Raw genomic sequence first — 57671 nt, forward strand, 5'->3', positions numbered from 1 at the left:
GCGCCTTCGGCGTCCAGGCATTTGCCGTTGACGCGCAGCTCATTGGCGGCGGTACGGGTCCAGGCCTGGCCGGTTCGCTGGGCGGAGCAGTCCCAGAGCTGGAGCTGGGTCCCGTTGGTGGTGTTCGGCGCGTCGAGGCAGCGGTTCGAGGCCGCGCCGACGATCTGGCCGCCGGTCGGCGTCGCGCCGTAGATGGAGGCGGGCCGGGAGGTGTTGCGGATGCCGTACTGGGCGTTGAAGACCTGCTGCCCCCAGGTGGTCATCTGGGCCGGGTTGAAGTTGTCGACCTGGCTCAGGCCGACGCCGTCGCCGCTCCAGGACCAGGCGATCCAGCCGATGCCGCGAGCCTGCGCCTCGGATTGGATGGTCTGCCAGGCGACCGCCTGGCCGTTGTGGATGTTGCCGTATTCGCCGACGATGAGCGGCAGGTTCATCTGCTGGAAGGCGTTGAAGTAATTGATCACCGTGGTGCTCGAGGCATAGACCTCGTACATGTGGATCGAGAACACGGTGTTGCGCTGCGAATCGGCGGCGAAGACCTGCGGTGCGTTGCTGCGCATGGTGTTCGTCCAGTCCTGGCCCCAGTTCGGGGCATCCACGACCAGCGTGTGGGTGAAGCCGTTGTTGCGCATGCCCTGGATGGCGCTACTGGTGGCCTGGGTCCACTGGCCGGGGTTGTTGTTGCCGACCGGCTCGTTGCCGATGTTGATCAGCACGTAGCGTTCCTGGCCGATGAGAGCGCTCTTGACACTGTTCCAGTACGTGACCGCCTGGGCGAGGGTCGCGGCCCCGGCCTCCTCACCGTAACCGGTCGTGTCGTGCACTTCGAGCACGCACACGACCTTGTTCTGCTTGCACTGATTGATGATGCCGGTGATCTGCTGCGCGGTGGTGACGCTGCCGCCGCGGTGGCCGCTGCTGAGCACCACGCGGACGGTGTTGGCGCCGAGGGCGGCCATGTCGCGGATGGCGTTGTTCTGGGTCTGGAACCACGTGAACGGGTGGGTGCTGCCCCGCATCACGAAGGTGTTCCCGTTGCCGTCCACAAGGTTGCGTCCTTCCACATGGAAGCCGCTCTGCTGCGCGGAGGCCGGCGACAGGAACACGAACAGCGACGCCAGCATGGCGGCCAACGCGGTGGCGGCCATCAGGTATCGCGAACGGATCATTCGCGATCTGCCGCCCGTGGCGGTGTGGAGCTCGGACATGGCCGAACCTTTCCGGGAGAGGGAACCAGCGGGAGCTGGTCCGAGAGTTCGGTGGCGGGACGGACCCGGAGGGGTCGAACCGTCGAGGCACGGCCTCATCGATTCATCGACAGATATAACTTTGTGCGGTAAATTTATCAGATTAATCTATGGCGGTAAAGCGTTCCACCGGCCTGCCTCTCCGCGGTGCGACGCCTCCTCAGGCCACTTGACGACACCGAATAGATAGAACATTATCGATATAATTAGGGAGCGTTTCGCGGACGGCGACCCGAAGCTGGCGTCCGCGTGCTCCATCGAGTCGACTCTGGAGTGCGTGCATGCGCAGAACCCTCGCCCTGCTGCTGTCAGGGCTGATCACGGCAATCACCGTTCCGTTCCTTGTCGTCACCGCCACCCCGGCACAGGCGCTCGACAACGGCCTGGCCCTCACGCCGCAGATGGGCTGGAACAACTGGAACACCTTCGGCTGCGACATCAACGAGACCCTGGTCCGCCAGACCGCGGACCTCCTCGTCTCCAGCGGCATGGCCGCCGCGGGGTACGAGTACGTCAACATCGACGACTGCTGGTCGGAACGGCAGCGCGACGCGGGTGGCAACCTCGTCGCCGACCGCAACAAGTTCCCCAGCGGCATGAAGGCGCTCGCCGACTACGTGCACGGCAAGGGCCTCAAACTCGGCATCTACTCGTCCGCCGGGACGACCACGTGCGCCGGATATCCCGCCAGTCTCGGCTACGAGAGGCGTGACGCCGCCCTCTGGGCCTCTTGGGGCATCGACTACCTGAAGTACGACAACTGCGGCGACCATCAAGGCCAGTCCGCGCAGGCCCGGTACACCGCGATGCGGGACGCGCTCGCGGCCACCGGGCGACCGATCCTGTACAGCCTGTGCAACTGGGGCCAGGAGGACGTCTGGGCCTGGGGCGAGGACGTCGGCAACTCCTGGCGCACCACCGGCGACATCACCGACAGCTGGAGTTCGGTGATGAGCATCCTCGACCAGCAGGTCGGCAAGGACGCTTACGCCGGGCCCGGCGGCTGGAACGACCCGGACATGCTGGAAGTCGGCAACCCCGGGCTGTCCGACACCGAGGCCCGCGCCCACTTCAGCCTCTGGTCGCTCCTCAACGCACCCCTGCTGGCGGGCAACGACCTCCGGTCGATGTCGGCGGCCACCCGCACCATCCTGACGAACGCCGAAGTCATCGGCGTCAACCAGGACTGGGGCGGACGGCAGGGGCACAAGATCAGCGACAACGGCAACCTCGAAGTCTGGCGCAAACCCATGTCCGACGGTTCGGTTGCCACGGTCCTGCTCAACCGCGGAGGCAGCACCGCGACCGTGTCCACCACGGCCGGCGCGCTCGGGCTCGGCAGCGCCGCCTCGTACCAGGTGCGGGACCTCTGGGCCCACACGAACGGCACCTCGACGGGCACCATCAGCGCTTCCGTTCCGGCTCACGGCGCCGCGATGTACATCGTGAAGGGCGGCGGCATCGTCGAGCCCCCGAACGGCACCATCCGCGGCGCAGCCTCGGGCCGGTGCCTCGACGTGGAAGGCGCGAACCAGGCCAGCGGCACGGCGGTCGTCATCTGGGACTGCAACGGCGGGGCGAACCAGAACTGGACCGGCACCCCAGCCCAGGAGCTGCGCGTTTACGGAAACAAGTGCCTCGACGTCTCTGGAGGCGCCACCGCGAACGGCAGTCCCGTCATCATCTGGGACTGCAACGGCCAGAGCAACCAGCAATGGCGACTCAACTCTGACGGCAGCATCACCGCCATCGGCTCGAACAGATGCCTAGCCACTGCCGGCGGAGCCACCGCCAACGGCACCCGCGTGGTCATCGCGGACTGCAACGGCCAACCCGGCCAGCGCTGGACCCGCGCCTGACCCCGACGCGGCCGACGCCGGTCCTCCGTTGCAGATCCGGACCGGAGGACCAGCAGAGGCCGTGCATCGCTGTGGTCGATGCACAACATCGCGATCAAAACCCGCACCGTCGAGTCGTTCAAACCCGTTGCGCCGCAGACGCGGATCGAACCAAGAGTGAGCGGCGTCTGGACGACGGCGAGGATTCCGAGTACGTGGTCACTGCACCTGAACGCCCGCCAAGCCACGGATGAATGGGAGCATGATCCTATAGGATGTCGGCATGTCATCAGCATTGAAGCTCATCTATGACAGCGTCCCTGACGCCTGGCATGAGGGCATTCCGATCGGCAACGGCCGCATCGGGGCCACGCTGTGGGGATGCAGGATCGACGTCAACGAAGACGGATTCTGGTCGGGAGACGGATCTTGGAGCGTCCCCGAGGCGGCCGAGGGCGTCGCGGCCAAGGCCGCCGCCGCAGTGCGCCGCGGCGAGTACACCGGGGCCGACCAGATCTTGACTCGTATGCAGGGCCACGCCATCGAGGCCTACCAGCCCGCCGGGGCTCTCATCGCGATCCACTCCCGTGACGGCGGGAGCGAGCGGCGCGAGCTTGACCTGCGCGACGGTGTCGCCGCCGTAGTACGGGGCGGTATCCGCCAGGAGGCGTTCGCCACTTTCGCTCACAACGTCATTGCGGTGCGTTGGAGTTCCCCCGAGCCGTTCGACCTCGATCTGACCTTCGAGTGGCCGCATGAAGGGCCGCATGCGTTGGTAGTGGGCAGGGAGGAGCTGAGCTTCACCGGATGTGCCCCACTCAGCGTTGCGGGCGGCCTCCTCAATTACTCCTCTCAGGACGGTGTACGCAGGCTCGGCCTCAATGCGCAACTGCGATATGACGGCGAGGCTGCGCCTGCCGAAGGCGGCCGCCACCTCACCAGCTGTCGCAATGTGGAGCTCTACGTGGCGCTCCATTCCGACGCAGAGGAGAGGCCGGCGCTGGAACAGTCCCGCCGGGAGTCTCGTGTCGCGGCCGACGTGGGCTGGCAGGCACTCCTCGACGAGCACGTCGCCGGACACCGCGCCGTCATGGACCGGGTTCACCTCGACCTCGGTCCACGAGCCGCTGCAGTGGACTCCGCGAGCATCCCGGAGCGCTTGCGCCGCCGCGCCGCCGGTGAAGCCGACGAGGACCTCGCGGTGCTGGCGTTCCAGTTCGGCCGCTACCTCCTGGCCGCCTCCTCGCAACCGGGTACACAGCCCGCGAACCTCCAGGGCATCTGGAACGACCAGGTCAATCCGCCCTGGGACTGCGATTACACCACGAACATCAACGTGCAAATGAACTACTGGGCCGCCGAGACTTGCGCAATGACCGAGTTCCACGAGCCGCTGTTCGACCTCATAGAGGATCTCTCTCGCACCGGCGTCGAGACCGCACGGCGCCTCTACGACGCCGGCGGCTGGTGCTGTCACCACAACACCGACTACTGGCGGCTGACCACCCCGGTAGGCGACAAGGCCCGCTGGGCGGCCTGGCCGATGGCGGGCCCTTGGCTCGCCATGCATCTCGCCGAACACTGGCGCTTCAGCCGTGACGTGGAGTTCCTCGCCGAGAAGCTTCCCATCACCTTGGGCGCGGCCCGGTTTGTGTTCGACCGCCTCTCCGAAGGAAAGGACGGCACGCTCGTGACCAGCCCCGCCACCAGCCCCGAGAACGTGTTCCTGACCCCCGAAGGGATCTCGGCGGTCGACGAGTCAACCGCGATGGACGCGACCCTCGTGCGCGAGCTCTTCGCGTTCGTCCTGGAAGCCGCCGACGTCGTGGCTGAAACCCTCCACAGCGAGGACCTGCAACTCGTCAAGGGCATCAGAGAGTCCATGCCGCGCCTGGCCGCACCGAAAGTCGGCTCCGACGGTCGGCTGCTCGAATGGGCCGCCGAACATGAGGAGGCCGAACCGCACCACCACCACACGGCACACCTCTACGGACTCCATCCCGGCAACTCCTTCGCGGACTCCCCCGAGCTGCTCGACGCGGCCCGCAAGAGTCTCGAGGCGCGCGGTGACGCCGCAACGGGCTGGTCGCTCGCGTGGAAGACCGCGCTGTGGGCCCGGCTTGGCGACGGCGACCGGGCTCACCGCCTGCTCGGCGAGTTCCTGACGCCCGTGGGTTTCCGCGACGACAGCGCCGACCACGCCGACGGCGGGGTCTATACCTCGCTGCTGTGCTCGCACCCACCGTTCCAGATCGACGGGAATTTCGGAGCGACGGCGGCGATCGCGGAGATGCTCGTGCAGTCGCACCGCGTCAAGGAGGGCGCACCGGTCATTGAGCTGCTCCCCGCCCTGCCGAGTGCCTGGCCGCAAGGAGTGGTCCGCGGCCTGCGGGCTCGCGGAGCGGTCACGGTGAACGAGTTGACCTGGGCAGACGGCGAGATCACCTCGCTCAAGATGACCTCGCGCGCCGACACCGAGGTGTGGCTTTCCGGACCCGGTCTCCCGGACACCCGGAAGTACTCGCTGAAGTCGGGGCAGCCTTGGTCCGCCGAGATCGACTGAGACCGAGGTTACTACTCCAGACCTCTTGCACCACAACCGTTAACCGGCGATGTCTAGGAAATCGTCGATCGCAGTGATGACCTGTCCGAGCACCGAGATCGAGTCGATCGCCGGTCCGGAGACCAGCATGCCGTGGTCGGCGCCCACGACTTCCAGCACGTGCGCCGACAGCCGCCGGGCCACCGCGCCGTCCCACCACTGGTCAGCGGTGCCGCCGATCAGCAGGACCGGCGCCGTAGCGCGCGAGATGGCATCCACGACCCACGGCAGCGTCAGCAGCGGCGTCAACCAAATCGCCGGCAGGCCGCGCTCGGCAGCCACGCCTGCAGCATTCGTGCCCAGCGACTTGCCGATCAGGAGAGGACGGCCGGTAACGACATCAAGGAGCGGGGCAATCTCTCCGCGCACCCAAGCCTCGATCGTCGGATCGAGCACGTCCTCCGGCAGCGCACTCCAATGATGCCGGTGAATGGTCGCGCCTCGCCGCTCGGCAACCAGCGGAGCGTACATCAGCATCCCGGCTCCGGGCCCGAACGCGCCACCGGGAACCACCACCGCATCGTCCATACACTCAAGCCTAACGACAGTACGGTCACAGACGAAGACAGACGCCAAGCCCGGAAACCTCGCTCACTCGCGATCGGTTCCATGCGGCAGCGTCGGCGCTAGGAGTGGGGAAGCGCTCGACGCCGCCGCATCCAGTGGCAGTGAATCGTTCCAACCTTCTGGCTACGACTCAGACTGCTTGGCGGGTGAAGCGCTGGTTGGTGCCACCGTTGTAGGTGTACTGGGAGATCCGCGCGCCGTCGGCAGTGGAGCGCTCGTAGACGTCCATGGCGAGGCCGGATTGGCGGTTGATGATGCTGACGACGCCCCCGCCGTGGTCGGTCAGGCGCCAGTGCTGGCTGTGGACGTTGGTGTCGGCCTGCTGGGTGATGTCCGCGCCATTGCTGTTGCTGGCGATCTGCAGGACGAGACCGGAGTGGCGGGCCTTGATCTTGAAGTGGCCCTCGCCGGCGTCGACGAACTGGAACTGCTGGTTCGTTCGACCCGTGCCCGCCCACTGGATCAGCCTCGCACCGGCTGCGGTGGAAAGCGCGTCGATGTCGGCGTACTTCCCGCTGTGTTGCGCGATGAGCCGGTACGTGCCCGGCTCGGTGGGAGTGGTGCCTCCGAGCGAGGCTTCCCACCGGGCGCCCGAACCGGACGCGTCGGCCGGGAGGCGGTCCCGGGCCGCGGTGTCGCCGTAGAGGCTCCAGCGCAGCCAGTCGACCCAGGTCCTCATGGCCACTGCGCTGGTGGTGCCCCAGGCGGTGCCGCCGTGGTCCGCACCCACGAAGGTGAGGAATGCCTTGGGCGAAGGCAGCTCCGAGTAGGCCTGTCGCGCGGAGGAGAGCGGGCAGACAGCGTCCCGGTCGCCGTGGATGAACAGGACGTTGGCATTGACCGAGCCGCCGGGGTTACCCATGTCCACGCAGGCGACGGGGACCGCAGCTTTGATGCGGGAGTCGGGCCAGGCGGTGAGAAGCCCGTGCGTGGTCATGCCGCCCATGGAGTAGCCGGAGACGCCGATCGCGGTCGTGTTGATGTGGCCTGCAAGCGGGTCGCTGCCGCTGTTCAGGGCGATAGTGCGGGTGAGGATCTCCGAGACGTCCTTGGAGAGGTTGCCGTTGTAGGCGTCGCTGATGCTCGCGCTGGTGAACACGGGGGCCGGGACGATGAACCCGGCGGCGGCCAGCGGGCGGATGTGCCCCATGCCGGCCTGCGGGCTCCCGCCGCTGCCGTGCGTGTACTCGCAGACGGGGAAGACCCCGCTGGCGACCGGTGCGTTGGCGATCGGGTTGCCTCCGGGGGTGCCGGCGGCGGGGTAGTACACGTGGGCGGTGATCCTGCGGGTGCCGCGCGTCCAGCTGTACTGGCGCACGCCGACCGCGAACGGCGTCGACGGCGCGGTGGCGGCGAGCGCCGGCCCCGCGCCGAGGAGGGACGCACCGACCCCGACCACTCCGGCCGCGCTCAGGCTCAGCAGCGCTCTTCGATTCATGGACATGAAGACTCCTTCATGGAGGACGTGAGGGAAGTGACGGCAAAGCGCCGTCGGGCGGCGAGCCGAATCTAGGAGTGCGGCCGCAGTCCCGAGTTCGAGTCAACCAGCTGATCTAAAAACGTTTTCAGCAAATTAGATATTATCGATACAAATAGTTATAGTCAAGTCCTTCGATGCCTCGTTTCGAGCGGCCTCGACGCCGTCTGAACCAGGCGGCGAGAGCGCCCGTCAACTAACAGAGCAGTCCTGCAGCGGAATAGGGAGCGATGGTGAGCACGGCTCGGGCGCCACCATGGGTCGATGCCAGTTCGATTCGGTCGCTCTGGAATCCGCGTGCGGAAGCACTTGGCAGAGTGGTGCAGAGGTGGCCCACGGTAGCCGTGATGGTGGGAAGCTCGAGGCGGCAAACGAGCGGCTCAGCGTCGTCGTTGACGATCACGACGCCGGACCTGCCCTCATGGTTGACGAAGGCGAGGGCGGGAGTGCCGGCGTGGGCGGTGACCGGGCAGGTGCGGAACGGCCCCTCCCCCAGCCCCATGCCGATGCTGAGCAGGGCGAACGCGTGGGCCTGCGGCCAGAGGACGGCCCGGTCGCCGTGCCAGTCGTAGATTGCCTGGGCAAGTACGAGTCCGGGGGCGTTCTGGTCGGGGTCTATCGGGACGTTGCCGGGGAGGGCGGACATGAAGGCGGCGCCGGCCAGCCGCGGCTCGTTGGCGAGGTCGATGAGCGTCCGCGCGGCGAAGGCGACGGCGCGCTCGCCCTTGACCTCCGGGGCGGTGGTGTCCCCGAAGTAGTTGTGGTTCCACTCGTTGAGGTAGACCGGAAGCCGCTGCCGCCCAGTGGCTTCGAACAGTTCGTCGAGCGCGTCGAGTTCGAGGCGGCGTCCCGGGTGGGGGTCGTAGGCGTGGTAGGAGACGAACCGGAGGTCGGCGGGGCTCACGCGCGGGTCGCGCAGGATCGTGCCGAGCGAACCGAACTCGCCGCCGCGACGGTCCTCGCCGGGTCCACCGACGATCAGGTTGGGTTTGGCCTCCCGAACGGCGTGGGCGGTGTGGACGAACAAATCCGCGGCCGCCGCTTCGTGGGTTGAGTAGTCGGTGCCTTCGAGGTCGATCATGATGGGGGTCATCGGCTCGTTGAGCACGTCGACGGTATCGGTCCGATCGCCTACGCGTCCGATAACGGTGCGAATGATCTCCCGCCAGGCGCCCCAGTCCAGTGGGAGGCCGTTAGGGGCACCGTTGTGAGCGAGCCAGGTCGGGGTCTGGAGCAGGTTCAGCTGGGTGCGGATGCCGTGGCGATTGGCGTGCTCGAGCCAGTGGAGCGGGCGCCAGTCCCAGTTCTCGCTCTCGCGGATGCCGCCGGTGTTCGCGTGCCAGTCCTCCAGGGACGCTGTGGGGAAGGGCTCGTCGAAGAGCCGGTTGACGTGCAGTGTGCCTCGCTGAAACCGGAATCCCGCCGCTTGCAGAAGCGGATAGACCAGTGCGGCATGGTCTTTGCTCGGTTCGTTCGCGAGGCCGAACAGGTCGGGGCTGGCGTGGGGGTTGACCGTGCCGGTGAACTCAGCGACGACGAGGGTCGGGGGCGTGGCATCCATGGTGGTCTCGTACTGCTCAAGCGGATTCGCGGACGATCAATTCGGTCGGGAGCATTCGCGTCGTGGCCTCGGTGCCGTCGATGGCCTGCAGCACTTCGCGGACCATGGCCTGGGCTACCGCCGCCACGGGCTGGTGGACCGTGGTCAGGGCCGGGGTGGTGCGGGTGGCGATCGCGGAGTCGTCGAAGCCCGCGATGGCGATGTCGTCGGGCACCTCGAGGCCGCGGGCACGGACGGCTTCGATGGCGCCGGCGGCGAGGAGGTCGGAGGTAGCGAACACGCTGTCGATCTCGTGCTCGGCGTCGAGGAGTGAGGCCATGGCGGCATACCCTTCTTCCTGCGAATACCGAGCGGTCGGTTCGCAGTGGACGAGGTCGCGACCGAGACCGCGCGTGAAGGCCTCGACGCGCTGGCGCGGACCGAGGGTGCCGGGGTAGGCGACGATCACGGCGGTGCGCTGATAGCCCTGGTCGCGGAAGTGGCGACCAAGCGCCTCGCACCCGGGAGCATCGTCGGTGTGTATGAGCGCGATCCGACGGGGCTCGGCGAAGGGGTTGCCGCAGACGACGACCGGCAGTGCCCGGGACTCGAGCAGGTCGAGCAGGGAGTCATGGCCGCTCTCGGCGGGGCTGACGAACAGGACGCCGTCGACGTGGCCGGCGCGGATGAACGACGCGACGCGGTCGCGCTCAGCGTCGTCGGCCGCGGTGAGGAAGGCCAGGGAGCGGTTGGCCGCGGCGAGTGCGCGGCTCGCCTCCTGGAGTATCAGGGCGTAATTCGGGTCCTCGAACAGGGCCGTCGGCGCCGCGCCGAGGACGAGGGCGACGCTGTTAGTGCGCTGCATGACCAGTGCCCTGGCACGGGCGTTGGCGGTGAACCCGGTCTTGCGGACCGCCTCCATGACCTTCTCGCGGGTGGCAGGGCTGACCCAGTTGCGGTCGTTGAGTACTCGGGAGACCGTGCCGATGGACACACCCGCGACATTGGCAACGTCCTGGATCGTGATCCCTTCGCGGCGGCGTCGCGGGCGGGGCCGCGAGTACTCCTGGTCGGCCATGGCGCTCCTGTCGGTGTGGTGCACGCGGGCGTCCCGCGATACCTGGTGGAAGTTCGATCCGAGCCTATTCTGCGCCACGCCCGGTCCTGTCGTGGTCGGTGCGCGCCCGCCCGACCTTGATCGGCCCCCCGGGGTACTCCCGTACCTCGACGACGGCGCCGGGCGGCGCGGCGTAGTGCAGATGCCGGACGCCGCTCTGGTCGCGACTCCAGGCGACCTCGTACCGGCCGTAGGGAGATTCGAACGCGAGGTTGGCGGAGTCGACCTCGCGGAGGTTGAGGGGGTCGATGACGACGTGCTGCCAGCCGATGTCGCCGGCGTGCTGGCGCAGGCCGGCGACGTGCCCGAGGATCCAGGCGTCGATCGCTCCGAGCATGAAGTGGTTCTGGGAGAGCACACCGGCATTGCCGTCGGCGCCTTGCCACGATTCGGTCAGGGCGGTCGCGCCGGTGGCGAGCTGCAGCCCGTAGCCGGGGACGTCCTCTCGTTGCATGATCGCCAGTAGCAGGTCGCCGTCCCCGTGGTCGGTGAGCGCGTCGATCAAGGCGGGCAGGGCGATCTCGCCGACCGTGAACGCCCCGGCGGCTTCGATCGACTTCCGCAGGCGCACATAGGCATCGGTGCGCTCGCCGGGGGCGAGGACCGGGGAGTTCAGCGCCAGCGCCCAACTCGCCTGCGAACCCGAGCCCCACACGCCGGCGTCGTCGCGGTACCGGTCCCGCCAGGCGGTCCAGATGTCGCGGGCGAGCCGGTCGTACTGCTCGCACGCGGACTCGTCGCCGAGGACCGCCGCGGTCTTCGCCGCGGTCTCGGCCGCCCGGGCGTACCCCCAGGTGGCGGTCATGCCAACGGGCGTCGAGTCGTCGAGGGCTACCCAGTCCCCCAGGCCATGGTCGAGCAGACGCCCGCGGGAGCGGCCGCCGAGGTGGTCGAGGTAGCGCCCCGCGGCAGGCCAGGCGGCCTCGATCGCGGTGGCGTCGCCGTAGTGGCGGAACAGCCGCCACGGGACTTCGAGGATCGCCCGGCCCCAGTTCGGATCGTCGCGGAACGCGGTCGCGTCGCCTTTGTGGACGTCGAAGTCGAAGACGACGTGCTCGGGGGCGATGCTGGGAATCAGGCCGGTGGCGGTCTGCGAGGCGATCATGTGGCGCACCGCGTCCTGCAGGTGGGCCTTGACGTCGTAGCCGCGCGCGAGCGCGTCGAAGCAGTAATGGAGCTGCTCGAGCCAGCCGAGCTTCTCGCGGTGCGGACAGTCGGTGAAGACGCTGTACATATTGGACTGGACGGCGCGGTCGACCGCGGCGTGGAGGCGGTCCAGAAAGCGGTGGGAGGTCGTGAAGGTCTGGACCGGTTCGTTGGCGGTGCGCATGATCTCGAAGTCAATCCCGACGTCGTCAGGGGCACCGCCTACTTCGAGGTATCGGGCGCCGTGGTAGACGAACGAGGGCGCCCATTCGAGCTGCTCGGGGCCGAGCCGGGCGAAATCCCAGATGGGCGACCCGGTCGTGGACTGGTCGACGCCGATGTTCTCTGCGTCCAGGAGTTCGGCGGGGGCGATCGTCAGAGGCCCTTCGGCGGGGGAGGTGAGGGTGATGCGGGGCCGTCCTGCGGCGTTGACGCCAAGGTCGAAGACGCGGCAGTCGATGCCATCGGCGATCGGCTCGGCGGCCACGACTTCGGTAACCTGCACCGGTGGCGCCCAACGCCACGCATGTTCGGGGGCGGGTGCGAGGACAGCGGGTTCCCAGTCCCCCGCGGCGAACGCGTCGTAGGACTCGCCGCCGTACCAGTGCGCGACTGTCGTCGAGCTCAGTCGCGCTTCCCAGTCGGGACCGGTGGTCACGGTCTCGACGCGCCCATCCCGGTGGTAGAGGTGGAGTGCCGCACGCACCCACAGGGGCTCGCCGGTGCGTCGGTACTTGGTGTACCGGTCGGGTTCGTCCGGGAGGAACGCCATGCCGGATCCGAGAGCGAGCGTGAGGGTATGCGTCCCTATGCCCAAGGCGTCTGTGACGTCCCATGAGGTGGCCGGGCTCAGCCCGCCGGGCCGGGCGTATCCGGGCTCGAGTTGCTCGCTGCCTCCTGATGCGCCGTCGATGAGGGGGACGACGACACCGTTGCCGGTGAACGCCAATCGGGCGCGTTCAACGGTCGCGGCGATCAAGATAGTGCGTCGAAGCTCTGGCAGCGGTATCCATGTCGTCGGCGCCAGCCAGTCCGGGTGGGTGATCGCGTTCGCGTCGGCCAGGTCCCACACTGGAGCTTCGACCGTCGCGGGGACCGACCAGGAGATGCCCGCATCGGTGCACACCCCGACTTGCCAGTGCGCGATCTCGCCCGGTCGCAGATCCGGGCCGGGCCATGGGGCGTGGGGAGTGTTCGTTTCGGTCACGGGTGCTGAGGGGAGGTCATCCAACGTCGCGGCCCGACGGATCGCGAATCCCTGCGGGTGCGGATGGGATTCACCGGCGACACGCCAGGACAGGACCGGCCGGGCGGTGGGCACCGTGGCGGAGTCGAGGTGCCCGGCCGCCTTGAGCGCGTATGCGTAGGGAAGTCGCTCGGTCATGACGTCGCTCCAGGAAGGTGGCGACGGGCGGTGACGGATCGCGCTGCCGCGCGAACCACGCCTTGACCGTCGGCTTTGCTGAGCCGCTCGCGCGCGTCGGGGTGCAGCCAGATCGGCGCCTGCGGGTGCAGCGGCAGGACGTGCACGGTGACCGTCCCGGTCCCGGCGGGGATCGGGAGCGTCCACAGCGTCCCGTCCCAGAACCGGTCGGACACCAGGGAACCGTCGGCCTCGGCCACCGCGACGTCGCCGATCCAGTCGATCGTAATTTCCAGGTCGTGGTCCTGAAATGGGGCGGAGATGGCGATGTCGTAGCGAGAGCCTTCCGCGCACACGCGCTCGAGCGAAGGAGCAGAGGCCCGGCCGTTCGAGGACCCGTAGCTCAACGGCGGTTCGACCGCCGGACGAGACGCCTCGACATGGAGGTCGATGGTCGCGGCGGCCGGGCCGGGCTCCGGGACGAGGGTGCGGAACCGCAATTGCTCTGTGTCGAATCGGGCGGCGGGACCGCCATTGCGGACCCAGGTGAGCACACCGATGTCGTCGACGTCCAGTTCGTCGGCACTGGTGTAAAGCACGCCGTCGATCACCCAGGCCTCCTCGGCGAGGTCGGCGGGCAGCACGACGATCGCGTCCCGACCGACCTCATGCGTCCACACTCGATCGGGATCGGCTTCGACCACTATCTCCTCCAGGGCGATCCGCGCGCTGATGCCGGGGAGCGCGGCCAGGACCGCGAGGCGTCCGCCACCGGGACGGTCCAGGAGCGTGAGCAGGTTCGCCGTCGCCCAGCCGAGGCGGGTTCGTCCGATCTGGAGGCCGAAGGGGAACCGCCCGATGGTCCCGGCCGGGATCGCGATGGGCTTGTCGGGGAAGGTGAGTTCGCGGCCGGGCAACGCAATCGAGAAGACCACCGGGACGCTCGGGCCCAGCGCGCCGTGCGGCTGGCGGCGGTTGACGAACACGAAGCCGCGCTCGCCGTCGGAGCGGATCGCCCACCGCAGCGTCTCGGTGTCGAAGGCGTCGGCGGGCACCCGGTCGGGCAGGGTGGAGGGCATCTGGACGAGCCGGTCGCCCACGGCCGCAAGGAAGGCATGCTGCTGGCGCAGCAGGGCGTGCGTCCGGGTGAGCTGCCCTGCCGCGCCGATGGGGGCGTGGAAGTCGTAGTCGATCTGCGGCAGGTCGTTCGGGTAGCCCGTGGCGTGGGATTCCTGCAGGCCGAGGCCGGGATTGCGGCCGCCGGCGAACATGTAGTAGCCCTGCCAGGCCGATCCGTTGCCCAGCTTGACGTTGGCCACCGCGGCGATGTCCTCGGCGTCGAGCACCGGCCGACGATGGTAGGCCGTGGCCATGCCCCCGCCCAGTTCGCAGGTCACCGGCGGGAACACGGTCGAAGGCGAGCGCGACTCCGGACCGGTCTCGGTAGCGAGGGACCGCAGGTCGGCGCCGATGCCCGGGTCGTCCCACACGTGGCGGAAGAAGAAGTGCTCGCGGAACGTCACGTCCCAGGGGGCGTCCGCGTCGGTCCAGAACCCGTCCGCGTAGCCGCCGTACATGGGGAGGACCTCGTCCTCGGGCAGTGCCGCCCCGCCCCAGGCCGTGGCCATCCAGAGTGGAGCCCGCATGCCCGCCGCAACCGCCATCCGCTTCAACGTCGCGATGTGGTCGGGCTGGTCGTACAGCTCGTTCTCGACCTGGATGCCGATGACCGGGCCGCCGGGTTGGAAGTGCGCGGCGAGGTGGTCGGCCAGCGCGGCGAACCAGGGCTCGACGAGCGCGAGGTAGGCGGGGTCGTCGGTGCGGTGGCGGACTCCGGCCGCCTGGACCCAGTCGGGGAAGCCGCCGTTGCGCACTTCGCCGTGGCACCACGGGCCGATCCGCAGCACGACCTCGAGGCCGGTCTCGGCGCACAGGTCGACGAACGCGCTGATGTCGCGGTCGCCTTCGAAGGAGGGGGGCGCGTCGCGCTCGGGCTGGTAGTGGTTCCAGAAGAGGTAGGTCGCGACGGTGTTCACCCCGCCGTTGCGCATGGCGCGGAGCCGGCGCCGCCACGACTCCCGCGGCACCCGGGTGAAGTGGAGCTCGCCGGACACCGGAAACCAGGGCTCGCCCTTCCGGGTCAAATAGCGACTGGTCAGGCCGATCCGGTGGTCGGCGCCGGGGACGATCATCGGCGAGTCGGCCAGCGGGAGCATCCAGGGACGGTGCGTCGCGGTCACGGCGGCGTCTTGTCGGCTCACAGGTTGCCCATCTTCTCGAGCGCACGGCGGCGGTCCGCACACGGGAGTTCCATACTAAAAACGTTTTTTGATTTTTGCAAGCAGAGAATTGACAGCGCTGCCTGATCAGATCTATCGTCGGAACTCGAGCCACTTGAAACGTTTTTAGTCGCACCAGGAGCTGGTGCAGCCAGCAAAGGAGCTGCCGTGTCCCCCGACCTCACGCCACCGAGGCGGGTCCTGCCATGACCTCCTCGACGCGGACGGCGCCGACCGCGACCACCATGATTCCGAGCGGGAGCAGGAGAAAAGGCGCCAAGCATGCGAGCACCACGGGCATCAAGCCGCCGGTGTGGTTCCTCGCGCCCGCCGTACTGCTGTACCTCGCGATCGTGCTGATCCCCAATGGCCAGGGGTTGTTCTTCTCCTTCACCGACTGGGACGGCCTCGGCAGCACCTGGGCGCCGGTCGGGATCGACAACTACCGAACGGTGCTGTCCGACCCGAACTCCCTCCAAGCGATCCTCAACACCTTCGTGCTGACGCTCGTGGTCACCATCGGCCAGAACCTCATCGGCCTGCTGCTCGCGCTCGGCGTCAACAGCCGCGTCAAGAGCCGCTACCTGCTCCGGCTCGTGTTCTTTCTGCCGGTCGTGCTGACCCCCATCGTCGCCGGATATCTGTGGAAGTACCTGCTCACCCCGAACGGCACGCTCAACGGGTTCCTGGAATCGATCGGGCTGAGCGCATGGCGGCAGAACTGGCTCGGCGACCCGGAGATCGTCCTCTACTCAATCTGCGCGGCCATCATCTGGCAGGGCGCGGGCTACTCCATGGTGATCTACCTGGCCGGACTGCAGGCAGTCCCTGCCGAGGCCCTCGAAGCCGCGGCGATCGACGGCGCCGGGGCCGCCCGACGCACCTGGTCGATCACGCTGCCGCTCATCAACGGCGCGATCGTCGTCAACCTCCTGCTGTGCGTCATCGGCAACCTCAAGCAGTTCGACACGGTCTTCTCCATGAGCGAGGGCGGACCGTCCGGCGCCAGCGAGACCATGGCGACCGTCGTCTACAAGACGGCCTTCACCTACCTCGAATACCCCGACGCCCTCGCCCAAGGCGCGATCCTGACCCTGCTCGTCGGCGTGATCGGCTTCGTCCAGTTCCGCCTCACCCAGCGGAAGGCGCTCGCATGAACCGCTACACCTGGCGCACCTTCTGCCTCGAGATCGCACTTCTCGCGGGCGCGTTCGTGTTCATGGTGCCGATGTTTGTCCTCGTCGCGGTCGCATTTCGCCACCCCGAGGGCGTACCAGGCTTCCTCGGCTTCACCTGGCCGCTGGACTTCTCGAATCTGGGCGACGCGTGGGTCGAGTCCGCCATGGGCCCGAGCATCATCAACAGCACCTGGATCACCGGCGTCTCCGTCGCGCTCATCATCGCCCTCGCCTCGACGGCTGCCTACACCCTCACCCGCCGCACCCAGCACTGGACGAAGGGACTGTTCTACCTGTTCCTCGCCGGTTTCCTCTTCCCCGGGCAACTCGCGATGCTGCCGTTGTACCTGGCGTTCGCCAAACTCGGGATGGTGGGAAATCCGCTCGCGGTGGTGCTCATCAACGTCGGCGGATTCATGCCGTTCGCGATCTTCCTCTACTCGGTGTTCCTCCGGGACCTGCCGAAGGAGTACGAGGAGTCGGCCACGATCGACGGAGCCAGGCCGATGCGGATGTTCTGGTCAGTGGTCTTTCCGCTGCTGCGTCCCGTCACCGGCACCGTCGGCATCCTCACCGCATTGTCGATCTGGAACGACTTCTTCACCCCGCTGCTGTACCTCACCGGCGGCGACAGTAGGACCGCGCCGTTGTCGGTCTTCACCTTCGTCAGCCTCTACGGAGCGGACTGGCCGATGGTCTTCTCCGCCCTGATCACCTCGGTGATCCCGATCCTCATCGCCTACGTCCTGATGCAGCGATTCATCATGCGGGGCTTCGCCTCCGGGCTCAAAGGATGAGCGCCCGCCCGAACGCATACCGCCCGACCCATCGAAAGGCAAGCACCATGCTGTCAACGAAGACACGCCACCGCACTGCCGCGGCCACCGTCGCCGCGGCGCTCACCGCCACCGCCCTGGCAAGCTGCTCCACCGGCGGTACGAGCGACGACGAGAACGTCCTCACCGTCGCGACCAACGGCGGCGACGCCATGAAGTCCGTCATCGCCGCTTTCGAAGAGGCCAATCCCGGTGTCACGGTCGAAGTCCGCGACTCCCCCGAGAACTACCAGCAGGTCACCGCCACCCAGCTCACCGGCGGCACCGCACCGGACATCATCCAGGTCTTCCCCGGCACCGGCAACAACGTCAGTGTCAAGATCGCCGGCGAGAAGGACTTCCTCCTCGACGTCTCCGACGCCGACTGGGCCGCCACCGTCCCCGAGAGCGCCCGCGACCTGCTCACTACCAACGACGGTGCGCTCGTGGCGGTCCCGATGACGTTCTCCTCGATCGGCGGCATCTACAACCAGGGCGCCCTCGACGAACTGGCCCTTACGGCGCCCACCACCTGGACCGAGGTGCTGCAGTTCTGCGCCGACGCGGCCGAGGCCGGCAAGGTCGCCTACGGGCTCGGCCTCTCCGACACCTGGACCACGCAGCTGATCCCCTACGCGCTCACCGCCACCCTCGTCTACGCCGAGGACCCCGACTTCGCGCAGCACCAAGTCGAAGGCACCGCGACCTTTGCCGATTCCGCATGGAAGACCGCGCTGGAGCAGTACGTCGAGATGAACGACGCCGGCTGCTTCAACGAGTCGCCCAACGGCACACCATATTCGGAAGTGCAGGACGCCGTGCGCAGCGGCGACACCCTCGCCACGGTCAGCGTCGCCGCCGAGAACGCGACGATCGCCGCGGGCGGACCTGACGGCCTCGAACTCACCTATGCAGCCTTCCCCGCCACCGACGACCCGGCCGACACCTTCCTGTCGGCGACGATCGGCCCCTCGTTCGCCATCAACGCCGCGACCGACAAGACCGACCTCGCCAAGGAGTTCCTCGCTTACCTCGCCGAACCCGAGACGCAGATCGCCTACGCCGATAAGTACGGCGACACCGCCGCCCTCCCAGGCGACCTGACCCAGGACAGCGCAGTCGCCCAAATGGTCACTGGTTACGTCACCGAGGGCAAGGTCGCCTCGTGGCCCGACCAGCTCTGGCCGAGCACCACCGTCCAACCCGCGCTCTTCGACGGAGTGCAGGCCATCTTCAGCGGCCAGAACACTACCGATGACGTATTGGCCGACATGGATGCAGCCTTCCACGAGTGACTCCGGCCGCGACCAACATCAGTCCGTTGAGGATCCTCCAGACTCAATCTATCGACATCTATCTATTTACATAGTAAATTTAGTGCCTCAAGTAAGCAGGGATGCCGCCGACGGGGCCTCACCCCTCGCGGAACTCACGCCCTGCCGCCTCTCACGACACTGGAGCACAGCATGCAAACCGTCCTGTCCGACGCCCCGCCTCGAGCTCATCGGCAACGATGGCGACGCCTGGCCCTGGCGTTCCTCGTCTCCCTCGCAGCAATCGCCGCAAGCCTCACGCTCTCCCCCGGCACCGCCTCCGCCGCAACGACATCACTGACCAGCGCCGCATCCGGTCGCTGCCTCGACACCACAGGAGGCAGTGCCACTCCCGGCACTGCCGTGGTCATCCGGGACTGCTCGGGCGCGGCGAGCCAGCAATGGGAGTTCACGACCGCCGGTGAACTGCGCACCTCGGGTGGCACCCGCTGCCTCGACGCGTACAACAACCAGACCACCGCCGGAACCCGCCTGGTGATCTGGAACTGCAACGGCGGCGCCAACCAGCAGTTCAACCTCAACGGCAACGGCAGCATCGGCGGGGAGCAGTCCGGCCTGTGCGTCGACGTCGTCGGCGCCGCCACCGCCAACGGCACCGCGACCCAGCTCTGGAACTGCAACGGCCAGACCAACCAACGATGGTCCAGCGGCGGCGGCAACCAGCAGTGCACCGTGCAGCCGAACAACCCCAACGCCACGCAGCAGGCCCGGAACCTGCTGTGCTTCATCCAAAGCCAGTACGGCAACCACATCATCTCCGGGCAGCAGGAATCCACCTGGATCGGCGGACCCGAATACGAGATGAACTACATCTACAACAACACCGGCGAGCACCCGGCCATCCGCGGCCTCGACCGCGGCGACTCCCCCGACTTCTCCCAGCGGGCCATCGACTGGTGGAACGCCGGCGGCATCCCCATGATCGGCTACCACATGGGCGCGCCGACCCACCCCGACGGCTACGACGGCAGCCTGCAGACCGTCTCCATCAACCGCGTCCTCACGCCGGGCACTGCCGAGAACCGGTCGTTCCACGAGCGGCTGGACGGCGCCGCCGCCGAACTGCAGCAGCTCGAGGACGCCGGCGTCGCCGCGATCTGGCGGCCCTTCCACGAGGCCGGCGGCACCTGGTTCTGGTGGAGCAAAGAGGGCGGCCAGCAGTACAACCGCCTGTGGCGCTACATGTACGACTACTACACCCACACCAAGGGCCTGAACAACCTGATCTGGCTGCACCCCTTCAACGGCGCCCCGGACGCCGCGTTCTACCCCGGTGACGCCTACGTCGACTTCTCGGGGGCCGACACCTACGCGGGCAATGGCAACTACGACCCGCTGAACGCGATGTACAACCGGATGCGCGGCATCGTCGGCACCACCATGCCGATCGCACTGCACGAGAACGGACCCATCCCCGACCCCGCCCGGATGCAGTCCACCAACACCCGCTGGGTGCTCTTCAACACCTGGCACGGTGAGCATTTGACCGTCAGCAACTCGGTCGCACACCTGCGCAACGTCTACAGCAGCAGCTACGTCATCACCCGCGACGAAGTCCCAGACCTCGGTTAGCGGAACGACTGGCAACGCCATTAGGTCAAATCGGACGGCCGGGAGGGGACTCTCCCGGCCGTTCCGGTCACCTCACGCAGTGGATTCGCGGATGGCGACCGTGAACGGGGCGGAGAACTGGCGTGGCGGGAGCGTCGGGTCGGCGATGCGCGAGAGGATGAGGTCAAGGGCCTTCGCGGCAGTCCAACGATGGTCGGGACTGACGGTGGACAGTGACGGTGTGAGCACCGCGGCCGGGGGGATGTCGTCAAAACCGATGAGGCGCATGTCCTCCGGAACGCGCACGCCGCGGTCCCGCAGGCCACGCATGATCCCCATCGCGACGGTGTCGCTGAACACCACCACGCCGTCGATGTCGAGGTCCGCATCGGCGATCCGGTGTCCGGTGCTTCGTGCGCCTTCCCAAGAGAACGCGTCCAGGGTGAATCGCAGTTCCGGTTCGGGTTCAATGCCGCGGTCCTCCAACGCGGTCCGGTAGCCGTTGTAGCGCCGCGTGATCATGGTGAGCCGGTCGAGCTCGCCGTCGGTGACGACCGCGATGCGTCGGCAACCTTGGTCGATCAGGTGCTCAGTGGCCGCGGCGGTGCCGGCCTCGTTGGGCATCATGATGTGGTCGAACCGGCCGCCCAGGTCCTGCTCGCCGAGCAGCACGATCGGGTAGCGCTGGGCGGGCACCGACGGAACCGACGGGTCGAACTCGACCGCCGCGAGAAGCAGTCCGTCCAGGTGAAGCGCGCGCGATTGGGCGATCGCGGTGGCCTCGCCCTCGGCGACGCCACTGGTCTTCTCGACCGCGATGCGGTAGCCGCGCTGTGCCGCTTCGTCAATCAAAAGGTCGGCGAGCATGCCGTAATAGACGTTGCCGAGCTGCGGGACAGCGAGCCCGATGACCCGGCTGCGTCCCGACTTCAGGGCACGGGCGGAGAGGTTCATCTGGTAGCCGGTGGCGCGGATGGCCTCCAGAACGCGTTCCCTCGTCTCATCGCTCACGTTGATGCGCTTGGTGATGACGTTGGAGACCGTCATGGTCGACACGCCGGCGAGGCGGGCGACATCGCTCATGGTGACCTTGCCTTGATTCACCAGGCCTCCGCATTCTGCGTACTCTTCGGCGCCGCGAGCCGATGCCTTGCGGCTCCGGAATCCGCTGCTCAATCGATTGCCGTAGACGGGAGTATAACGAATGTCAATCCGCCTCACGATCGTCGCCGTCCGGGTGAAAGCCGGAAGGACCTGCGCGAAGGCAAGCCCGTGGAGTCAAGGTTTCAAGCGCTGGCGCTAATGGAGAGGCACGGCGAACCGGCCGGGGCGCTGGAGTCGTCCAGTGTCCCGGCCGGTTTTCTTCTATGAATGGGACAGCTCGCGGAGGACGCGGACACCGCCTGCGGGGACGACGATCATCGGTCCGGCGTAGGCGTTCGCTTCGATTTCGGTGCTCACGGGAAAGTCGGCACCCGTGAGCAGGTCGCGTCCTTCGGCGACGACCTTCTGGTCGACGTCGGTGTGGTTGAGCAGGAACAGGTATGAGCGGCCGTCGCCGACGCGGCGGACCGCTTCCAGGCCCGGCGGGGCGGTCACCGGCGGTTCAAGGTCGGCGGTTTCTATGAGGTGCCCCGCGATGCGGTCGATCGACTCGGGGGGAAGGTGCACCGAGACGTACCAGGCCGAACCGTCGCCGACCGCGTTTCGAGTGACGGCGGGGCCGCCCGCGAGGGAGCTCGAGGTGTACGAGACCACGGTCTCGGCGGTCTCCAGGACCACGCGTTCGGTCCATTCCTTCACGGCCGCACCGTCGTCCAACGCCACGGTCTCATGCGCTTGGAGCGGGTAGTACTCGTCGGTCCACGCTCCGAGGACGTCTCGGAACGCGCCGGGGAATCCGCCGGGGATCACCTGGTTGTCCGAGTCGCAGACGCCGGAGAGGTAGGTGACCAGGAGAGTTCCGCCGCGTTCGGGGACGGCGCGCAGGCGCGCGGCCACCGGTTCGGCGACAGTGAGCAGGGTCGGGACGATGACCAGGTCGTAGCCGTCGAAGTCGGTCGACGGCGGGACGACGTCGCACAGGATGTTCCGTTCCCACAGCGCGCGGTGCCACTCGCGCAGCTCGCGCCCGTAGGACAGGCCTCGGTGCGGTTTGAGGCCGTGCTGGAGCGCCCACCCGGCCGGGTCGTCGGCGACGATGGCGGCTCGGGCCGGTTCGACTTGCGTCCCTTGGACTTCGGCGAGGGCTTTCAGATGCTGCCCGAGTTCGCGCACTTCCCGCCAGACGCGGGAGCGGGTGCCGCTGTGCGGGAGCATCGCCGAGTGGAACTGCTCGGCGCCCGCGCGGGAGGCCCGCCATTGGAAGAACATCGCGCCGTCCGAGCCGCGGGCGACGTGTCCGAGCGAGTGGCGGACGATCTCGCCGGGGTCCTTGGCGCGGTTGCGCTGCTGCCAGCTGGGCGATCCGGTGGAGCTCTCCATGAGCAGCCACGGGCGCCGGTCGGGGAACAGGCCGCGCATGCGGTCGGCGGCGAACGCGAGGTCCTGCTCTCGCAGCGGGTCGTCTACCAGCGTGTAGTGGTCGTTGGCGGCGATCGCGGTGTGCGGGGCCCAGGTCGCGTAGTCGACGACCTGCGCTCCGGCGCCGACCATGAGGTTGGTGGTGATCGGCGTGTCCGAGTACCGCTCGACGACCTCCTTCTCGGCCAGGTACTGCGAGAGCAGCGCGTCCGAGGAGTAGCGCTCGTAGTCCAGGAACAACCCGGGGTTCGGTGCGCCGTGGCGCCCGCGCGGCGGCAGGATCTCCTCCCAGGCGCCGAAGCGGTGTCCCCATTGGTTAGTGCCCCAGGCGGTGTTGACCGCTTCGAGGGTGCCGTGCCGCTGGCGCAGCCAGTCGCGGAAGGCCTCGGCCGAGAGGTCGCAGTAGCAGCGGGCGTTGCCGCCGCCGAACTCGTTCCCGATGTGCCACAGGCGCACTGCCGGGTGGCGGCCGTAGCGTTCGGCGAGGGCCTCGACATGGCGCAGCGCGTAGCGACGGAAGACCGGCGAGGCCGCGCACCAGGCGAGGCGTCCGCCCGCCGGTTCCCGGAAACCGTCCACGAGGACGGGCGCGATCTCGGGGTGCGCGGCCAGGAGCCAGCTCGGCGGGGCGGCGGTCGGGGTGGCGAGGTCGATGCCGATCCCGTGGCGGTGCAACAGCTCGATGATGTCGTCCAGCCAGGTCCAGTCGCGGACGCCGTCGGCGGTCTCGACCGTGCCCCAGGCGAAGATCCCGAGCGACACGAGGTTGACACCTGCTTCGCGCATGAGGCGGACGTCCTCGTCCCAGGCCTCGCGGGGCCACTGCTCAGGGTTGTAGTCACCGCCGAACGCGAGGCCATCGGTGAAACGCACCGCCGGTCGCAAGGTCGGCGCCGGTACATTCACGCGGACCGCGTCCCGGGGGTCGCCGCTGCGCCAGGGGTTGGAATAGTTCACCGTGGTTCGACTCCTCATCAGGGGTGAGCGTCTCGGCGTCGTGGGACATGCCGGCTATCGGCCCGGGCTCCTTCGTCCCGCGGAACCGATGATGTGCGCTCGAGCATCGGTGGTAATTATTAAACCGCTAAATTTACGGTGTCAAGCATTAATCTCGGCGAGACCTCGACGGCGCGCCCGGCCACGCGCGCAGAATCGCCAGAACACGAGTGCTCGACCGATCCAGTACAGTGACCCCAGCCGCTCACCGGCTGCCGAGCATTCACCCAGCAGGAGGCCGCCTTGCGCTCGTTCGGGGCAAACACGCGCATGCCGACCCTGGCCGCGGTCCTGGACCTCATCCGCGCACGCGGCTCCGTGAGCCGCGTCGAACTGGCCGAGGCCACGGGCCTCACCGCGGCGACCATGACGCACGCCGTCCGCAAGCTCATCGGCCTCCGCCTGGTCCACGAGGTCGGCACCGTCCCCTCGCAGGGCACGCCCCGGAGACTCCTCGGTATCAGAACCGATTCCTGCTACATGGTCGGCATCCAATTCGACGCGTACACGGGCACCGGCGTGGTGGTGGACGTCGCCGGCACGGTTCTGGCGCAACGGGAACTGCCCGCACCCGGCATGCGATCCCCTGCGGACGCGATCGCCGACATCGCCGAGACGGTACGCCTCCTGCTGCAGGACGCCGCGGTACCGCGCGAACGCGTGCTCGGGATCGGCTTGGCCACCTACGGACCGCAAGACCGTGAAGCCGGCATTCTGCTCACACCGCAGCCGACCCCCGAATGGCAGGGCCACCCCCTCGCCAGAACCCTGTCCGAGGCCACCGGGCTCCCCGTGTCCATTGAGAACGACGCCACCGCGGCGGGCATCGGCATCCAGACGCTCAGTGACTCGGCCTCAAGCTTCGCCGTCGTCTACATGTCCGGCGGGATCGGAGCGGGCATCATTCTCGACGGGCACCCCTACCGAGGGGTGACCTCGAACGGCCTCGAACTCGGCCACATCTCCGTCAACGCCCTCGGAGCTCCATGCGATTGCGGCAACCGCGGCTGCCTCGACCGGGTGGCCGGTCCGACCGCCATCGTGGAGCAGGCACTCGCGGACCCCGAACTCGCCGACCGCATCGAACGCGCCGCCGACCCGCTCACCGCATTCCTGTCGATCGGCCGCGCCGCACTCCACGGCGACCGAGCCGCAACCGAGCTCATCGCCACCTCTACACAGCGCCTGGCCGTCGCCACCGTCACCCTCGTGAACCTGTTCGACATCGGCCGCGTCATCCTCGCCGGGCGGGCGTTCACCGACATTGGGCCGGTCTACCGAGACGCCCTCCAAACCGTGCTCGACGAGGCGATCTTCATGCGACACGTCCACACCGTCCAGGTCGAACTCGCACCCGACGTCACCCAGGCCGCCGCCGTCGGAGCCGCAACCGTCATCCTCCGCAACCTCCTCGAGTCCCCCGATACGACGTAGGCCGAGTTCGCGAACCTCCTAAGCCTCGGGGAGGTCGGCAAGGGCTGAGGCATCAGCACCGCGCATCCTGCGTTGGGGTGCTGCGGGCATCCGGGGTGCACCGCTGCGCAGTCGGTAGCCGAGTTGCGGAGGTACCGCTTGAGCATGCCGATGAGCGGCAGCCCGAGGAGGTCGCACGCGCGGGAATCCCCTTCGGTCGGAGACGGTCCGTAAGATTGCGGACTCGAGAAGATTGATTCGTGATCCTCATTCCCTGAAATGGTGACGGTCTATGTCGAAAATGGCTAAGCGGGACTTTTCTGGCATACGGCAATGGTGTGGAGAGCAGAGCCGTGCCTTCGAGGAGCTTTCGTTCCAACTCCTCGCCGCCGCCTTCAACACCGGCCCCAGCGACACCGACCGCGCTGAAGCCGAAGCCCCGCCGTGGAACATCGCCGCCGCCCTCCTGGCGCTGGAGGAGACCGGGCTCGACGGCCGGGGCGAGTGCGAGGACGCCCACCGGCGCCACATGGCAGGAGACGACCTCACCGCCGACGACCTCGCGCGCAGCCACGCCTTCCTCGCCCGACGCACGCTCGAGGACTTCACGCAGTGGTTCACCGAGCAGATCCGCTCCCACGGCCTCCCCCGCGCCGGCATCGACCCGGTCGAAGTCTGCTTCCTCGCCACGGCCCAAGCCGCCGCCTGCCCCGACCAGACCTTCCGGCTCGAATGCCTCACCCGCGCCAAGGAGCTTGCCGCCATCGGCGACATCGACCCCGAGTATCTGGCCCTGCTCGAATCCTCAGCGCACTCCTGGTAGCCCAGCGCCAAGGCCGATGACGGAACAGCCCCATGCGGCGGCCCCTGCACCACGCCCGGGCCGGGCCCGACTGCATGCTGGTCGCACCGCCTGAGGCTGATCTCGGTATCAGAGTGGCGCATCAGGCATGTCGACCACGGCGTCCACATCGGCCATAGCAACCACGTCATCCGGCGGGTCCCTCCAGTTGCCCGAACTCCCCGGAGCAGCGTGCACAGCCTCCTGCTCGCTCAACTCCATGCCGTTCCCCCAGCCAGCAGAACCCTGGGTGTCTGCCGCTCGCGGGTGCGGACGCTACCCGACGGCCGGGGCGACCGGGCTGCGCCCTGGAACTGCGTTCCTCGCCCCTTCCCCGCCGGGTAATGGCGCCGCACCGCGCGGCAGCCCCCGGCACCGCGCCCGACGCTGGAAGGCGCAACGCCATGACACCACACACCACTTTCAACACACTTATGGAGCAGACCGCCGGTCCGGCCGAGTTCGCCGCCGCCTTCATGGACGACCTCGGCCTGACCGGGATCTTCGAGCGAATGGACATCGCCGAAGAAGAGATCGCCACCGCCCGCAAGCGCCGCCCAGAAGCAAGCGACCAGCTCTACCACTCCTTCCACCTCCTCACACCCACCCACGAGCGCATGGAGTACGAACCGGTCTACCGCTCGCACTGCCGCGAACTCCTCCACCGCGTCGCCGCCGGAACCGACACCCGCCCAGGGACGGCCGCTGAGGTCTGCTGCGCCCTCCACGAGGTCTCCCTCATCACCCCGATCACGTCCCCGGCCTCCGGGTTGTACTTCAGGATGTGGCGATCCGCCCGGCTCCCGGACTTCCCTGAACTCACCGACCTCAGCAAGCACCATGAGGCCCTGGAGGGGTCGCGGATCGACGACCACGAGTCCGTGATGCGCCGCAAGCTCGCCGATCCCACCCGGACCCTCGACGGGGTCGAATGCCGCGGACTCCACCACGGCGAACGCGTCACCTGCACCCTCGCGCCCGCCCCGGCCCTTCTCGACTCCCTCGGTGCGGGGGTCGCGTCGTGAATGGTCACGACTTCCGCCATGTGCCGGGATCTCGACCAGCCCCGCGATTAGCGCGAAAGCGAGCATCTTCGCCGACTAGTAGCGCTCGGGCTGCTCCCAGTCGGCATGTGCCCGGACTGCCGGAGGGCGATCATCCGCGCCGAACCCGAATGGACAGCGGACGAAGCGATCCGGCTCCAGTCGAGCACCAGCGTGTGCGATGCACGGATCGCGGCCCGCCTGGTCGCCGCACACGTCAACGCGGCCAGGCCCACCGCAGCCGTGGCGACCATGCAGTACCTGCACCTCAAGATCGAAACCGACGACACCACCGCACCCGAGCGCCACCTCCTGCGCGACCGCATCACCGAAGGCATCCCGGACTTCGAGAACCCGACCTGGACGCTCGTCTACGACCTCCTCAGCAGCCTCTTCACGAGATTCTCTGCCGACATCACCCGTTCGGAATTAGTCATTGGCGCAGTTGCCAATCGTGGCAGTATCGTCACTCTCATGTCCGATTTCCAGGCATCCTCCGAGTCGCTGAGGGTGATCACGGGGGCCATCGATCAGGCAGTCGCCTCCCCGTACTTCGCTCCCGCCAAGGCGCTGAACGGTTTTGCGGTCCCTCCGGGCCTCGTTCTCGATCAGGCGGAGCAAGCAGGTCTTCATCTGCTCCGCAACCTCATGCCGCGGGACCGCGGGGTGTTGGAGTTCGTCCCCTTCCCGGCTCCGGCCGACGGCGAGCCCTCCACCATCGAGTCGCACGGCCCCGATGTCGCCGACGTACTCGCCCGCTGGAGCCAGGTATGCGAGGAGGCCGAAGCCCGAGCGGTCCTACTCCACCTGGTGTTTCTCATTCGTTTCAGCACCAACGGCATGGACCGGGGGCTCAATATACTCGCCGGCAAGGTGATCGAGTCCTACCTCCTCTCTGCGAAGCATCGAGCCGCGATTGGTCCGAGTGCCGATCTGCCGGGGCCGTCTGCCCTGTACTTCCTGGCACCGGCGACCGACATGCTCACTTCGGCGATGCTGGTCGCCCTGATCTCAGGCCACAAACGCGGCGGCGGTGGGATCACCGAGTTCGTGATGGCGCTCGCCCCCACCTACATCACCGACAAGTACGCCGAGGAGATCGGCTTTCCGCTCTGCATGCTCGACGTGCTGAGGATCTTCCCGAAGATCATGCCGCGAAATGACGTCCTGGTCCTCCTCCGCAAGGCCGAACGGCTCTGCACCGGAGAGATCTCGCACCAGGTCGCCGTCGAAGCGCTCATCAGCCACCCGGGCCTGCCTGAAGAAGACCAGCTCGACGCTGCACGCCGGTTCGTCACGTCGATGATCGAGACCGCCACCACCGCCCACCCCAACGACGCGATGGGGATCTACCTGAGGCTCAACAAGTTCTGCCACGAGCACGGCCTGGCGCGCGACCCGCTAGTTCGGACCGTCACCTACGCGATCACCACCGTGGCACCGAAGATGGAGCTCCACTATGACCGAATGGAAGTGCCGAGAGAGGTGGTCGACATCGTGAACTACGAGATCGCGGCGATCATCGGACGCCTAGAGAAGGCGACCTCCCTGGCCGAGGCGCTCGCGATGGTCGTCGACGGTCCACCACCGCTTCCCCCGCCCAGGGAGGGTGACGAAGTGGATCTCGACGGCCTCCTCCTGATCGAGCTGCTCAAGCTCGGCGAAAGGAACCTCCCGCTCCGCTCGGTCCCGATCGACCACCTCGGCGCCGAGGGAATCGCCGATGCCCGTGCCCTTGCGATGGTGATCGGCGCGCTGGTGCCGGCGGCGGCGCTCGAATTCATTGGTGAGCGGTTCAACCCGACCGAGGAGGCGACGCTCGCTACGCTGCCCAAGTTCCTTGTCCAGCCCGCGAATCGTCAGCGTCTCGCCCGGGCGCTCATGACGTTCTGGAGCGGCGATGCGGACCGCATCGACGATACTCAAGCCCGAGCGACGCTCCTGATCGAAGGGGCGGCTCGTGAAGTCGCGGATCACCTGGAGCTGACGGACTACCAACCTCCCCTGGTCTCCGGCCCCGAACCGCACAACGCGAAGCACGACGGGCTGGAGGAGCTGTTGACCTCCCTGGCCGGACGCGATGAGCTCGACCAGGACTGGCTCGACTCGATCGACTTCATCGCACGCCAACCCGGGGTAGGGCTGAACCTCCGCAACGACACCGCGCATGCCCTCAATCGTGAGGGCCGTCGCGTGTTCACCGGTCTCGCCCTCCAAGCGGCGCTCTACCTGGTGTCGGTTCTTGGACTCCAACATACCGAGTCCTAACCTGCGCGGCGGCGCTTGCTGGGCCGGTCCAGGGTAGCCGCTTCGCGGCTGGGCCCGGGCCTTCAGCAAGCGCCGCCGACTTCAACATCACGTCGGCGGCTGATCCGATTGGAGGCTCCCGTGGAGCTCACCCAGATCCCGCCCGCGAACCTCGTCCCGCACCAGAAGAACGCGCACTCCGAACTGCGCGGCATCGACGCACTCGCCCAGACCGTCGAGTACCTCGGCATCATCGAACCACTCGTCGTCCTCCCCGCCGACGAGGACGGCAACCACACGATCGTCGCCGGGCACCGCCGCCACGCCGCAGCACTCCAGGTCGGATTGGAGACCGTGCCGTGCGTGGTCGTCGACGACCCTGGTGCGGCCGACCAGCTCGTGACCATGCTGGTGGAGAACCTGCACCGCGATGACCTCACTGTCCTCGAAGAGGCCCAGACCTACCAGCAGCTCACCCTCCTGGAATGGGAGCCCGAGCGTATCGCCCGGGCTACCGGCCGGGACCTCGACCGCGTTCAGCAGTCCCTGACCCTCCACCAGCTCCCCGAGCAGGTCCAGCAGGCCGCCCACACCGGGGAGGTGGACCTGGTTTCGGCCGCTGCCCTGACGGAGTTCGCGCACGATCCCAAGGTGATCGAGCGGATCATGAAGAAGGCCGGCGGGCACTGGAGCGTCCAGCACCTCATCGCCGAGGAACGCCACCGCCAGCAGACGAAGGACACTCTCGACCGCCTCAAGGCCGAACTGGTCCTCGCCGGCGTCAAGGTGACGCCGCGCCCGAAGTTCCTCACCGAGGGCGGCACCGCTGTGCCCCTGCACCACCTCGTCGACGCCGAAGGCGAGCCCGTGGACCCGGAGTGGGTCAAGAGCGAGCCGGGGTTCGCGGCCTACATCAACCGCGACTATGGCGCCAAGGCCGAGTACTACTGCCCCGACCCCGCCGCGGTCGGGCTGCGCCCGGCTCCGGGGTCCTCGGCGGGACACCGGGCCGAGCGCGAGGCCCGCGACGCCGAGATCGAAGCTCGGCGAGAGGCGTGGGAGGCCGCGACCGGGGTGCGGACTGATTTCCTGCTCGCCAAGTACGGCACCGCGAAAGGCGCGAAGCCACTGTTCCGACTCGCGCTCGCCGAGCTTGCGAGCACCAGCATGAATCTGCCCCACGACGAGTACGCCGATCTCGCCGATGCCCTCTGCGGCTGCCCGATCCGGGAACTGCCCCAAAACGCAGGGCTCGACCGCCTCACCCGCGCCACCGTCGCCCGCTGGCTCGTCCACGCAGAGAAGAACCTGATCGGCCTCGCCCGCGGCTACTGGGGCGACCTGGAGCACGCGCTGTCCTACCTCGACCTCCTGGTCGCCGGAGGGTACGAGCTGGCCGAGGTCGAAGCGCAGCTGCACGAGTCGATCACAGCCCGCCTTGCCGGCGAAGCAGAGGGAGACGAAGCGGAAAAAGGCGACGAGAACGACGACGAGGGCCCGGGTCCGGACGCTGCGGTCTACGTCGCCGCCGACGCCGAAGACGTCGCCGACGCGGCCTCGGACCACAATGCGGACGTCGAGGCCGAGACCGACGATCTCGTCACGGCCTAAGCCCCCGGTGACCGGTGCCGCACCGATACGGCGCGGCATCGGCCACCAATACGCCTCATCGCCGCTCGATCGAGGCGACATGCCGTCGTGTCCGGTTGCACCGCAACGGCATCACCACGGATTAGGCTCAGCTCGCGCGGCCGGAACTCCATCGACCGGTGGGGTTGAAATCCGGACCCGGCTGTGCGCCAGTATATTCCGGCAGCCGGTCTCCTCGGTGGCGGAAATACCGTGTGCGCATCGACTCCGATGCGGTGGGCCGAGCAGCGAAGACCAACCTGTGCGACACGGACGCCACCCTTCCGAGAAAAGCCTGCTCATCGGAAGGACCGATAACCCGCAGGTTGGCGTGATTGCAGTATTTGGCATCCCACCTGCGACTTTGTTGCTACCTTGAGGGAATGAATACTGAGAACAACCAACCAAGCGCGAGCGAAGAAGTTCAAAGCGGGGACGCCCGGCTCATTGGCGGAAAGGTCATGATCTTTACCGATGGCAGTTGGCAACCTTCTTCTCAACTTCCGGACACAACCGTTGAACCAATCGTGCGCGTGATGCAGGAGGCTCAGCGCACTGAGCATCGGCGAGGCTGAGTGAGTGATACCGGCGTCGCAGGTCAGGCGCAGTCTCCCCTCGATGCGATCTCTGAAATGCGAAGCACAGCCAAGTGGATGATCGCGGCGCTCGGTGCGGTTGGGGCATCGCTGCTCGCGGCTTTCCCACTGGGCGCGTTGAATGGTGTGAGCAACACGACCGATCTCATTTGGGCAACCATTGGGCTCGTGCTCGGTATTAGCGGTGTCGCATACGCTATTTGGCGCACAGCCGAAGCACTAAGTCCACCTATCACCACGCTGTCCTCCGTAAATGACGACGGACTCAAAACACTTCGCACCCTTCTGGATGCGTCACCCGAGACATTCTACGGGCCCTTTGGAAACTCGGTTCATGATCTCGTTGAGAAGCGCCGTTACTATGAACACGCCGTGATCAGTATTTCCAAGCTAATTGCGTCGAATGAAGACTCGAGTCAGGATTTGGCGCTTCAGCGGGCTCTTGCCGAACAAGAGAGTAATGCCAGACTTGCTCGAAACCTACAGAAGCGTCTCCTGGAATTCGCCCATGCTTGGCAGGTTCGCGAACAACTCAGGAAAGCCCGCATCCACGCGATGGCAGCGGTTGGAGTGATCATTATTGGAGTCGTCCTCATAATGATTGCCGCCATTGAGCATTAACCTGACTCATGCCTGGACTATTTGGCCTAAAACATCCAAAAGAGCCACGGATTTGCCGCGCCTGGGAGCCGCGGCCTACGGTCGATGGAGGCGTGGCGTCGCTTGAGGGACACTGTCCACGATGCAGACGCCCTGATCATCGCCAATATGAGGTCCTCAGCCCAAGGGAACAAATGTTCGATAATCGGGGAGGCGGCAATGGCCGAACGGTGGCAAGACGACCGCCTGCGGAGTTGGCCGTAGCCCTGGCAATGCGGCTGGGCTCCGAGCTGCGCGCCGGGGCGGCGCCGGTCATCGGCGGGCTGCCGCCGCGGCGCGCCGTTCTCCCGGTCACCGACGCTCTCGCGCCCCTCCTGCCCGAAGGGGGCCTGTCCGGGCAGATCGGGATCGACGTCACCCGGCGCGGCGCGACCAGCCTGCTCTTCGGCCTGCTCGCCGTCGCGACGGCGAAAGGGCTGTGGTGCGCGGTCGTCGACCAACCGCGGCTCTACCCCCTCGCGGCCACCGCGGCCCGGGTCGACCTCGACCAACTGGCCCTCATCGACGTCACCGGCATCGATCAACGCCTCGCCGCGCTCGGCGCGCTATGCGAAGGCATCCCAATCGTCACCACCTCGACCAAGGGGCTTACCACCCGCCAGGTCGCGCGAGCGGGGTCGAAAGCGAGCAGGACCGGGACCGTCATCATCTGGCTCGAACACCAGCCGACACCGCGGCTCGACGCCCGCATCGCCGTGACCTCCTGCAAGTGGCTCGGGCTCAGACCGAACCAGCAGCGCCGCTGGGGGTCGGGACCGTCTCCCCGTGCCGTCTGCACGTCGCCGCCGCCCGGCGCGGCGGCCACCGCGCCGCAGCCGAGGTGTGGCCCTACGGTCGAGGCTCGTCAACCGGCTCCGCGTCGGAGCTTGGGGGCCGCTGAATGTCGCATTGGTCGAGCAGGTGGGCGAGGAAGCTGTAGGCCGCAAGCCGTTCCATCGCTTCTTGCTCACTGAGTTCATCGCCGGAGTGCGAGGTCGGGTTCCGCACGGTCAGGTTCAATCCTTCGGCGAGTCCTTTCAGCGACGCGGCGAGCGGCGGCAGGCCGTTACGCATGCTCTTGACCGTCTGGTCGTTCGCCTCCCCGGGCCAGACCAGACGCGGCCAGTCCGCCGCGTCCTTGGGCCGCTGGGTCTTTCGCGACGCGAGCGTCTGCTCCCAGAAGGTGGTGCCGTTGACACCTCCACGGCCGAGTTCCTTGCGCCAGAACTCGGTCAGCCCTTCCGCGGCTTCACGCACCGCAACCCGGTACTTGTGGGTCGTCCAGTACGGTGCGGCAGCACCCCAGACCACCGGATGGAACGACGAGGGAGCGAAAGCCGGAAGATCAGAATCCACCGCAGCCTCGGCGTCTTCGACCATCCCGCGGAGGCGTCCTCGGGCCGAAGCTGCCGTGCTGCGGATGTCCTGCGGAGCGAAGAGCGCCTTCGGCGAAGACATCAAGGACCAGTTCGCGATCGGATCGAGCGGCGCACTGAACCCCGCCACCTGAATGTAGGCTCCCGTCACTCGCACTGCTCTCGACGCACTTCCCGCCTTCTCTGCCACGTCGAGAGCGAGTCGGCGCTCCTCTCCAAGGTTCTGGCCCTCCTTGATCTGCACCGTCGGGAAGTATCCGTATGGCGGTTGGAATCCGATCTCGACCTGGGTTGTCATCCAGGCATCGAAGGCGGTTTGGAATTCCGCGACCGCGGAGTCCAAGCGGCGAAGGTAGTCAGCTCCGTACCTCGGCATCTCGACCTGTTTCCTCTCGACCGCGAAGCCCGGTGAGGCATTCATCGGGGGTTGGGGGCTTCAGCGTATCCAGCGAGCCGTGAGCCGGAGGTCCCCGAGCTCGCACCCGCCAGCCTCAGCGTTGTAGAACTCGTGTGCTCCTTGCCGGATCGCTGACGCGGTCGGGTTCGTCTGCCCGGGTGTGCCTGCTGTGGTGTGAGGACGCTACGCGACGGCCGTCCGTCACCGCTCCTTCGTCGCTCGCAAGGGCGCCTGCGCACTTTCTTCGCAGAGCGCTCCTTCGTCGCTGCGAACAAAGTGCTGGACCCCCTTGACGTGCCGATCGTCTTCGCCGCGTGGACGCGGCCTCACCACAGCGGCACAACACCCGGGGGAGAGCCCCGGTCGCCGCGCCAGCACCGATCCCGACAAGGAGTCACATCATGGAGTTCCACTTCGCCGTCGAAGGCCAGATCGTCCGCCGCGACCCCGAGGTCTTCGCGACCCCGAACGGCAACCAGGGCGTCCGCTTCGAGCTCGCCCACAAGCCCACCTACCGCGACGCCTCCGGCAAGTGGGTCGAGGGCAAGACACAGTTCTTCGACATCACCTGCTGGGGCGCCCTGGCCGACAACGTCCTCGCGAGCTTCAAGCGCTACGACACCGTCATCGTCACCGCCCGCTCCCTCTACGCCCAAGAGAGCAACGGCTTCGCCCATCTGAAGGTCACCGCCGAGAATGTCGCCGCGTCGCTCAGGTTCGGGACCGTCGCCCCTGCCCGCAAGGAGCGCGTGGCGAACGCCGAGGTCCGCACCGCCGACGGCGAGACCCGACCGGTCACCGTCGAGGACCCGTGGGCCGGCACGAACGCCAAGCCCGCGCAGCAGCCGGTCGCGGCCTAACTCCCTTCGCGGGGCGGCTAGCAGGCCGCCCCGCTTTCCTTTCTCGTTCGCCGCTTTCTTTTCGCCTCTTGGAGCACCGCCATGACCACCCAGACCAAGCTCGCCCTCAATGGACCGGCCGACCTCGTCAGCGCCGTCCCCTACCTCCTCGGGTTCGAACCCGAGCACAGCCTCGTCATCGTCTGCCTCAAGGACGGTCAGCTTGCCTGCACCTTCCGCGTCGACCTGCCCGGCAGCATCGACCACCTCGACCGCCTCCCCAACCTCACCGCCCAGGCCGCCGTCAACGACTGCGAGGGCGCGGTCCTGATCGCCTACGGCGAGCCTGAGCTCGCCACGGCCTGCCTCGACCGCACCGCCCTGGACTTCCGCGCCGATGACATCACCGTCATCGACACGATCCGGGTCACCGACGGCCGCTACTACAACCCGACCTGCGCCGACTCCTGCTGCCCTGCGGAAGGACTCCCCATCGCCGAGACCACCGCCATCGGCACCGCCCTGGCCGCCGCAGGCATGGCCCGCCACCCCGACCGCGCCGCGATCTCCGCGCTCCTCGCCCCCGCCGACCCGGCCCGCCGGGCGCTGGTGGCCACCGCCGTCGACGATGCTGTCACCGCCGAAGCTGAACTGTCGTGGGCTGAACAGCGACAGATGGACCTTGCCGCGGTCGACTCCTGGATCGGCGCGGCTGACCTCCCCGACTCCCCGGCCGACATCGCACTCCTCGGTTTGGCGATAGGCGACTTGGACGTTCGCGATCACGCACTGATCGCCAGCGACATCGACCCGAACAGGAACACGGACCTGTGGCTGTGGGTCGCACGGCATCTCGAAGACGATCTTGCCGTGCCCGCGCTGACCGCTGCCGGGTGGTGCGCCTACCGGTCGGGCAACGGCGTCCTCGCCCTCGAAGCCTTCGAACAGGCGCTCAAGTACAGCCCGCATTACCGGCTTGCGCAGATGCTCTTCGAAGCGCTCCAGGTCGGCATCCCCCCGCACGTCCTCTCGGCTCTGACTGCCGGCCGCGCCAACGCCTAGGCAGACGTCGCACTGGCCCCGCCCGCCTCACAGCGGGCGGGGCCTTCGTCATCTCGAAGGGAGGTTTCCCGTGTCCGAGCCCGACACCCTCACCGACGCTCTCACGACACTCCAGGCCGCCGAGGCGGCCTTTCAAGCGGCCCGCGCTCAACTCCGGGAAGCCGAGACCGAGCGCTACCGTTCGATCTGGCAGACCCTCACTACCGCTGACAATGTGGCCGAGCTGCGCGGCGCGCTTCCGACCACTGTCACCGCCACGTCCCTGCGAGCTGCCGTCCGCCGCCATGCCACTGGCGACACCGGGTACGTCCAGCCGGAACTGCCCGACCTCGACGACGATGTAGAGCACTGAATCGACCTACGCCGCCGCACCGTTCTGAGTGCGGGCGGTGGCAAGGGCAGCGCGAACCTCACCGATGGTCAGCTCGCACATCTGCCCGATGCTCTCCTGAGTCTCCCCCAGCTGCTGCAGTTCCTGGACGCCCACAGCGATCGCAAACCGTCCCTCCTCGACCGCGAGTTTGGCGGCGAGGATGTCGATCACGGTCCCCTCGATGCGTGTCTCACGCTCGCGGACCTGGGCGATACGGCGCCGGCGGATCTCGCCAGCGCGGCGCGCAGCGAGGGCGCGTTTACTCGGTTGTGGTGTTCTCTCGAAATCGTTCATGCCAGCGACCATAAACGTGATCCGGCGCGACCTGCAACTTCCGATTCTCGCAATTTCATGACCCATCGGCACCACTCGGAACTCTCGATGAAAACCGAGGACGAGATTAGGCATCCACTGGCACTCCAGGATATCTACCAGGACTGACACACGATTCGATCAATAATTTTGAATCGAAGGACACACCTCTTGCACGTTTCGTGAATCAGGACCAACTGGTATTTGAGCAGCGCGAGAGAACCGCTACCTTTGACGATCGAGAATTGTCGCGTTAATTGCGGTCGGGGGTGGTGTGCGGTGATGACGGTCCACAAGCTGACGGTCGGCGACGGCTACACCTACCTCACCCGCCAAGTCGCCGGCGGTGACGCCCAACGCCAGGCCGGGCAGTCGGCGGCGGACTACTACACGCAAGGCGGGAACCCACCGGGCCGGTGGACCGGTTCAGGCGTCGCCGCACTCGGCCTCAAACCCGGTCAGCACGTCGACGAGGCGCAGATGCGGAACCTGTTCGGCGAAGGACTCCACCCCGATGCCGAAGCACGCCAAGACGCCTACCTCGAGACGCATTTGATCCCAGGCTTGTCGGAGACCGAGCGGGGCCGCGTGCACGCTGCGGCGGAGCGGGCCGGAAAGCTCGGGCAGAAGTTCCCCGCCTACAAGACCCTCGACCCGTTCGACGAGCGGGTGGCGAAGCGCTTGGGCGACATCGCTTCCGAGACCGGCCGCGAGCCGACCGCAGCGGAGGTGGCGAAGGTCAAGCGGGAGGAATCGCACCGCCAACGGGCCGGAGTCGCCGGGTACGACCTGGTGTTCACACCGGTCAAATCGGTGTCGGTGCTGTGGGCGCTCCACCCCGACGAGCGAGTCCGCACGGAGGTCAAGGCCGCGCACGACGCTGCTGTCACCACAGTCGTCGCCATGTTGGAGGAGCATGCGGCGTTCACGCGGGCCGGGGTCGGCGGGGCGGCGCAGATCGAGACCACCGGGTTGGTGGCGACCGCGTTCGACCACTACGACTCGCGCTCGGGCGATCCCGATCTCCACACTCACCTGGCGGTGGCGAACAAGGTCGAAGGCGCCGACGGGAAATGGCGGTCCCTGGACGGCTCGGCGCTGTACGCGATCGGCGTCGCCGCGTCGGAGACCTACAACTCGACCGTCGAAGCCGAGCTCACTGCCCGCCTCGGCGTCACCTTCACCGAACGGCCCGGACCGGCCCGCAACGGACGACCCGTACGGGAGATCGACGGTATCGACCCCTCCGTGCTCAAGCACTTCTCGGCCCGGCGCAGCGTCATCGAGGCCCGCTACACAGAACTCCGCGCTGACTTCCGGACCCGGCACGGCCGCGAACCCGACCCGAACACCGCACGCGAACTCGCCCAGCAGGCCACCTTGGAGACCCGCGAAGGCAAAGACCGGCTCCGGTCCCTAGCGGACGCACGGCGGGACTGGACCGCGCAAGCGGTGGGCCGGTTCGGACCAACCGTGATCGACAAGGTCGTCGCCACCGTGCCCGCCACCCCGCGCCCCGATGCGGTCGCTGCTCTCGCTCCAGAGGAGGTTGAGCAGGTCGCGGCGCGAGTGCTCCAGGAAGTGTCGGCCGAACGCGCGACCTGGACCCGGTGGAATGTCCATGCCGAGACCATGCGTCAACTCCGCGCCGACTTCACCTTCACCAACCCCGACGCACAACGCGCCGCCGCCGACACCGTCGTCTCCCATGCGATCGGCGAAGACCGCTCGATCAACCTGGCCGTCGCACCGCCGGTCGAGGCCCCGGCAATGCTGCGTCGCGCCGACGGCGTATCCGTCTTCGTCCGGCACGAGTCGGCCCGCTACACCTCGCAAGCCGTCCTCGATGCCGAAGCGCGCCTGGTCAAAGCCGCCCAGACACCCACTGTCTACTCGACCCGCGCAGTCGCGGTCGCCGAACGGATCGCGGCCTTCGAGACCCGCTCAGAACGGGTCCTTGACAAGGGGCAGCGGGAACTGGTGACCGCGTTCGCCGCCGACGACCGGCTCCTCGCGGTCGGGATCGGACCGGCCGGTTCGGGCAAGACCACCGCGATGCGCGCATACAAGGAGGTCCTCGCCGCTGAAGGCCGACGCCTGGTCGGGCTCGCGCCCTCCGCGCAGGCAGCGAAGGTCCTCGAAGCCGATCTCGGCATATCCTGCTCGACCGTCGACAAGATCCTGTGGTCGGTTTGCCCCGGTAACCTCCTCTCGGGTCCCGAACTGGCCGACTCCCTGCGCCGCATCGCGAACGACCCCGAGATACTCGGACCCGTTCACGACCTCAAACCCGGCGACGTGCTCCTGGTCGACGAGGCGTCGATGGCCGGGACGTTCAACCTCGACCGGCTCACCGCGCTCGCCGAAGTCACCGGGGCCCAGATCCGGCTCCTTGGTGACGACTGCCAGCTCGGCGCGGTCGCCTCCGGCGGAGCACTGCGGCTCATCGCCGCCGAAGCCGGGGCCACTGAACTGCGGGACCTCCACCGGTTCCAAGACCCCGCCTTCGCCCAGGCGTCGTTGAAACTCCGCGAAGGCGACACGGCTGGGCTCGACTACTTCACCGAGCGCGGGCACCTGCGCGGCGGCAGCCGCGACGCCATGCTCGAAGCCGTCTACTCCGGTTGGAAGAAGGACATCGCGACTGGGAAGACCAGCCTGATGATGGCCTACTCCAACACGATCGTCACCGAACTGTCCGACCGCGCCCGCATCGACCGCATTGCCGCCGGCGAGGTCAAGGCCGATGGGGTTGGGCTCCACAACGGCTCGACCGCCGGGCGCGGGGACTGGGTCGTCACCCGCGACAACAACTACCAACTCAAGTACAACGGCGGCAAGGACTTCATCCGCAACGGACAGACCTGGACCGTCACACGCACCTACGCCGACGGCTCGCTCAAGGTCAAGTCCCGCGACACTCGCGGCACCACGATCCTGCCCGCCGCCTACGTCGCCGAGCACGTCGAACTCGCCTACGCCGCCACCGTCCATCGCTGCCAGGGCATGACCGTCGACACCGCCCACCCGCTCCTGACCACCGACCTGACCCGCGACGCCCTCTACGTCGCCGCCACCCGCGCCGCCGAAACCACCACGCTCTACGCCGTCACCCACACCGAGATCCCCGCCGATCCTGACCACCGCCTCGACCGCCCCAAATGGGACCCCGACGCCACTGCCGCCCGCGAAATCGCCGAACAGATCCTCGCCAAAGAACCCGACAACCGCACCGCCACCATGGAGCGCGAACACCAACGCGAACTCGCCGCCTCCCTGGCGACACTGGTGCCGATGTACCGCACCGCGACCGAACGCGCCGCCGAACACCACTACGAAGCCCTCATCGACCGCGTCGGTGGTGCCCTCCTCCACGACGCTGACCTGGCCGACATCAAGGCCAACGGCATCGGCGCACTCGCCGGCACCCTCGCCAAAGCCGAAGCCGCCGGATGGAACCCCGAGCAGATCCTCACCCTCGCCATCACCCGCGGCCCCGTTGACGACGCCGACTCCGTCACCGCCGTCCTCGTCGCCCGCATCAACACTCACATGGATGGCCACACCCCGCCGCCCGCAGGAGCACAGCCGACCGAAGCCGACCTCGACCGCTACCGGGAACTTCTGCGCCCCTACTACCCCGACGCGAGCCTCGACACCGACACCGCGCTCACCCCGGCCCCTGTCAACACGCCAGTCAGCGCCGCGCACCTGGTCGCCACCGAGCCACCCGCCGACCGCTACAGGACCGAACTCGCCAGCATCCTCGGCGCAGAGCCAGCCGAAGCCGTTGCCGCCGAGCAGGCCTGGCCCGCCGTGGTCGGCGCGCTCCGCCGCGCCGAGGAGAACGGCCAGTACTCGGCCGACGCCCTACTTCGGGCGACCGCACAGCGCGACTTCGACGGCCTCGACCAGGTCGCACCGAACCTCGCCTGGCGCATCGAGCGCCAGACCCGCCTGCTCGAACTCGATCCGACCCACACCGGACAGGCCTGGCCCGCCCTTGCCTGGACGACGAAAGCCTGGGAAGCAGCCGGCGGCGACGCCGCCGAACTCGTCGACGGTCTCGCCCACGACCGCACACTCGCCGACCTCGCGCTCGAAGCTGGCCACCAACTCAACTGGCACCAACGCACCCAAGCCATCGAGAACGCACCTCACCCGCTCCCCTGGGCCAGCGCGCCTACGTCGCTCCATGACAGCGACGCGGTCCCGGCTGAGCTCCGCGAGTTCCTCGACCACACCGCCGACGCGATCACCACCCGCGTCGGCCACCTCGCAGACGAAGCCGCCACCGACCGGCCTGTCTGGACCGCCGCCTTCGGCGACGCCCCGCTCGACGACGAGATCTCGTACGAGCGCTGGCGCACCGCCATCGCCCTCGCCGCAGCCCACCGCGACCATCAGCAGGTCCAGACCGACGATTCTGCCCATCCGTTCGGTCCTTACATCGAGACCGGCCGCTCCGGACACCATGCCTGGTGGGCCGCAGCCAGTGCCGCCCTCGCCATCGACAACCCCGACGCACCCCGTGTACCCACCGGCCTCGCCGACACCGTCGAACAACAACTCAGACACACCATCGCCCGCGATCTCTATCAAGCACTCCCGGAATCGGAACGAGAGGCCATCCACCATGCGCTCTCCGACCGCCTCGGCCCTACCTCGTACCTCACCGGGATAGATCCACAACTGACTGCGCTGCACCCGGCTGTAGCTAACGACTTGCTTGGCGCATTGCGCGATCTCCAACTACTGACCCCACAACTCTCCTCCGCCTTGCTAATCGCCAGGGCCCATTTCGACACCCGCGAGGATCATGAAGCCTCCCAGATTTCTAGTGTCGATGCCGGAATCCGGGGAACGCCAGAGATCGGCCTATGCAACCTAGGCCAAGCAGGACAAGCTCCCGCGGCAAAATGATTAGCTCGAGACCCGGTCAGGAAAATGCCGCGCAAGAGCTTCCTCAGCCATAGAGCGAACACGAGCCTCTTGATCACAGTCTCCAGCCAGGCCCTGAAGAAACTCCAACGCCGATGGATCTCCCGTCATAGTCAACCAATCCGCGGCGGTGACGCGACAATGCTGGGGACTTGTCGAGGAACGAAGCGTCTCGGAAAGGCTCGCGAAGCTCGCAGTCCAGCCAAGTAGCGCCCGCCTTCCGTGCAGCTCAAGTTGTTCGCAACAGCTCCAACCTGCCTCATCAAATAGGCCGTCAAGCAACGAAATGCCCTCGGGCCGATCAATCTCCGCTAGAGCACTGGCGGCCCGCATCCTTGCAGAAGCAGCGACTGAGGTAGAAGACACTATCGATGACAAAATCGAGACCCCGGTGGCTGCGTCTACCGCCCCCAACTGTTCAGCAGCCGCGATACGCTCCCCAATGTCCCCACCGGAAGTTGCCTGTTTGAATAGCCATTGATGGCTCTCGATAACCCCGAGGCGAGCCAAGACACCGTGCCGCGAGTTGGGTTCAGAGCATTCCTTGCTCATTTCGATCAGTCTCTCAACGGAGGCCTCAGTGTCAAACTGGCCTATTATGGCCGATGTCAGAAATTGAACATCTTTACGTAGTGCAAGATTTCCAAGTACATCCCGTGGCGTCCTACCAGGTAGTTTCCTCACCAAGATCGAGCTCAGGAGATGCGCCTGGATAATAGACGCAGCATTTGAACTATTTACCTGACATGAGAGCGCTTCAATAAGCTCCGCCACCACAACTAGGTCGACATTTGATTGCAGTTCCGAAATATCTTCGATGTACTCAAACCGGAACCTTTCAACTGTCAATCTGGCCGCAGCCTTTCTCAGCGTCAACGACACCTCTTCATCAAGGGCTGTCGACATCAAGAGCTGCTGGCAAAATTCATAATCAATTCCCAAAACTGAGAAGAATGGCAATCTAAATATGTGCGGAAGCGAGACATCCTCGGCGAGCTTGATAACCCGGTCGACCGAGCAAAGCCGAAGTCCGAAAATCGCAGTGCTCCTTGCCGAATCGGTAAGCTTGGGATTTGACGCGAACAGCTCAAGGGAATCTACACCTTCTGCTTCGCCCCACTCTGCCAACGTGTGTGCCGCAACTGTTCTCACCATATCGTCATACTCGTCGTTCTCAATGAGTCCCATCAGTTCAGGCTTCGAGAAACTCGAAAACGCCTCGCCAAGAAGACCAAGCATTCTAACCCGCGCAAGCAATCCGGTTCCTCGGTCAGATTCGAGTGCGCGCCATAGGCGAAGGCCCTCCTCATCCTTGAGCCCAAGCAACACTCTCGCTACTTCAAGACGGACGTAGTCATCAGCTTCAGCAGACTTGAGCAACTGGCGAAGAGGCTCCAACCGGTGAATGTCAATCGTCCTCCAGTTATACCTGCGTGTAGCAACACCCGCATACAGCTTTGCCGCATAAACCCGCGCCATCCTACTGAACTCTCGACCATGCACGAAGTCTTGCATAGTGGCGTCGCAGGCAATTGGATCATACTCGCCTAGTGACCATACCGCGTCGATCTTGGCAAGTTCCTCCGAATGAATACCGGTAGAGACGATACGAAGTATCGAGCTCGCTTGAGAATCACCAGGTGACTTTCGCAGCACCGCGGCAGCTATTTTCACCTTATCTCCGTCATGCATAGAGTGCTCGTCGAATACGGAAGCAGCTGCTCTCCTGAAGAACTCGTCATCCTCGATGGCGTATAGGCAATTGGCACGATAGGTACTATGAATCATCGAGTTTCGAATCAGCTTTTCCGCGATCTCAACGGCCTGCAATGGACTGCAAAGCCCAACCTCGCGGATTATGTCATTCCGATGATACATGGAAGTTCTTGAATCCAACGCAAGAGCCGTCGATGCTTTCAGGCCCAACTCCTGATCAAGCTCAAGAAGACTCCTACAAGCCGCCCGACGGGATTCATCGGAGTTCGGCCTGCTCGCCATATCTCGCAAAAGAGCCGAAGCTTGGCTTCGATCGAGGTCGCCGAGAGCTGTAATGGCGTCGATTCTTTCAAGCCCCTCCAGCCCCGACCTATTACCGGCAAGAAAGCCGAGAACCTCTCGTCCTTGCTCGGCATCGTGGTTCGCAATTAGAATGGCGGCATTGACGCGACGATATGCGTGTGATTCACTATCTGCCGCAAATGCCGCAAGGTACTTTCTAGTGAGGGGAACTGCCGCTAGAAGCTCAAGGACATCCCACCATTCAGTGGCGAGGCTCTTTCCGGGAAGATTCGCGAAGAGTGCTTCGATAACTCGATCGCGCATACCGTCATGTAGGCCTTCCGCCACAATCCAGGCCGCGGTTACTGAAGTTCCAGAACCACTAATCAGTTCCTCTAGAAGTGTAGTTCTGTCCGCCATATTCAACCGAGAGAACGCGAAAATCGTTCCGACACGACGGTTCGCATCTCGAATTCTCTCGTCCCACGCAGCCGCTTCGAGGCCAAGTGATTCTGCTCGAGACCGGGAGTGCAGGAATTCAGCAAAGGAGTGGTGAATCCACTTCGGGTCACCCGTCCAGACGTCCTTTGCGAGGCCGGTTGCCTCAAGCAAAATCCTAGCCCCACGGTACTCCGGACCGGATTTGGGCCGCGTCGGGATATCAAGATGTTCGCACAGCACATCCAGTAGGTTTGTCCGGTCAGCTTCGAGGTATTTAGCTGCCACCTCCTCAAGGAGATTGAGAATCTTCGCTCCCGGCACATTGCCGACAATGTAATCATTGATTCTCCCGGAAAATACAGCGCCATCAGCCCCAACATCGTGAGCACTCTGAATACGCTTCGAAAACTGGTTGATCCAGTGAGCGACTGCATCAGAATAGATGTCCACTCTTCGAGCGGGGAGAGGAGTCATTCCCTCTTCCGCGAAGTACAGGTCCGAGGAAACCCGAGCAAGCAATGGCAAACATACGAGAGACAATAGACCAGGCGTCATTTCAATTCGCGATATGAACTGGTCAACTCGACTGCTTACATGCGAAGACTTCCCATCGTTGTCCCTGGTTGCTTTGACTTTCCCGCTCTGCTGCCGATTTAGAAAAGTACGAAGCTGAGCTCGAGAGAAGGGTTCAAGCTTAAATTCGGTGACATCGCGAAACGCCAAGCTGCGCCACAGTTCGTCGTTGATCCCTCGACTAGTAATCAGGTATCTAACGTGCCCGCCAGCTTTCTCCGCCTCATCGATCGCCTCAAGCAGGATTGCCTCCACGTGCTTCCGATGTTCGGGATCGGTAACTTCATCGATCGCATCTACCATCACCAACCACTTCACACCTTCCGCCGGCGCACGAGCAAGCCACCTTTCTCCATCGACGCCGAACGCTTCTAGTACCCCGTCACTCCCAACGAGGCGGCTTGCTGCGATCCGAACTGGGACAAGTCGAACGACATCCGGATCTGATTCTTTGGTGGTGCTGACATCGTGGTCCAGCCATGTCTTTCTAGCCATTCCTTCAAGCCGATGAAGGAGGCTCGACTTTCCGACGCCAGCTTCACCTGTAACCATGATGTGGTGGATTTCTTTATCCAGGAGGATTTCTTGGATCGGGCGCGCCTTTGAATAGACCACGTCCGTTGTGAATGGTCCGGATTCGAGTTCAGTGTCCTTCTCCATACTCGCAGTCTTATCGCGATCCGCTCCTACCTGGAGTTCTTGTTCTGTGTAGACCCTTTTCAAGTCCGGGAGGCCGTCCCAGTCATACATTTGATTGCCGATTACCGCTGCCTGCTCATCAAGCCATTTCCAAAGTCCCTCAGGCAGCTTTTCTCGCAATGGCACGCCGCGCTGTGAATCAATGCGTTCGGCGGTAGAGCTTGATCGCTCTTTTCGGTCCCGTCTCCATGCTATCCAGTAGATAGCCCCGTTCACTGTCATTGCGGAGCACGTAACTACTGCAAATGCGAGATAGGTGGGATTGAGGATTACGATCCAAACCCCGATAATTGTCGAAATGCCCGCGCCAATAAGGGCCCAGCGCGAAGCGACGTGCGATCTAGGACTGACACTCCCGACAGGATTTGGTAGCTCGGCATCGCGCGACGTTGACCTCTTCACCATGATAAAAGCAGCACCCAGCGCCGCGAGCCCCTGAATCAGTGCGGCGACAAGAGTTGCTGCTACAGGCAACCAGTCAGAGGTGGGGGGGTTCATGCACCTACGATATCGGCTTAGGCCTATCCGTGGTGGGTCAGCTCCTTCCGGTCGAAGTTGCATTCCACCGGAACTCGTCACTGCCACCCCAGCGGCACCAGACCGCGACCAGGGTGCCATCGACGATGAGGACCGTCGACCTTCTCTGACGCACTGTCGCGGCTACGTCGGTGAGTCGCTCGCGCAACGCCGCGTACTCCGTCTCGTACTCGTTCAGGACTGACCCGACGGTGTGAGGCGGCTCAGTTCTCATCGCGTCCCAGACGCCCGCCACGAGGCCCACGACGACCATCACCGCCGCCCCGTGGCCAAGAAGTAGACGAAAAGAGGCAGAGACCTCCCAGGCCGCGATCGCGGAGGCTGTCGCGATGTACCGCTACAGGTCTAGCTTCGGCTGGGATCTTGACCGGACCCCTCCCGGTGCCTCAATTAGCAGCAAGCCAGTTAGAGCCCGTTTCTCGTTCCCGTCACCCCGCAGCCGGCACCGCCTCGAGGCGTCCCCATCCGGGCCTGGCCGGGTCTGGAACAAGACTCCACCCGTGGGGCAGGCCGTGCCCAAGACCGAGCCGCAGCCGAACCCCGCACCTTCGCAACGCCTCAATTAGGGGCGACTGGCTCGCATAGAGCACACTTAGAAACTGCGTGTCCTCGAAGCGCGCGTCGTTGCTGAAGGCAGCGCCTTCGAAGTTCGCAATGCTGGTGAAGGTCGCGCCTATGAAGTACCCGCCTTTGCGGAAGGTCGCGCCCATGAAGTGCGCGTTGCTGTTGAAGGTCGCGCGGCTGAAGACCGCGTCGCTGGTGAAGGTTGCACCTCTAAAGCCTGCGTTGCCGGTGAAGGTTGTGTCCCCGAAGGCCGCGTTGCCGGTGAAGGTCACGCTCACGAAGTGCGCGTCGCTGGTGAAGGTCGCGTCTCTGAAGTGTGCGTCGCCTTCAAAGGTCACGTTCTCGAAGACCGCCTGGCTGGTGAAGGTTGCTCGCCTGAAGCGCGCGCTTCCGCTGAAGGTTGCGCCTGCGAAGGCCGCCACGGTGGTGATGGCCGCGTTCTCGAAGACCGCGTCACCGGTGAAGGTTGTGTTCTCGAAGACTGCCCTGCTGGTGAAGGTCACGTTCTCAAAGACTGCGATCTTCTTGAAAGTCACCCGCCTGAAGTGCGCTTCACCGTTGAAGGTCGCGCCAAAGAACTGTGCCATGCCGCTGAAGGTCGTGCCTCTGAAGCGCGCGCTGCTGTTGAAGCTTGCGCGCCTGAAGCGCGCGCTGCGCCTGAAGGTCGCGTTCTCGAAGACCGCGTCACCGGTGAAGGTTGTGTTCTCGAAGACTGCCCTGCTGCCGAAGGTCGCGTTCTCAAAGGCGGTGCTTCCGCTGAGGGTCGCGCCCTTGAAGATTGCGGTGCCGCTGAGAGTCGCGCCTTTGAAGGTCGCGCTGCGCTTGAAGGTCACCTTCTCGAAGGTTGCGCTGCGCCTGAAGGTCGCAGTCTCGAAGGTCGCGCCGCCGCGGAAGGTCGCAGTCTCGAAGGTCGCGTCGCTGGTGAAAGTTGCGCCCGCGAAGCGCCCGGTGCGGCTGAAGGTCGCGCCCTTGAAGGTCGCGGTGCCGTTGAAGGTCGCGTTCTCGAAGGCCGTGCTGGCGCGGAACGTGGCACCTGTGAAGTCGACCTGATTGAGGTAGCACCTGCGGAAGTCGACGGTGTCGAGGTTGGCCCCTCGCAGGTTCAGTCGTGTGTGCTCTTCCCAGTACAGGCCTGGGCTGTCAGGGGTGAGGTGGCGTTGCAGGATCTCCTGGGCGGTCTGACGGACTTCTCCCTCGTCGTCGCTCGCCCCGAGCTCGGCGGGTGGGGGGCCAATGGGCTCGAACTGCCGTGCCGAGAGTGGTGCGGGCGGTGTCGTTGCCGGTGGGGTGTAGGCGCGACGGAGGTAGGCGCAGACCTCATCAAGCACGACCTGTCGGAGTTCGGGATGGAGCTGTCCGATGCGTTCGAGGTTGTGGAGGCCGCCGATGCGCACGGCAGGGTTGTCTGAGCCGAGCTGCTCGACCGCGCGGACCCGGGAGTCGGTGATCCGCCGCTGCAGGGCGTCCTCCTCGATGTGGGCTTGGCGGCGTCGCTCTTCTTCTCGGCGTTGGCGCGCCTCATCTTCGAGGTGTTCTTGCCGGCGCCGCTCATCGGCCTGGGACTTGGCGGTGGCGCGTTCGTGGTGGATCTGGCGGCGGATGGTCACGGCCAAGGCCACGAGTACGGCGAGGCCGCCGGTGACGGCGAAGGCGTTGCGCAGCGCTTGCGCCTTCATCCGCGCGATCGCGAGGTCCTGTGCGGCAACCTCCCGCTTGGTAAAGCCTGCGTTCTCGGTGAGGGGATCGGGAAGGAATTCGGTGAAGGCGAAGTACAGAACGAGGACGAGCCAGATGATCCCGGCGACGGCGAGTGCGGCGATCCAGATCCAGTCAGGGCGAGACTCCTCGGAAGGCGAGGCGGCCGCCGCCGGGGGTGAGGGCGAGGTCATCGATTGAGCGTACGGTTCACGCCAGGCGTGCAGAACCCCCAGGCCGAACGGCAGCCGGGGGTCCGAGGGCCCGGGTCGCCCGGCCCAGAGTTGACTGTCATCGCCCGCACCGCACAAGGGACATCCACATGCCGCACCCATGGAACCGTCCCCGCCGGGCCGACCCGTCGAAGACGACCCAGCAGCGTAACGGGTGGAGCTACCACTGAACTTGAAACCAGGTCTAAGCGGAACGTTGAGCTGTTTCCGAGATTCACCATGACTTCCATCACCAGGCTTTTCCGGCTCTAATGGAACGATGTTCGTTCAAACTGTCGTGGGGTAGGTATGAGAGCACAACACACTGCGCTGAGCGACAGAGACGAGTCCGCCAGGGAACCGGAAGCTTCCGAAGACGGAGCTTGGGAGCGGGCCAACTTCTTCCTGTCGGCTGATGAGGTAAGCCCCGACGAGCATCCTTCCCTCACCAACTTCTCCGCGGCCTGGATGTACGACGCGATGATCCGGCCTCTCGATCCCGAGCAGCTCGAGTTCGTTGCGATCGATATGGATCCGGGTTCGCTGGAAATGCGGGACCAAATCGGGGTGTGGAATGCGGCCTGGGAGGCAGGCCAGTTCAGGCGTCGCCTCTTCGCCGAAGAAGAACTCCCCCAGCAGATGGCTAAAGTTGCCGACTTGGGCGACCTCAACGTCATGTTCGTGCCGCGCAGCGAATCGCGGTACTTTGAATACGCGCCCCTGTATCACCTGCTCCCGAAAGCTGTGCTCGACAAATTCAAGCTGCCGTTGCTGAAGCGAGCCTCATGGCCGCACATGGGCGAATTGGGACGTGCAGACCGTTTGCTTCCGGGTGACTTCGCACAGCGCCTGGCCAAAGCCTGGGCCTGGGTGGTGTGGCCGCACCTCGACTCGGGATCGCGTCCGTCAGCGTACAAGAAAACCGACTCGATCCGGCTGCTCGCCCACAACCTCGACTTCTGGGTTCCACCGGTGACCACGGCGGTACAGGAGATGCTCCAGTGCTACCCGGAAGTCGACAAAGGCAGATCGACTGGCCCAGTGCGCCTGGAGAACGGCGAATTCCTCGAGGGAGCCGTTGTAGGAAATCCCCGCGCGGGCGGACTTGTCTGGATGGGTGAGGCCGAAGCCGCTGAGATGGTGGCCTTGATGGTGGACACCGCCGACCGCACGGGGCGACTCAGAGACGTGCTGGCGGCCGTCCGTGCGCATCGAGTGGAAGAGGATTTCTCCAGCGACTGGTCATACGCGCGTGAAGACTTCGAGCGGCAGCTCTACCGCAAGCGGAACAAGGTCCAGGTTCGCTTCATCGAACTGACCGACACGATCCCAGTCCAGGGCCCTGAGAGCGAGATCGTGGGGAAGCTGGTGACCAGCGACTTCCTTGCGCTCCTGGACGCGAAGCAGCGGCAGATCATCATCCTGCTCAGCAGCGGGTATCGCCAGCACGAGGTCGCAGAGGTTCTCGGCTACGCCAACCACAGCCCGATCGCCAAGCGGCTAGCCCAAATCCGACAGCAGGCCGCGGCGTTCTTCGATTTGGACTGGTGAGAGTCTTGGCCACCGCACCGTTTCGAAGCACGCGCCGCTTCGTGGTACCCTCCAAATGCGGCTGTTGCGCCAGCCAGCGTCGAGCCATACCTCCCACGCGGGTATGTGGTCTTGACCAAGACGTCTCCGACTCGCGCTCCTTGAACTTCGTCTCTTCCTTCGCGCGTGGGGCATAGAGGAGTTCAGCGTGTCCAAGTCCAACCGTGCTCAAACCCGTGACGTGCGCCGTCTCCAGCGCGCTCTCAACATTCCGTATTCCGAAGCTCGAGCCGGCCTCGAATCTCCCGCCATCACCCGCAGGGAATGGTTCGAGCTGGGCTGGGCGCGGCTGCTCCCGGATGAAGCCAATTACATCGACATGGGCGTTGTGGCAGCCCACGTGCTCCAAAGGGATGGCGCCATCGAGGAACTCATCGATGAAGACGTCTACCGAGACGCCCTGCAGGCGCCACTGGTCTGGACTACTGAGTCTTCTGACGTCACAGCACTGAGGACCGCCCGCGACACCGCGCAAGCTGCTTTTACCTACGCTGTTGAGCGTGCCGGCCTGAGGATGCCCGAAACGATCCGGGACCTTGCCTTCACTCTCGCAGAGTTCGGGCTCTACGACTGCGCAGCAACGGCAGCTGGAAGCCATCGCTGGCGGCTGGGGAAGATGGCTCGCCCGATCGAAATGCTCGAGTTGCCTGGGACCTGGATGCAACTTGATGAAGAGGCGTGGTGGAACGCGACCACGATGCGACCTTCCCATCAGCTCCTCAACCAGATTGTCACCTCGAGCCAGTTCCCGCAGATGTCGACAACAATCGAGCGGCTCGCCTCAGAAGGGGATCTGACAGAGGTCGGCGTCCGCTTGGCGCTCGATGGCCTCGTGTACAACGAGCGACTCGATGTCCGTCGGGGAAACGTGGTCGTAGAGAGATCGGAGTTCGCTCGCCTTCCTTCGCATGCTCGCTTGGAGGTCCACGTCTCCGCCGATTCTTGGGCTCAAGAACTGGTCGAAATCATGCAAGAGGAAGGTGATCCGGATGCAGAGGAACGGTTCTCATGGGCGAAGAGCCCGTGGCGGTGCTTCGTAGAAGCGGCGCAAACCGAGCACCTTTCAGAGGATGTACGCACCGTCCTGGCGCACGTGCCGTTCCAGATTCGGCGTGCTGGACGACCAGCGCGGATTGCCACCCTCGAGATCCTTGCGGCCGAGATAGGTGTCTCCCGGGCGATGGTGGCCGAAGGAATGCTGCACAGTGAAGAAGCCGGCTTCCTGACCTGGATTCAGGAACACCAAGTAGCCGAGCTCCCCTCGGTCAGGGCGATGTACTCCGTTCGAGGTCTGCAATGATGGCCCTAACTCTCCAGGCCGGCGGAGTTGTCGCAGCAGCAGCCGTGGTCTTGTACATGCTGGTGATCAGCATCGCGAGCATCGTTGGTGCTCTGCATTCAGATGCTGCGCGTCGGACGGACGGACAGCGAGTTCTTCGATTGCTCTTGGGGCCTCTGCAACGCGGGCGTCGGTAACGACTGCGAGTCCCTCGGCCGCGCCAGGCCCTGCCAGAACTCGGAGACTTGAGGGTGTTGCGCTGCGAGCTTCGGGAGCATGGGCTCTTCATTCGTGTTGGTGGCCAACATGTCGTCAAGGGAAGCGATGACATCAAGCACCGAACGTGAGTCAAACTGACCGACAAGCTTCCTGGCGCTCGTACGAACCTTAGCCGGAGTGGGGCCAGCATCCATGATCGAGTGATGCCACAAGCGGCCGTGGTGCGCGCAGCGGTTGCGGAGGTAGACGAACGAGCGCACGCGATTGGCAAAGCCGGTCTTCGTAATGCCGAGGCTAGCCGCGACGGCTTCCTGCAGCGCGCCTCTCGCGCCTCGTTCGATGCACTTGGACACGGTTCCGAATGACCAGGCTTCGATCGCGGACCAGACAGGCAAGTCACTGAAGTCCGGATTGTCTTGATCAGGCATGAAATGCAGGATGTGGCGCTCTCTACTTCGCTGGATGTCGCGAATGCACCTGTCAACGGTCGGTTCTCTGCCAGAGAAATCGGTGTAGAAGTCTTCCTCGAGGTACTGGCCACACGGTCCGTATTGTTCGGCTATGACGTGAGCAGTGTGTGCTCGAAGCAGCAGTTCGATTCGCGTTAGGGGACGGCCAAGCTCAGCACGAAAATCCTCGTCCGCCTCGTATATCGCCCGGATCTCCCCAAAAGTGGTACCGGCACGGAACGAGTTCTCACCCTCGCCAGGCGCTCGTTGGAAGTGGCGCGCAAAACCCGAAAACCGGTAATAGTTGTTCGCAGCAAGAAATGCTGCGCACACGGCCTTGTCGCTGACGGTGAGTCCACGCTCCATCAGCAGGGCGACTTGCTCTTCCACAGCCAGGCTTGGTTTCACGGGATACCCCAGAAAGCAAGAGGCCCCTCCCATTTGAGCATCAGAGAGAGGCTTGGGAGGGGGTCGATTGACACCATTCTAGCACCTCAACGCCGGTCAGGCGAGCGCACGGCGTTGAGGTCCGCCTGAGGAGCGCGAGGATGTAGGGACGGTAGTCGCCTTGCCGCAGATGCCCTCGCCCGAGCGAGCCTCAGCTTTTCTGACTATGTCAGTGGTCACACTTCAAGGTGTACCGGAACGAAGCTGTGGCGAACTGTCGTGATGCAGGTATGACCGCGAAACCACGTCAGACAGACCACGTATCTGGAATGCCTCGGGATCTTGCACATGCTGAGCTCGAATCGCAGGACCGGGAGGCCGACCTGCTTCCTGAACGGCGCGCAATCCCAGAGGAGTTCCCCGCCCTCCGCAGCGTGTCCATCGGGTTCATGTATCGCATGACGGCCCGCGCTCTGCACCCCGAAGCTCCGGAATATGTGGTGCTTCCCATGGAGTCTTCCACCGCGCAGTTCCAGTTCGAGGTCGGGAAGTGGAACATGCTCTGGGAGGCGGCCCAGTTCCGCGGGCGGTTCTTTGCTCGAGATGAGCTTCCCGAGGCGGTAGCGAAGGTTCAGGATCTTGGGGATGTGAATGCGATCTTCGTTCCGCACACCCGGTCGCGGTACTCCGAGTACGCACCGCTGTTCCATCTCTTGCCGAAGGCAGTCCTCCAACGCGCTGGCCTCCCGCTCCTGCACCAAGGCGTGTGGCCGATCGCGCCGTACATGAGCGACGTCGACAGGTACCTGCCGGTCGATTTCGAACGGCGGCTTGCGAGTGCATGGGCGTGGACCGTTTGGCCTCACCTGGTGTCAGGTTCTCGCCTGTCGGCTTTCACCGGGAACGATCCGATCAAGCTGCTCGCTCATAACCTCGACTTTTGGGTGCCTCCAGTCACCCCGAGCATTCTCGAAGCGTTGAGCGAGCACCCAGAATCCGACCCGACAGTCGGGGTCAAACCCGTGTTCCTTGACGATGGGACCGTTCTCGAGGATGCTGTCGCCGTGAGTCCGCGTGTGGGCGGATCGGTGTGGCTGGGCGAGGAAGAAGCCAAGTTGATGGTTGCTGCAACAGTGCAGGCAGCCGACAAAACTGGTCGTCTGCGGAGCATCATCGATGCCGTGCGATCCAACCGGGTTGAGGATGACTTCTCTGCCAAGTGGTCATATGCGCGCGAGGACTTCGAGCGAAAGCTGTATCACAAACGGAGCCGAGTCCAGGTCCGCTTCGTTGAACTCACGGACACCGTGCCTGTTCAGGGGCCAGGCAGCGATCTCTCAGGCCACGTCGTCACCAGCGACTTTCTGGCACTTCTGGATGAGAAGCAGCGCCAGGTCATCGTGATGCTTTCAAGCGGGTTCCGGCAGCATGAGATCGCCGAGCTTCTTGGCTACGCCAACCACAGCCCGATCTCCAAACGCCTGGAACAGATCCGAGAGCTTGCCGCGAGGTACTTCGGATGACTGGCCAGACTCAGGTTTCCGCATTCAAGCGTGACAAGTTGTCACGCAAGAGATGTGAAACTGGGGGGACGATAGCAAGATGACGACGACACTTGGCCTATCGATTGGGCTGCTCCTCACCATCCCTGCCCTCGTGTGCGCCTTCGTCGCGGCTTTGGCCCTGCGAGACACACGGCCGGAACAGCGCGCAGAAATCCTTCACGCCCTAGCTAGATTCACCTCAGCGCTTCTCCCACCAAGCGGTCATCCCCTGGGTCGAGGAACCCTCCGGCCGTCGGCCAATTCTGAACTGAACCTTCCCTCTGCCGAACTTGAAGCACCGCCGCCACCACGAGAGTCTCGACAACAGTCGGAAGGCCCTGGAAGATCGGACCAAGCGCATGGATAAAGCTCAGCGACCCACCTCCGCCGAGATCTTCGCTTGGCAGCAAGATCACCTGTTCGTCGCGCCGACCGAAGACTCTCCAGAGGAGTTCCCCGCGCTCCGCAACTTCTCCGCCGGCATGATGTACGAGGGCATGATCCGACCGCTCAAACCCGAACCACCTCAATTCATAACCATCCCAATGAGTTCTGGGTCAAAATCAAGAGAGCTCAAGAATGCAGTCAGTATGTGGAACATGATCTGGGAGGCAGGTCAGTTCCGACGCCGATTCTTCAGCGAGGATGAGCTGCCTGCCCCCATCGCGAAGCTAGCCGACCTCGGAGACATCAACTTCACCTTCGTGCCGCGCAGCCAGTCACGATACTTCGAGTACGCCCCCTTGTACCACCTACTCTCCAAAACTGCCCTCTCTCGAGCGCGCTTGCCCCGAGTGAAGTCCAGCGTTTGGCCGTTCTTGGCCGACTGGAGCGATATCGACCGACACCTCTCCCCAGATTTCGGACGACGTCTTGCCGAAGCCTGGGCTCGAACCGTCTGGCCACATCTCATCTCCGGGTCCCGGCTGGATGCCTTCACCAATGCAGATCCGATCAGAATCTTGGCGCACAACCTCGATTTCTGGGTCCCCGCGGTCACGGACATCATCCAGGACATCCTGGGCACCTTCCCCGAGGTTGACAAGGGCAGGACAGCAGGCCCGGTCCCTCTGGCCGATGGCGGATTTCTCGACGAAGCTGTGGCCGGCAACCCACGCATGGGCGGAACAATATGGAGTGGAGAGGAGGAGGCAGCCGAGGTAGTCGCAGCCGTCGTGGATGCAGCCGATGAGGCTGGCGGGCTCCGCAGCGTCATCGACGCGGTGCGCTCCCACCGGGTCGAAGATGACTTCTCTGACCGATGGTCGTACGAGAAGGAGGACTTCGAGCGCAAGCTCTACAGCAAGCGACGTAAGGTCCGGGTCCGGTTCGTGGAGCTCACAGACTCCACTCCAGTGCAGGCGCCGGAAAGCGACCTCTCCGGAAACCTCGTGACCAGCGATTTCCTGGCACTCCTCGATCGCGAGCAACGCCAGATTGTGATGCTCCTGAGCAGCGGCCTCCGCCAGCATGAGGTCGCCGAGTATCTCGGCTACGCCAACCACAGCCCGATCTCCAAACGACTCGCCCAGATCAGGAAGCAGGCAGAGCGATTCTTCGAACTCTGCTAGCGCCAAACGCGTTGCAGCTGAATAGCTTGTTGAGGGAGTTGACGATCGTCGCGCCCTGATATCGATGGCCAGCGCAACAAAAGTGGCCTAAGTCATAGATGATAGATATTCCGTGCCCGCGAGAACCGAGGCATCCTGGGGAGTCACAACAAGCGAACGACAAGCGAGAACCAGAAGAGCCGGTCCCCTCTTTCGAGGAAACCGGCTCTCAGCTGGACTTTCTTTGTAGCGGGAGGCGGATTTGAACCACCGACCTCCAGGTTATGAGCCTGGCGAGCTACCGAGCTGCTCTATCCCGCGTCGGTAGTTAAAGAGTACATGACTCCATTCAGCCTCTGCCACAGCGGGGTCCGTGAGCGCAGTCACCGCGCATTCACCTGGCGTTTCGCTGAAATGGGGAAAGCGAACGGCCCGGCCTCCCGCAAATCGGAGGGCCGGGCCGCTAAAGCAAAGGATCAGAAGCCGAGGCGCTCGAGCATCTTCGGGTCGCGCTGCCAGTCCTTGGCGACGCGGACGTGGAGGTCGAGGTAGACGCGGCTGTCGATGAGCTGGGCGATGCCCTTGCGGGCCTTGGTGCCGACGCGCTTGAGGCGCTCGCCGCCCTTGCCGATGATGATGCCCTTCTGGCTGTCGCGCTCGACGTAGATCTCGGCCCAGATCTTCTTGCGCGGGCCGCCGTCGGAGTCCTCGTCCTCGACGTCCTCGATGACGACGGCGAGGGAGTGCGGGAGCTCGTCGCGGACGCCTTCGAGGGCGGCCTCGCGGATGAGCTCGGCCATCATGACCCGCTCCGGCTCCTCGGTGATCATCCCGTCCGGGTAGAGCTGCGGGGATTCGGGCAGTTTGTCCGAAAGGACCTTGACGAGCTCCTCGAGGTTCTCGCCAGTCTTCGCCGAGACCGGCACGATGTCCGCGAAGTCCGCCAGTGCGGCCACGTTCGTCAGGTGCCGAACGAGCGCGTCCTTGGAGACCAGGTCGATCTTGGTGACGACCGCGACGACCTTGGCGCTGAGGTTGGCGATCTCGCCGGCGATGAACTTGTCGCCGGGGCCCGGCTTCTCGTTGGCCGGCAGGCACAGGCCGATGACGTCCACTTCGGACCAGGTCTGGCGGACGAGATCGTTCAGCCGCTCGCCCAGGAGCGTGCGCGGGCGGTGCAGGCCGGGCGTGTCGACCAGGATGAGCTGGGAGTCCGGGCGGTGCAGGATCGCGCGGACCACGTGGCGGGTGGTCTGCGGCCGCTTCGAGGTGATCGCGATCTTCTGGCCCATGATCGCGTTCGTCAGGGTGGACTTGCCCGCGTTCGGGCGGCCCACGAAGCAGGCGAAGCCTGCGCGGAAGTCATTGCTAGGCAAGACGGGTCACCTCTTTGCGAATGACCGACCAAACGGTGAGGTCGGCACTGATCTCCCGGGCGGCCTGGAGGCCGTCCTCGTCGGACGCGGTGCCGAAGAGCACCGCGGCCTCAAGCTTGTCGGCCCCGGCCGCGAAGGCCTGGGCCACGGCCGCCTGGAGGGCCGTGAGCTGCAGTGAGGGGAGGTCGACGGCCGCCGAGGCGTAGGTGCGGCCGATGCCGTCGCGCACGGCCGCGCCGGTGGTCTGCTGGACCCGGCCCGCGGCCCCGCGGGCCAGCGTGGCCAGTTTCGCGTCCTCGGCGTCGAGGGCGTCGACGTGCAGGTCAGACATTGATTTTGTGCCTCTCATCGTTCGCGGCGGCCACGGGGGCGTCGCCGTGGTCGGGCAGGCGCGCGACGCGCACCGTCTCGATGCGGTTGCGGCGGCCAACGGTACCCTCAGCGGTCAGTTCGAGCCCGCCCAGCCGGGCGCGGTCGCCCGCGAGCGGGACCTTGCCGAGCGCGGCGGCGAGCAGCCCGGCGACGGTGTCCACGTCGAGTTCGGGCAGGTCGACACCGAACAGCTCCTCCAAGTCCTGCACGGAGAGCCGGGCGGTGACGCGTGCGGTCCGGTCGTCGATCCAGGCGACCGGCGGCAGCTCGTTGTCGTACTCGTCGGTGATCTCGCCGACGATCTCCTCGAGGATGTCCTCGATGGTGATGAGCCCCGCAGTGCCGCCGTACTCGTCCACGACCGCGGCGATGTGGATGCGGGCGGTCTGCATCTCCCGCAGCAGGTCGTCCACGGGCTTCGAGTCGGGCACGAACGAGACCGCGCGCATCACCTCGCTGACGTGCGGGTTCACCCGGTCGTCGAGGCGCACGAGGTCCTTCAGGTAGACCACGCCGCGCACGTCGTCGAGGTCCTCCCCCACGACCGGGATGCGCGAGAAGCCCGAGCGGAGCGCGACCTGCTCGGCCTCGTCCGCGTGCATGTCGGCGGGCACCCAGACCATCGCGGTGCGCGGGACCATGACCTCGCGGGCCACGGTGTCGCCCAAGGCGAACACGGAGGCGATCATGTCGCGCTCCTCGTGGTCCACGGTGCCCTGGGCCTCGGCGGCGTCGACCAGCTCGCGGATCTCGATCTCCGAGGTCGCGAACGGCCCCTCGCGGAAGCCCTTGCCGGGCGTCACCGCGTTGCCGAGGAGGATGAGCAGCTTCGCGAACGGGCCTAGGGCGGTGCCCAGCAGGGCCACGGGCCCGGCGACGGCGAGCGCGATCGGGTAGGCGTGCTG

General features: G+C 65.7%; 39 protein-coding genes and 1 tRNA gene (1 of these 40 running past the window's edge). 21 read left to right on the forward strand and 19 right to left on the reverse strand.

Translation table 11 applies throughout. The features are described 5' to 3' along the window. On the reverse strand, positions 1–1208 hold a 1208-nt coding region (locus tag AB0I03_RS23905), incomplete at its 3' end, for a cellulase family glycosylhydrolase (protein ID WP_360416444.1). Between the two features lie 320 nt (positions 1209–1528). On the opposite strand from AB0I03_RS23905, the gene AB0I03_RS23910 reads away from it, so the two are divergent. Next, a complete protein-coding gene (locus AB0I03_RS23910; RefSeq protein ID WP_360416446.1) occupies positions 1529–3106 on the forward strand; it encodes a ricin-type beta-trefoil lectin domain protein in 1578 nt (525 codons plus the stop codon). Positions 3107–3368: 262 nt separating this feature from the next. Next, on the forward strand, positions 3369–5648 hold the full coding sequence (locus AB0I03_RS23915; RefSeq protein ID WP_360416448.1) for a glycoside hydrolase N-terminal domain-containing protein: 2280 nt from the start codon (positions 3369–3371) through the stop codon (positions 5646–5648). A 39-nt stretch (positions 5649–5687) separates the two neighbouring features. Here the strand turns inward: AB0I03_RS23915 and AB0I03_RS23920 are convergent, their stop codons facing one another. The 6 genes from AB0I03_RS23920 to AB0I03_RS23945 all read right to left on the reverse strand — a co-directional run bounded on the left by AB0I03_RS23920 (position 5688) and on the right by AB0I03_RS23945 (position 15158). Then, complete coding sequence (locus AB0I03_RS23920) at positions 5688–6215, reverse strand: alpha/beta hydrolase (protein ID WP_360416450.1); 528 nt, start codon at positions 6213–6215, stop codon at positions 5688–5690. Between the two features lie 169 nt (positions 6216–6384). Next, a complete protein-coding gene (locus AB0I03_RS23925; RefSeq protein WP_360416452.1) occupies positions 6385–7698 on the reverse strand; it encodes an RICIN domain-containing protein in 1314 nt (437 codons plus the stop codon). Between the two features lie 229 nt (positions 7699–7927). Beyond that, positions 7928–9292, reverse strand: coding sequence for a hypothetical protein (locus AB0I03_RS23930; RefSeq protein ID WP_360416454.1), 1365 nt, complete (start codon positions 9290–9292; stop codon positions 7928–7930). Positions 9293–9308: 16 nt separating this feature from the next. Then, positions 9309–10427, reverse strand: coding sequence for a LacI family DNA-binding transcriptional regulator (locus AB0I03_RS23935; RefSeq protein WP_360416456.1), 1119 nt, complete (start codon positions 10425–10427; stop codon positions 9309–9311). Next, a complete protein-coding gene (locus tag AB0I03_RS23940) occupies positions 10414–12918 on the reverse strand; it encodes a family 78 glycoside hydrolase catalytic domain (RefSeq protein ID WP_360416458.1) in 2505 nt (834 codons plus the stop codon). Before AB0I03_RS23940 ends, AB0I03_RS23935 begins: the two co-directional genes overlap by 14 nt. Further along, positions 12915–15158 (reverse strand): beta-galactosidase, encoded by a 2244-nt coding sequence (locus tag AB0I03_RS23945; protein ID WP_360416460.1) that lies wholly within the window; start codon positions 15156–15158, stop codon positions 12915–12917. Before AB0I03_RS23945 ends, AB0I03_RS23940 begins: the two co-directional genes overlap by 4 nt. Before the next feature lie 224 nt (positions 15159–15382). On the opposite strand from AB0I03_RS23945, the gene AB0I03_RS23950 reads away from it, so the two are divergent. The 4 genes from AB0I03_RS23950 (at position 15383) to AB0I03_RS23965 (ending at position 20075) form a co-directional block, all read left to right on the forward strand. Continuing rightward, on the forward strand, positions 15383–16333 hold the full coding sequence (locus AB0I03_RS23950) for a sugar ABC transporter permease (protein ID WP_360416462.1): 951 nt from the start codon (positions 15383–15385) through the stop codon (positions 16331–16333). Then, complete coding sequence (locus tag AB0I03_RS23955) at positions 16330–17151, forward strand: carbohydrate ABC transporter permease (RefSeq protein WP_360416464.1); 822 nt, start codon at positions 16330–16332, stop codon at positions 17149–17151. The genes AB0I03_RS23950 and AB0I03_RS23955 overlap by 4 nt, the downstream gene beginning before the upstream one ends. A 47-nt stretch (positions 17152–17198) precedes the next feature. Then, entirely contained in the window at positions 17199–18464 is a 1266-nt protein-coding gene (locus AB0I03_RS23960; RefSeq protein WP_360416466.1) for an ABC transporter substrate-binding protein, read from the forward strand. Positions 18465–18635: 171 nt separating this feature from the next. Then, entirely contained in the window at positions 18636–20075 is a 1440-nt protein-coding gene (locus AB0I03_RS23965) for a glycosyl hydrolase (protein WP_360416468.1), read from the forward strand. Positions 20076–20147: 72 nt separating this feature from the next. Here AB0I03_RS23965 and AB0I03_RS23970 read toward each other — a convergent pair whose 3' ends face one another. After that, complete coding sequence (locus AB0I03_RS23970) at positions 20148–21137, reverse strand: LacI family DNA-binding transcriptional regulator (protein WP_360416470.1); 990 nt, start codon at positions 21135–21137, stop codon at positions 20148–20150. 282 nt (positions 21138–21419) lie between these two features. Continuing rightward, entirely contained in the window at positions 21420–23534 is a 2115-nt protein-coding gene (locus AB0I03_RS23975; protein WP_360416472.1) for a beta-galactosidase, read from the reverse strand. Between the two features lie 309 nt (positions 23535–23843). Between AB0I03_RS23975 and AB0I03_RS23980 the strand changes: the two genes are divergently transcribed. The 7 genes from AB0I03_RS23980 (at position 23844) to AB0I03_RS24010 (ending at position 31963) form a co-directional block, all read left to right on the forward strand. Further along, positions 23844–25007 (forward strand): ROK family transcriptional regulator, encoded by a 1164-nt coding sequence (locus AB0I03_RS23980; RefSeq protein ID WP_360416474.1) that lies wholly within the window; start codon positions 23844–23846, stop codon positions 25005–25007. Positions 25008–25278: 271 nt separating this feature from the next. Beyond that, a complete protein-coding gene (locus AB0I03_RS23985; protein ID WP_360416476.1) occupies positions 25279–25809 on the forward strand; it encodes a hypothetical protein in 531 nt (176 codons plus the stop codon). A 422-nt stretch (positions 25810–26231) separates the two neighbouring features. Further along, entirely contained in the window at positions 26232–26852 is a 621-nt protein-coding gene (locus tag AB0I03_RS23990) for a hypothetical protein (protein ID WP_360416478.1), read from the forward strand. Between the two features lie 261 nt (positions 26853–27113). Further along, positions 27114–29138, forward strand: a complete 2025-nt coding sequence (locus AB0I03_RS23995; protein WP_360416480.1) for a hypothetical protein — start codon at positions 27114–27116, stop codon at positions 29136–29138. Positions 29139–29258: 120 nt separating this feature from the next. Beyond that, positions 29259–30728, forward strand: coding sequence for a ParB/RepB/Spo0J family partition protein (locus AB0I03_RS24000; protein WP_360416482.1), 1470 nt, complete (start codon positions 29259–29261; stop codon positions 30726–30728). A 401-nt stretch (positions 30729–31129) separates the two neighbouring features. After that, the gene (locus AB0I03_RS24005) at positions 31130–31321 is read left to right on the forward strand and encodes a hypothetical protein (protein ID WP_360416484.1); all 192 of its coding nucleotides are present in this window, start codon (positions 31130–31132) and stop codon (positions 31319–31321) included. Next, positions 31322–31963 carry a hypothetical protein gene (locus AB0I03_RS24010; protein ID WP_360416486.1) on the forward strand — a complete coding sequence of 214 codons (642 nt, stop codon included), beginning with the start codon at positions 31322–31324 and terminating at the stop codon, positions 31961–31963. Positions 31964–32830: 867 nt separating this feature from the next. On the opposite strand, the gene AB0I03_RS24015 is transcribed toward AB0I03_RS24010, so the two are convergent. Beyond that, complete coding sequence (locus AB0I03_RS24015) at positions 32831–33700, reverse strand: TIGR02391 family protein (protein WP_360416488.1); 870 nt, start codon at positions 33698–33700, stop codon at positions 32831–32833. Between the two features lie 455 nt (positions 33701–34155). Between AB0I03_RS24015 and AB0I03_RS24020 the strand changes: the two genes are divergently transcribed. From AB0I03_RS24020 to AB0I03_RS24030, 3 genes are all read left to right on the forward strand, one after another. Continuing rightward, positions 34156–34614, forward strand: a complete 459-nt coding sequence (locus AB0I03_RS24020) for a single-stranded DNA-binding protein (RefSeq protein WP_360416490.1) — start codon at positions 34156–34158, stop codon at positions 34612–34614. Positions 34615–34695: 81 nt separating this feature from the next. Then, entirely contained in the window at positions 34696–35655 is a 960-nt protein-coding gene (locus AB0I03_RS24025; RefSeq protein WP_360416492.1) for a DUF4192 domain-containing protein, read from the forward strand. 70 nt (positions 35656–35725) lie between these two features. After that, a complete protein-coding gene (locus tag AB0I03_RS24030; protein ID WP_360416494.1) occupies positions 35726–36007 on the forward strand; it encodes a hypothetical protein in 282 nt (93 codons plus the stop codon). Between the two features lie 6 nt (positions 36008–36013). On the opposite strand, the gene AB0I03_RS24035 is transcribed toward AB0I03_RS24030, so the two are convergent. Next, a complete protein-coding gene (locus tag AB0I03_RS24035) occupies positions 36014–36322 on the reverse strand; it encodes a hypothetical protein (protein WP_360416497.1) in 309 nt (102 codons plus the stop codon). Between the two features lie 300 nt (positions 36323–36622). Here AB0I03_RS24035 and mobF point away from each other — a divergent pair, with 300 nt between their 5' ends. After that, positions 36623–41263, forward strand: coding sequence for a MobF family relaxase (gene mobF, locus AB0I03_RS24040; RefSeq protein WP_360416499.1), 4641 nt, complete (start codon positions 36623–36625; stop codon positions 41261–41263). On the opposite strand, the gene AB0I03_RS24045 is transcribed toward mobF, so the two are convergent. The 3 genes from AB0I03_RS24045 to AB0I03_RS24055 all read right to left on the reverse strand — a co-directional run bounded on the left by AB0I03_RS24045 (position 41264) and on the right by AB0I03_RS24055 (position 47982). Beyond that, positions 41264–45490 (reverse strand): hypothetical protein, encoded by a 4227-nt coding sequence (locus AB0I03_RS24045; RefSeq protein WP_360416501.1) that lies wholly within the window; start codon positions 45488–45490, stop codon positions 41264–41266. A 37-nt stretch (positions 45491–45527) separates the two neighbouring features. Continuing rightward, positions 45528–45785, reverse strand: coding sequence for a hypothetical protein (locus tag AB0I03_RS24050; RefSeq protein ID WP_360416503.1), 258 nt, complete (start codon positions 45783–45785; stop codon positions 45528–45530). Positions 45786–45957: 172 nt separating this feature from the next. Next, entirely contained in the window at positions 45958–47982 is a 2025-nt protein-coding gene (locus AB0I03_RS24055; protein ID WP_360416505.1) for a pentapeptide repeat-containing protein, read from the reverse strand. Between the two features lie 327 nt (positions 47983–48309). Between AB0I03_RS24055 and AB0I03_RS24060 the strand changes: the two genes are divergently transcribed. Then, positions 48310–49551: a sigma-70 family RNA polymerase sigma factor gene (locus tag AB0I03_RS24060; RefSeq protein ID WP_360416507.1), complete on the forward strand. Its 1242-nt coding sequence runs from the start codon at positions 48310–48312 to the stop codon at positions 49549–49551. A 187-nt stretch (positions 49552–49738) separates the two neighbouring features. Beyond that, positions 49739–50890 carry a DUF6042 family protein gene (locus tag AB0I03_RS24065; RefSeq protein ID WP_360416509.1) on the forward strand — a complete coding sequence of 384 codons (1152 nt, stop codon included), beginning with the start codon at positions 49739–49741 and terminating at the stop codon, positions 50888–50890. Positions 50891–50988: 98 nt separating this feature from the next. Here AB0I03_RS24065 and AB0I03_RS24070 read toward each other — a convergent pair whose 3' ends face one another. After that, positions 50989–51927 (reverse strand): Abi family protein, encoded by a 939-nt coding sequence (locus AB0I03_RS24070; RefSeq protein ID WP_360416511.1) that lies wholly within the window; start codon positions 51925–51927, stop codon positions 50989–50991. Between the two features lie 287 nt (positions 51928–52214). Between AB0I03_RS24070 and AB0I03_RS24075 the strand changes: the two genes are divergently transcribed. Then, positions 52215–53447 (forward strand): sigma-70 family RNA polymerase sigma factor, encoded by a 1233-nt coding sequence (locus AB0I03_RS24075; RefSeq protein ID WP_360416513.1) that lies wholly within the window; start codon positions 52215–52217, stop codon positions 53445–53447. A 380-nt stretch (positions 53448–53827) separates the two neighbouring features. After that, positions 53828–55039 carry a sigma-70 family RNA polymerase sigma factor gene (locus AB0I03_RS24080; protein WP_360416515.1) on the forward strand — a complete coding sequence of 404 codons (1212 nt, stop codon included), beginning with the start codon at positions 53828–53830 and terminating at the stop codon, positions 55037–55039. A 226-nt stretch (positions 55040–55265) separates the two neighbouring features. Here AB0I03_RS24080 and AB0I03_RS24085 read toward each other — a convergent pair. From AB0I03_RS24085 to AB0I03_RS24100, 4 genes are all read right to left on the reverse strand, one after another. Further along, a tRNA-Met gene (locus AB0I03_RS24085) sits at positions 55266–55339 on the reverse strand. Between the two features lie 155 nt (positions 55340–55494). Further along, positions 55495–56394, reverse strand: coding sequence for a GTPase Era (gene era, locus AB0I03_RS24090; protein WP_360416517.1), 900 nt, complete (start codon positions 56392–56394; stop codon positions 55495–55497). Next, the gene (locus tag AB0I03_RS24095) at positions 56387–56725 is read right to left on the reverse strand and encodes a cytidine deaminase (protein ID WP_360416519.1); all 339 of its coding nucleotides are present in this window, start codon (positions 56723–56725) and stop codon (positions 56387–56389) included. Before AB0I03_RS24095 ends, era begins: the two co-directional genes overlap by 8 nt. Beyond that, a protein-coding gene (locus AB0I03_RS24100) for a hemolysin family protein (RefSeq protein WP_360416521.1) crosses the window boundary here: on the reverse strand, positions 56718–57671 show its 3' portion. 351 nt of this gene lie beyond the right edge of the window; 954 of the gene's 1305 nt are visible here — the last part of the coding sequence; its start codon lies beyond the right edge, outside the window; the stop codon is at positions 56718–56720. The genes AB0I03_RS24095 and AB0I03_RS24100 overlap by 8 nt, the downstream gene beginning before the upstream one ends.

The sequence above is a fragment of the Glycomyces sp. NPDC021274 genome, from assembly GCF_040641195.1.
In the GTDB taxonomy this organism is placed as follows: domain Bacteria; phylum Actinomycetota; class Actinomycetes; order Mycobacteriales; family Micromonosporaceae; genus Glycomyces.

What these genes read in the sequence shown, in the direction of transcription:
- AB0I03_RS24080 (WP_360416515.1), top strand. Translation starts at nt 53,828, where the DNA reads ATGGATAAAGCTCAGCGACCCACCTCCGCCGAGATCTTCGCTTGGCAG.
- AB0I03_RS24025 (WP_360416492.1), top strand. Translation starts at nt 34,696, where the DNA reads ATGACCACCCAGACCAAGCTCGCCCTCAATGGACCGGCCGACCTCGTC.
- AB0I03_RS23950 (WP_360416462.1), top strand. Translation starts at nt 15,383, where the DNA reads ATGACCTCCTCGACGCGGACGGCGCCGACCGCGACCACCATGATTCCG.
- AB0I03_RS23965 (WP_360416468.1), top strand. Translation starts at nt 18,636, where the DNA reads ATGCAAACCGTCCTGTCCGACGCCCCGCCTCGAGCTCATCGGCAACGA.
- AB0I03_RS23985 (WP_360416476.1), top strand. Translation starts at nt 25,279, where the DNA reads ATGTCGAAAATGGCTAAGCGGGACTTTTCTGGCATACGGCAATGGTGT.
- AB0I03_RS23940 (WP_360416458.1), bottom strand. Translation starts at nt 12,918, where the DNA reads ATGACCGAGCGACTTCCCTACGCATACGCGCTCAAGGCGGCCGGGCAC.
- AB0I03_RS24045 (WP_360416501.1), bottom strand. Translation starts at nt 45,490, where the DNA reads ATGAACCCCCCCACCTCTGACTGGTTGCCTGTAGCAGCAACTCTTGTC.
- AB0I03_RS24095 (WP_360416519.1), bottom strand. Translation starts at nt 56,725, where the DNA reads ATGTCTGACCTGCACGTCGACGCCCTCGACGCCGAGGACGCGAAACTG.
- AB0I03_RS23925 (WP_360416452.1), bottom strand. Translation starts at nt 7,698, where the DNA reads ATGTCCATGAATCGAAGAGCGCTGCTGAGCCTGAGCGCGGCCGGAGTG.
- AB0I03_RS23990 (WP_360416478.1), top strand. Translation starts at nt 26,232, where the DNA reads ATGACACCACACACCACTTTCAACACACTTATGGAGCAGACCGCCGGT.
- AB0I03_RS23980 (WP_360416474.1), top strand. Translation starts at nt 23,844, where the DNA reads ATGCCGACCCTGGCCGCGGTCCTGGACCTCATCCGCGCACGCGGCTCC.
- AB0I03_RS24060 (WP_360416507.1), top strand. Translation starts at nt 48,310, where the DNA reads ATGAGAGCACAACACACTGCGCTGAGCGACAGAGACGAGTCCGCCAGG.
- AB0I03_RS23915 (WP_360416448.1), top strand. Translation starts at nt 3,369, where the DNA reads ATGTCATCAGCATTGAAGCTCATCTATGACAGCGTCCCTGACGCCTGG.
- AB0I03_RS23960 (WP_360416466.1), top strand. Translation starts at nt 17,199, where the DNA reads ATGCTGTCAACGAAGACACGCCACCGCACTGCCGCGGCCACCGTCGCC.
- AB0I03_RS23955 (WP_360416464.1), top strand. Translation starts at nt 16,330, where the DNA reads ATGAACCGCTACACCTGGCGCACCTTCTGCCTCGAGATCGCACTTCTC.
- AB0I03_RS24035 (WP_360416497.1), bottom strand. Translation starts at nt 36,322, where the DNA reads ATGAACGATTTCGAGAGAACACCACAACCGAGTAAACGCGCCCTCGCT.
- AB0I03_RS23910 (WP_360416446.1), top strand. Translation starts at nt 1,529, where the DNA reads ATGCGCAGAACCCTCGCCCTGCTGCTGTCAGGGCTGATCACGGCAATC.
- AB0I03_RS24055 (WP_360416505.1), bottom strand. Translation starts at nt 47,982, where the DNA reads ATGACCTCGCCCTCACCCCCGGCGGCGGCCGCCTCGCCTTCCGAGGAG.
- AB0I03_RS23970 (WP_360416470.1), bottom strand. Translation starts at nt 21,137, where the DNA reads ATGAGCGATGTCGCCCGCCTCGCCGGCGTGTCGACCATGACGGTCTCC.
- mobF (WP_360416499.1), top strand. Translation starts at nt 36,623, where the DNA reads ATGACGGTCCACAAGCTGACGGTCGGCGACGGCTACACCTACCTCACC.
- AB0I03_RS23930 (WP_360416454.1), bottom strand. Translation starts at nt 9,292, where the DNA reads ATGGATGCCACGCCCCCGACCCTCGTCGTCGCTGAGTTCACCGGCACG.
- AB0I03_RS24075 (WP_360416513.1), top strand. Translation starts at nt 52,215, where the DNA reads ATGACCGCGAAACCACGTCAGACAGACCACGTATCTGGAATGCCTCGG.
- AB0I03_RS24020 (WP_360416490.1), top strand. Translation starts at nt 34,156, where the DNA reads ATGGAGTTCCACTTCGCCGTCGAAGGCCAGATCGTCCGCCGCGACCCC.
- AB0I03_RS23920 (WP_360416450.1), bottom strand. Translation starts at nt 6,215, where the DNA reads ATGGACGATGCGGTGGTGGTTCCCGGTGGCGCGTTCGGGCCCGGAGCC.
- AB0I03_RS24005 (WP_360416484.1), top strand. Translation starts at nt 31,130, where the DNA reads ATGAATACTGAGAACAACCAACCAAGCGCGAGCGAAGAAGTTCAAAGC.